Raw genomic sequence first — 49,673 nt, forward strand, 5'->3', positions numbered from 1 at the left:
GCGCGCCGGCCAGCGAACCGACCGCCATCGCGGTGTTCAGCAGACCGTACTGGCCGGCGCCGACCTTGAAGGTGTCGTGCGCGAAACCGGCCAGCAGCGTCGGGAAGTTGAAGCCGAAGGTGCCGATGAACCCGGCGAGCACCATCGGCCAGAGCAGCTCGGGCCGCTCCTTCACGTACCGCAGCCCTTCGCGCAACTGCCCCTTTTCGCGGGCGATCGGCTCGGTCGGGCGCAGCTCGCTCTCCCGCATCGCGAGCAGTCCGCCGATCACGGCGGCGAAGGACAGCGCGTTGACGGCGAACGCCCAGCCGCTGCCCACCGCGGCGATCAGCAGGCCCGCGACGGCGGGGCCGACCAGGCGCGCGGTCTGGAAGTTGGCGGCGTTCAGGCTGACCGCGTTGGCGAGGTCCTTGGGGCCGACCATCTCGGCCACGAAGGCCTGCCGGGCCGGGTTGTCCACCACGGTGACCAGGCCGAGCAGCAGGGCGAAGGCGTACACGTAGTACGGCGTAACGATGCCGCCGATCGTCATGACGGCGAGGCCCGCGGCGAGCAGGCCCATCGCGCCCTGGGTGTAGATCAGCAGCCGGCGCTTGGGCATCCGGTCGGCGAGGACGCCGCCGAAGAGGCCGAGCAGCAGCATCGGCAGGAACTGCATCGCGGTGGTGATGCCGACGGCGAGCGGGCTGCCGGTGAGGCTGAGCACCAGCCAGTCCTGGGCGATCCGCTGCATCCAGGTCCCGGTGTTGGACACCACCTGGCCGGCGAAGTAGTAGCGGTAGTTGCGAACGCGCAGTGAGGAGAACATCCCTCTGGGCCGGGTGAAGTTGGCTCCGGTCGGGGATGCGGCCGAGTGGGTTCGGCCGGGAGCGGCGGGGTCGTCCGCCGCGGTGCGTTCGTCGGGGTCGTCGTCGCCGTTGCCCGGCAGCCCCGTGGGGGCGGGTGCCTGGCTGTCGGCGGCCGCGGCATTGGCCGTGGCGGGGTCGGTGGTCGGTTCGTCGGTACGGATGGCGGCGGCTGCTGCGGCCGGCGGTGTCACGGTGTTCTCCCCTCGCGGCGTGACGGCCCGTACGGCGGCCGTCACGCTCCTGGTTTCAGTGGTCGGTCCTGCGGTGATGCGGTGCTCCTTCTTCTTCCGGCGGCTGGCCGGAGTCGGTGTGCCTAGAGGTGTGCGAGCTTGTAGAGCACGGGCGCGGCCTCCCGGAGGACGGCCCATTCCTCCTCGTCGAGCCCTTCGGCGAGCTCGGCGAGCCAGGCGTTGCGACGCCGGCGGCTCTCCGCCAGGATCGCCTCGGCCTGCTCGGTGCTGCTGACGACCACCTGGCGGCGGTCCTCGGGGTGCGGCTCGCGCCGCACGAGCCCCTTCTCCTCCAGCATCGCGACGATCCTGGTCATCGAAGGAGGCTGCACGTGCTCCTTCCGGGCGAGCTCACCCGGCGTCGCCTTCCCGCACCGGGCGAGGGTGCCGAGCACCCCCATCTCGGTAGGGCTCAGCGACTCCTCGACCCGCTGGTGCTTGAGCCGGCGGGAGAGGCGCATCGTGGACGACCGCAGCTGGTTGACGGCTGCGAGGTCCTGCTCGGACATCTCGGGCATGGTCTTTAGCCTACGTCATTACTCTCGCTAACGAAAATTGGTTCCCGCCCCCACCACCGCCCCCACCACCCTCCGCCCGGTCCACCGCCGCGCCGGAAGATCGCCCCGGTGCCATATTGGACATAGGTCTCGACTCCCAGAAGGGCCGACCAGACATGTCCGACCTCGCCGCCGACCAGGCCGCCTCCGACGGCACCGGCTTCGCCCGGCTCGCCCTGGTCACCATCGACTGCGCCGACCCGGTCGCGCTGGCCGGGTTCTACGGCGAACTGCTCGGCTGGGAGACCCGGCACGCGGACGAGCACTTCGCGATCCTCGACAACCCCGAGGGCGGCAGCCCCCTCGCCTTCGGGCGGGTCAGCGGCTACCGGCCGGAGCCGTGGACGGAGCCGGACGGCGGCAAGCACTTCCACCTCGACTTCTACGTCGACGACCTCGACGCGTCGATCGCCCACGCCCTGGAGCTCGGCGCCACCGAGCCGACGTACCAGCACGGCCGGACGCTCAAGGTGCTGATCGACCCAGCCGGGCACCCGTTCGGGCTAGCCCCCTTGGAGTAACCCTCAAACGAGCCTGGGAGACTCGCGGAGGGGATGTCAGGACTTGGTGCCAAGATCTTGCAGGCCCCGTAAAGGTCCACGCTGACCTGCGACTTCACGAAAACGCCGAACATTGTGCCGATGCCGGGCAGTGGTTACTGTCCCCGTTGTCAGGGGCACCACACGCCAGGTCTCCCTTCGGCGGACCCCCTCCGTGCCCACGCCGCACGCCCCCGTATGCGTTCCACCGGCCGTTTCCCCCCGTCCCGGCCGTCCCGCGTCCGCCCGAGCCCTGGCGCCCTCCCCTCCTCATCCGTCCAGGGAGCTGTCATTGGGTGAGATCCACCATGCCGACCACGGCTGGATAACACCGGCGGTCTCGTACTTCGTCGCCTGTCTCGGTTCGTTCGTCGCCCTGCGCAGCGCCCGCTGGGCGCTCGTCTCACAGGGCCGCACCCGGGCCACCTGGCTGCTCTTCGCGGCCACTTCGCTCGGTGCCGGGATCTGGTCCATGCACTTCATCGCGATGCTCGGGTTCTCCGTGACCGGCGTCGAGATCACCTACCGGCCGGGGCTGACGGTGCTCAGCCTGCTGGTCGCGATCGCCGTCGTCGGCGTCGGCCTGTTCACCGTCGGGTACAGCAAGCGCCCGGTGCTGTCGCTGCTAGCCGGCGGCCTGACCACCGGTCTCGGGGTCGCGGCGATGCACTACCTCGGCATGGCCGCGATGGTGCTGCCAGGGCACGTGCACTACGACCGGACGACGGTCGGACTGTCCATCGGCATCGCGGTGTTCGCGGCGACGGCCGCGCTCTGGGCCGCGCTGAACATCCGCGGCACGCTGGCCGTCCTGGCAGCGGCGCCGGTGATGGGCGTCGCCGTGTGCGCGATGCACTACACGGGCATGGCGGCGCTCGCCGTCCGGCTCGACTTCGCGCAGAGCACCCAGGGCGGTGTGATGGCGCTGGAGTTCATCTTCCCGCTCGGCGTCGGGCTCGGTTGCTACGTGTTCTTCGGCGCGCTCGCCTTCGCGGTGTCGCCGAGCAAGTCCGCCGCCCAGCCCGTCTTCGTCGGCCACGCCGCACCCCTGGCCGCGCGTAGGCGCTGAGCGTCGGCGCCGAGCGTCGCTCAGCGCACGTCGGAGGCCGGGCCCGTACTCAGCGGGCCCGGCCTCCGGCGTTCGCGCGCCCGCTACTCGGGGCTGCCGAGCAGCCCGGTCAGGTGTTCCGGCGTGGCCACCGGGCACACCTTGTGGACGAAGTCCCGCCGCAGCGCGTGGTACGGCTCGCCCGTGCGGTAGAAGTTGGCGTGCATGCGCCGGAGTTCCTCCGCCCGGTGGTCGGCGAGCGGGCGCTCCTCGTCGTCCGCGGCCAGCCGGCGCTTCTTGTCGACCAGCCGCGCGGTGAGCTCCGGCGACGTGGCGAGGCGGGCCGCCTCACGGGCCACCCAGCGGCGGAACCCGGCCGCGTCCCCGCCCTGCGTACGGTCCACCAGGCCGATCCGGCGGGCGTGTTCGGCGCCGACCGGCAGGGCCTCGGTGGTCAGCCGCTCGGCCCACTCGGGGCCGACCCGCCGCGGCAGGGTGTACGTCCAGTACTCGGAGCCGTACAGACCCATCAGCCGGTAGTGCGGGTTGAGCACGGCCGATTCGCGGCACCACACCTCGTCGGCGGCGATCGCCAGCATCAGCCCGCCGGCGGCGGCGTTGCCGGCCAGCGCCGAGACGGTCAGCTTGTCGGTCGTGGTGAGGATCGCCTCGACCACGTCGTCCATCGCGTTGATGTTCTCCCACGACTCCAGCGCCGGGAAGGGCGCGCCCTCGATGACGTTGAGGTGGATGCCGTTGGAGTAGAAGTCCCGGGCCGCGCCGAGCACCAGCACCGAGGTGGGCCGGTCGGCGGCGGCGCGGTAGGCGGTGAGCAGGCGGCGGCACTGTTCGGTGCTCATCGCCCCGCCGGCGTAGGAGAATTCGAGGAAGCCGACGTCGCCGTCCTCGTGGTAGCGCAGCTCCGACCAGGTGTCGCGGCGGGCGGCGGCGGCCGGGGTCACCGGCACCTCGCGGACGCGGTGCAGCTCGTCGGCGAGCGCCGTCGCGGCGGGCAGCTTGAAGGTGGCGGGCCCGCCCGGGGTGCGGCGCGGGCGCAGCTGGGGGATCCACACGGCGCCGTCCACGGTGGCCCGGCAGATCGCGCCGTCGCGGGTCGCGAGCACCTCGCCGGGTACGGGTCCGCGCAGCTCGTCCTCGGGGTGTCCGCCGTGCAGGAAGTACTCGCGGCCGTACAGCTCGTCGAGGACGCCGGGCTGGGAGTCGGCGGCGCGGAGCTTGCGGAGCACGGTGGCGGTGTCGTCGGCGTCCCAGTCGATCCGGCGCGCGTCCTGGCGCAGGAAGGGCCGAAGCCGGCCGCGGACGTCGGGCCGGTCGTAGTCGAGCGGTTCGGGGGTGAACAGCCCGCCCTCGTAGCGCTGGACGGCGAGCAGGACGGCCTCGACGGCGGCGTCGGCGACCTCGCCCCGGTAGAGCTCGCTCTTGCCGCACTCGGGGACGGTGAACTCGACCGACGCCCAGATGTCGCCCGCGTCCATCTCCTCGACGGCCTGCAGGACGGTGACGCCCCAGCGCTCGGCGCCCTCGGTGATCGCCCAGTCCAGCGAGGACGGGCCGCGGTCGCCCTTGGGTCCGGGGTGCACGATGAGGACGGTCCGGGCGCGCCAGATGTCCTCCGGTACGGCCTTGGTGAGCATCGGGCACACGATCAGCTCGGGGTCGGTCCGGTCCACGGCGGCCCGCATCTGCTCGTCGCCGAGGGCTAGCTGGACGGCGACCCGGTGCCCGCGTCCGCGCAGTTCGGCGTGGACGCGCTGGGTCAGGCTGTTGAACGCACTGGCGATCAGGAGAATGCGCAAGGGGGCCTCCGACGGGGACTGGGGGTCGCGCGCGGAGGCGATGAAACCAGGGCATGGACACGTAATGATTACGGTCGGCCCGTCCCCGCCCGACCCTCACGCACCCCGCACACCTGTGGTCTCGGGGTGTCCCGTGCTTCGCGGTATCTCCCCAGCCCCTCCCCGGAGTTGACCTCCCCCGTTCGCCTTCGTCGGGCTAGGGCGCCCTAGGGCGTGTCTTTCGGATCAGGTCGGAGGGCCGCGGCGTCAGGGTGCGTGCATCGCAAGGCGGAGGAGGGAGTCCATGCGGAGTATCGGCGACCGACGACAACGCAGCGAGGTGCGTGCCCTGGCGTCGCGGCACCCGGCCTGATCCGAAAGACACGCCCTAGCGCGGGAACGCCCGGCGGGCCCGCCAGGTGGTGTGCTCGCGGGACACCGCGTCCTCGGCCTCGGCGGCCAGGCGGGCCCAGCGGGCCTCCGCGTCCGGCGTCCTGAGGTCGAGGTCGGAGAGCTGATTGCCCACGTTCTCCAGCTCGCGCGCGGCCAGCTGGTAGGCGGCGGCGAGCGGGCGGAGCTGCTTGAGCTGCGTCCAGGCGATGATCGACGCGGCCGCGGCGGAGCTGGCGCCGAAGACGTGCACCTGCAGCGCGCCCGTCGCCTGCGCGATGGCCGCCGCCGCGCCGATGATGATCAGCGCGGCGATGCCGAGGCCCCAGGACACCGCCTGCGACTCGCACGCGTCGGCCCGGGAGCGGTACCAGGTGCGCTGGCTCTCGACCCGGGTGCGGAGGTAGAGCGTCCGGCGGGCGGTCAGGGAGCCGGCCCGGGCCAGCCGCATCTCGGGGGTGATCTCGGGGACGGTGCCGGGCGGCACGATCTCCGGGTCCTCGAAGGCCCGCATCACGTCTTCGAGCTGCAGCAGGTAGCCGCGGTCCACGTCGGGCGAGTCCGCCGCGCCGTCGAACGGCCGGGCGCGCACCGAGTACTTCCAGGCGAGCGTCTTCACCGACTCGGCCGCCGCCCGGGCCTCGTACCAGCGGCCCTGCGGGTTGCTGCGGCGCAGGCGGGACCAGAAGTAGCCGGCGACCAGGAAGGCCACCACCGAGAAGAGTGGCGCGATGTCGCCGTCGCCTGCCTTGTCCGGCCCCGGGAGCGAGCCGATCACCGCGGCGATCACCAGCATCGCGATCAGCCCGCGGTACCAGCGGAGCGTCTCGCGCTGTCCGTCCAGCGAGGCCTTGTCCGCCGTCCAGAACAGGTCCGGCAGGAGCTTCGCCTCGTCTCCCCCGGGCGGATCCTGTTGCACCATCGGTCGAGTCCCCTCCCCGTCTCCCCGTCCAGGCAGTATGCCCCCGGTCAACTCCGCTACACAGGCACCTTTTTGACACCTTTCCCACGCGTCCGATTGCCTCCCCCGCCCCGTAACCGATATAACCGGTTACATGCCGCTGCACTGGAAGCTCGTCATCGACTGCGCCGATCCGCTCCGCCAGGCCGCCTTCTGGGCCGCCGCCCTCGACTACGCCGTCGAGGACAACAGCGCCCTGGTCGGCCGCCTCCTCGCGGCCGGTGCCCTCCCCCCGGAGGCCGTGACCGAGTTCGAGGGCCGCCCCGCCTTCCGCGGCCTCCTCGCCGTCCGCCACCCCGAGGACCCGTTCGACCCCGACACCGGCACCGGCCTGGGCCGCCGCATCCTGTTCCAGGCCGTCCCCGAACCCAAGGAGACGAAGAACCGCCTCCACCTCGACGTCCACCCCGGCCCCGGAGCCCGCGAGGCCACCGTCACCCGCCTCCAGGACCTCGGCGCCACCGTCCTGCGCCACGTACAGGAGCACGGCGGCGCATGGACGGTGATGTCCGACCCCGAGGGCAACGAATTCTGCGTGCAATAGCCCGGCCGAAACCGACCGCGGCCCCGCCCTCCACGAAGGAGGACGGGGCCGCGCGGGCCGTACGGCGCTCAGAGCAGGCCGAGGGCCGGCATCAGGTAGTAGAAGGCGAAGACGCCGGCGACCGCGTACATCGGGATCGGGACCTCGCGGCCGCGGCCCGCGGCGATGCGCAGGATGCAGAAGACGATGAAGCCGAAGCCGATGCCGTTGGTGATCGAGTAGGTGAAGGGCATCATCACGATCGTCAGGAAGGCCGGGATCGCGATGGTGTAGTCGGCCCAGTCGATCTCCTTGACCGAGTTGGCCAGGATCAGGAAGCCGACGGTGACCAGGGCCGGGGTGGCGGCCTGTGCGGGAACCATCGTGGCGAGCGGGGTGAGGAAGAGCGCCACCACGAAGAGCAGGCCGGTGACGATCGAGGCGAAGCCGGTGCGGGCGCCCTCGCCGACGCCGGCGGTCGACTCGACGAAGCAGGTGTTCGCGGACGAGGACGTGGCGCCGCCGGCCGCGGTGGCGATGCCGTCGACCATGAGGATCCTGTTGATCCCCGGCAGGTCGCCCTTCGCGTCGAGCAGGTGGGCCTCGTCGGCGACGCCGAGGATGGTGCCCATCGCGTCGAAGAAGCACGACATCAGCACGGTGAAGACGAACAGCGCGCCGGTCAGCACGCCGACCTTCTCGAAGCCGCCGAACAGGCTGACCTTGCCGACCAGCCCGAAGTCCGGGGCGGCGACCGGGTTGCCGGGCCACGCGGGCACGGTGAGACCCCACTTGAGCGCCGGGATGTCGGCGAACTTGTCGATCACCACGGCGACGGCGGTGCTGACCGCGATGCTGATCAGGATCGCGCCGGGCACCTTGCGGATCACCAGGACGAGGGTCAGCAGCAGGCCGACGACGAACACCAGGACCGGCCAGCCGAGCAGGTGGCCGCTGCCGCCGAGCTGCACCGGGACGGTGGTGTGCGCGGCGTCCGGGATGCGGCTGACGAAGCCGGAGTCGACCAGGCCGACGAGGCTGATGAACAGGCCGATCCCGATCGCGATGGCCTTGCGCAGGCCGAGCGGCACCGCGTTCATGACCCGCTCGCGCAGGCCGGTGGCGACCAGCAGCATGATCGCGAAACCGGCCAGGACGACCATGCCCATCGCGTCCGGCCAGGTCATCTTGGGCGCGAGCTGGAGCGCCACGATGGTGTTGACGCCGAGGCCGGCGGCCAGGCCGATCGGGACGTTGCCGATGACGCCCATCAGCAGGGTGGTGAGACCCGCGGTGAGGGCGGTGGCGGTGACCAGCTGGGCGCTGTCGAGGTGGGTCCCGTTCACGTCCGTGGCGCTGGCCAGGATGATCGGGTTCAGCACCAGGATGTAGGCCATCGTGAAGAAGGTGGCCACGCCGCCGCGGATCTCGCGCGGCAGGGTGGAGCCGCGCTCGCTGATCCGGAAGTAGCGGTCCAGGGCGCCGGAGGGCGGCTTGGGCGCGGTGTCGGCGGGCTCGGGCGACTCGATGGTCGACTGGACCACAGGCATGCGTGCGTCCTCTGTGGGGGGCGGAGGATTTGGGGGGAGCACCCCGGGCGACGGTGGCCGGGCGCGGAACTTTAAGTATGGTTTCCCGATCGCACCCACGCTATCTTCGCGCGTAGACCCCCGAGCGGGCGCCGGATGACCCCCCGCGGGCCCGCGCCCCGTACGCTTGGCCCCATGCCCAAGACGCCGCTGCACCCCTCCCCTCCGCCGCTGGAGGCCAACGACGTCGCGATCGTCGGCGGCGGCACGGTGCTGTGGTTCGTCGCCTTCCTGGTGCTGCTCCCGTTCCAGGGCACCCTCTCCGACCACGGCCACGGCACCTGGCCCTGGGTCTGCCTGTCCGGCGGGCTGCTCGGCCTGATCGGCCTCTGGTACTGCCGCGCCCGCCGGGACGCGATCGCCCGCAGCCGCGCCGCCGAGGCCGCCGCGGCGGCGGCCGAGCGCGCCGACGGGACGAGCCCGAACGGGGCCGAGTAGGGCCCGTCCACCCGGTCGGACCGAATAGGCCTTTAGTAGCACGCATCGGACATAAGGCACCCGTAGAGTCGGTGCCATGACGCAGCCTGCCCACCCCGCGGAAGAGCAGCCCGGCGACGGCGACCGCCCCGACGGTGCGCACCCCCTCGGCCTGTTGCCCGGCCGGCGCGGCGGGTTGAGCACTGCGGAGGTGGCCGAGCGGGTCGCGCGCGGGCAGGTCAACGACGTCCCGGTGCGCTCCAGCCGCTCCGCCAAGGAGATCGTCCGGGCCAACGTCTTCACCCGGTTCAACGCGATCATCGGCGTGATGTTCGGGATCATCCTGATCGTCGGCCCGATCCAGGACGGCCTGTTCGGCCTGGTCATCGTCGCCAACACGGCGATCGGCATCATCCAGGAGCTGCGCGCCAAGAAGACCCTGGACAGCCTGGCCCTGATCGGCGAGGCCCGCCCGCAGGTCCGCCGGGACGGCGGCGTCCAGCAGATCGGCGTCGGCGAGATCGTGCTCGACGACACCGTGCTGCTCGGCATCGGCGACAAGGTGATCGTCGACGGCGAGGTGACCGAGGCGGACGGCCTGGAGATCGACGAGTCGCTGCTCACCGGCGAGCCCGACCCCGTCCTCAAGCAGCCCGGCGACCAGGTGATGTCCGGCAGCTTCGTGGTGGCCGGCGCGGGCGCGTTCACCGCGACGAAGGTCGGCCGCGAGGCGTACGCGGCGCAACTGGCCGAGGAGGCGAGCCGGTTCACGCTGGTGAAGTCGGAGCTGCGCACCGGTATCAACAGCATCCTGCGGTTCATCACCTACCTGCTGATCCCGACCGCGATCGGCCTGATCATCAGCCAGCTGGCGGTCGAGGGCCGGGACTGGCGCGAGGCGGTGCGCCGCATGGTGGCCGGCATCGTGCCGATGGTCCCGGAGGGGCTGGTGCTGCTGACCTCGGTCGCCTTCGCGATCGGCGTGATCCGGCTCGGGCGCAAGCAGTGCCTGGTGCAGGAGCTGCCGGCGATCGAGGGGCTGGCCCGGGTCGACACGGTGTGCCTGGACAAGACCGGCACGCTCACCGAGGGCGGCATGGACGTCATCGACCTGCGCGTCCTGTCCGACGGCGAGCCCGGCGCGGTCGGGCAGGAGACGATCGAGCACGCGCTCGGCGTGATGGCCGGGGCCGACGCCCGGCCGAACCCGTCCATGCAGGCCGTCATCGCCGCCTACGGGGACGGCTCGCGGGCCGGCACCGGGGACGGTGGCGGCGTGAACGGCTGGCGCGTGATCGAGGCCATGCCGTTCTCCTCCGCCCGCAAGTGGAGCGGCGTACAACTGCTGGAACCGCAGGGCGGCGAGGCCACCTGGCTGCTCGGCGCCCCCGACGTCCTGCTGCCCACCGGGCACCCCGCGCTCGCCGAGGTGGACGAGCTGGGCGCCAAGGGCCTGCGGGTGCTGCTGATCGGCCGCAACCCCGTCCCGCTGGACTCCCCCGACCCGGCGGCGGGCCTCACCCCGCTCGCCCTGGTGGTGCTGCAGCAACGGCTGCGCGAGGACGCGGCGGCCACGCTGCGGTACTTCGAGGGGCAGCAGGTCCGGGCGAAGGTGATCTCCGGCGACGCCGCGGTCTCGGTCGGCGCGGTCGCCGCCCACCTCGGCCTGCCCGGCGCGGACCACCCGCTGGACGCCCGTACGCTGCCCGCCGAGCCGCAGGCGCTCGCCGACGCCGCCGAGCGGACGAGCGTGTTCGGCCGCGTCACCCCGCAGCAGAAGCGCGAGCTGGTCGGCGCGCTCCAGTCGCGCGGCCACACGGTGGCGATGACGGGCGACGGCGTCAACGACGTGCTCGCGCTCAAGGACGCGGACATCGGCGTGGCGATGGGCACCGGCAGCGACGCGACCAAGGCGGTCGCCCAGATCGTGCTGCTGAACGACTCCTTCGCGACGCTCCCGTCGGTGGTCGCCGAGGGCCGCCGGGTGATCGGCAACATCGAGCGCGTCGCCGGGCTGTTCCTGGTCAAGACGGTGTACTCGGTCCTGCTGGCGCTGCTGGTGATCTTCACCCACTCGCCGTACCCGTTCCTGCCCCGGCACTCGACCGTGCTGTCCACGCTGACCATCGGCGTGCCGGCGTTCTTCCTCGCGCTCGCCCCCAACAACGAGCGCGCCCGGACCGGCTTCGTCAAACGCGTCCTGCGGCTGGCCGTCCCGGGCGGCGCCATCGCCGGCACCGGGACGTTCGTGGCCTACGCGCTCGCCCGCGCCGACCACGCGACGGACCTCAAGGCCGACACCAGCGTGGCCACGCTGACGCTGTTCCTGATCGCCATCTGGGTGCTCGCCATCGTCGCCCGCCCGTACAACTGGTGGCGCCTGCTGCTGATCGGGACGATGGGCGGCGCGTTCTCGCTGGTCCTGCTGGTCCCGTGGCTGTCGGACTTCTTCCAGCTCCGGCTCGTCGGCATCCGCGACCCGTGGACGGGCGTCGGCATCGCCGCGATCTGCTGCGTGGTCCTGGAGATCGCCTGGCGCTTCATGAAACGCCGCGGCTACGAGTGACGCGACGGCCGCACCCGGCCTAACATGCCCCTGAGAGGGGGTGCCGGATGGCGCGCAGGGGTGGGGAGTTGGAGGCGTTCATCGCCTTCCTGGGCGGGCTGCTGGCAGTCGCGCTGACGGCCGTGGCGATGACGGTCCTGCACGTGCTGGAGCGGCCCGCGCCGCCGCCGCTCAGGACGGCCGCGATGCTGACGCTCGCCGTGGTCTGGCTGACCGTCACCGTCACGCTCTACCTGCGCCTGCGGGCCCGCCCCGGAGGACGGACCCGCTGACGCCGGACGGCGGGCTCAGCCCGTTCGGCCCGCTCAGCCCTCGAAGTCCCGCGCCGCGGAAAGCTCGTAGGCCCGGTCCGGCTCGCTGAGCGCGGCCAGCACCTCGAACCGCCGGTGCCACTGCCCGACCGACCAGGCCAGCCCGGCCGCCAGTCCCTCGGGCGTGGCCGCGTGCAGCAGGCCCGGCACCGGCGGCACCTCGAACTCGTCGTCCTCGTCGCCGGCTTCGGCCGCGTCCGGGTCGTACGGCGGCTCCGGCGCGTCCGCCTCGCGGTCGAGCCGCCAGTCCACCGCGGCCTCGTTGCCGTCCGGGCCGACCACGAGCAGTTCCTCGTGCTCCTCGTACGCCACCGGGCACCCGGGCAGCAGCTCCCGCACCACGGCCGGCACCCGGTGCAGCACGCCCTCGGACAGCACGCGCCCGCCCGCGACCTCGCTGGCCAGCGACACGTGGAGCCGCTCGGCGAGGTCCGCCGCAAGCGCCGGGGCGACCGGCAGCAGCGGGTACGGGTGCAGGAGCTGGACGAGGTCGGGGGCGTCCGCGACGACCGCCTCGGTGGCGTCGACGACCACCGTGTGGGCCGGGCGGCGGCCGGTCTCCGGGTCCAGCGGCGGCAACGCCCGCACGACGTCCAGGGATTCGATCCGCTCGGCGTCGACCCGGGCCAACGCGCTGTGGATGCCGTGCAGTTGGCGGTGGCCGACCTCCGCCTCCGGGTCGGTGAGCCGGTCCAGCACCTCGTCAGGACCGTGCGGCTCGGCGAGCAGCGCGGCGAGCGTCGTGCGGACGCCGAGGGCGTGCAGGAACTGCTCGTCCAGCGTGGTGCGGGCCTCGTCGTACAGGCCGCGCAGCAGCGGGTCCGCCCCGGCGGCGCGCAGCCCGGCGGGCTCGCGGCCGTCCAGCACCGGGTGGTCGCGCAGCCACCACGCGGTGTACGGCGGCAGGTCGGCGTACGAGCCGTCCGGCAGCAGGGTGCGGACGGGGTTGACGACGGCGTCGCGGTACGGCGGGCGGGCGAGCGCGGCGAGCGCCTCGGGCCAGGCGTCGTCGTCGATCAGGTCGAGGTCGCGCACGGCCAGCAGCTCGGCGGCCACCGGCGGCACGCCCACGGTGTCGCCGTCGTCGGCGTGCAGGGCGTCGAGCGCGTCCTCGGCCCACTCGGCGAGCCCGTCCGGCGCCTCGTCGAGCAGGCCGGTGGTGTGGCCGCCGGCCGCGCGGTCGGCGGGGGCGGTCGGGTCGAGGCGCTCCAGGTCGTCGGGGTCGAGCACGACGTCCTCGGCCCGGACGAGGACGAAGTCGGCCAGCACGCCGACCGCGCCGAGCACCTCGGGGCCCCAGCGCTCCAGCAGGTCGTCGTCCACCCAGCCGGCGTCGTCCTCGCGCGCGAGCGCCGCGAACGGGCTTCCGGGGAGCACGAGTTCACCGGCCCGGGCGGGCTCGCCCTCGTCGTCGAGGAGCGCCAGCCGGGCCAGCCACGGGTGCTCGCCGACGGCCGGGGCGGCGGCCTTGACCAGCGCCAGGACGGCGTCGGCCAGTTCGAGGGCGGCGTCGAGGTCGTCCTCGGCCACCTCGAAGGAGCGGGTGACGGCGGCCCGCACCTCGGGCGTGTCCAGCACGCCGGCCGGGGTCGCGGTGCCGGCGCCCAGCTTGGCGAGCAGCGGGTGCGCCGCCTCCGGGTGGGCGAGCCGCAGGTCGAGCGCGGCGAGCGCCCCGGCCAGCGACTCGGGGTAGCCGGGGAAGGCCGCCCAGTCGGCGGCGTCGGAGGGCAGCAGGACGCGCCGCGGCCCGGTGACCGTCCGGCCGTCGGCGAGCGGGACGGGCAGCGCGCCGAGCGCCTCCGGGTCGGCCGCGCCGAGCGCCGCGTACAGGTTGCGCCACCAGGCCGGCTCGCGGTCCAGGCCGCCGAGCTGGTCGACCACCTCGGCGAGCGGCACCCGGCGCACGTTCAGCACGCGCAGCTCGGTGCGGCGCTCCAGGCCGGCCGGCAGCAGCCCGGGGAAGATCGGCGCCAGCGCCTCGACCACCGAGCCGTCGGCGCCCTCCAGCAGCGTCGCGTCCCGGGGCCGCAGCGCGGGCGTGCCCTCCTCGACCGGCGCCGGGTGGGGCAGGAACGGCGTGCCGGGCAGCCGCTGCAGGATCGCCGCGCGCAGCTCGTTGTCCAGCGCGCCGTCGCCGAGCGGGCCCGGCACCAGGCCGAGCGAGCCGAGGTCGCCGCCGCGGGCGCGCAGCAGGTCGGCGTAGCTGTCGGCGGCGCGCTCGGTGAGGAACGCGGCGAGCGGCCCCGGGGCGACGTGCCGGCGGGTGGAGTCCAGCGGGTACGAGGCGATGAGCAGCGCGGGCAGGCCGACCGGCTCGTCGCTCGGCGTCGGCGCGTGCAGGACGGGCAGGATGCCGGGCAGCTGCGGGGTGCCGTCCTCGGCCACCGGGACGGCCCAGGTGACCGTCCAGTACGGACGGGTGCGCTCCTCGGTGGGGCGGTCGGCGAGCAGCTCGGGGTCGAGCCGGCCGGAGGCGCCGGCGGTCTGCCAGAGCGTCTGCCGGGGGCGGCCGCCGTCGTCGTCGGTGACGGTCACCTCGGTGACTCCGTCGGGGCGCTGCTCGGAGGCGGTGCGGGTGAGCGTGCGGGTGCCGTCCGGGGTCTCCACGACGATCTCGGCGAGGCCGGGGAGGGTGAGCAGCAGCGCGTCGTCGATGTTGGCCAGCAGGCGGCGCGTCAGGTCCTCGGCGGCGGCGTCGCGCAGCGGCAGCACGACCACCGTGTCGTAGCCCTCGGGCGCCGGGCCCTCGGCCGCGAACGGCAGCCGCAGCAGCGGGACGTGGCCGTCGCGGCGGCGCAGCTCGTCGGCCAGCGAGGGCTGCGCCTCGGCGAGCGCGCGGGCCTCGCCGAGCGACCAGCGCACGCCGCCCGCGGCGCCGAGCACGGCGGGCTCGTCGGTGACGGCGAGGACGGCGGCGAAGCCGACGCCGAACCGGCCGACGCTGGGCGCCTCGCCGCGCTTGGAGGAGGCGCGCAGGGTGGACAGCGACTCGACGGCGGCGGCGTCGAGCGGGGCGCCGGTGTTGGCGGCGGCGAGCACGCCGTCGGCGAGGGTCAGCCGCAGCCGGCCGGGGCCGTGTCCGGCGCGGACGGCGGCGTCGGCCGCGTTCTGCGCCAACTCGACGACCAGCCGGTCGCGGTAGCCGCCGAGGGCGAGTTCCTCCTCGGCGTTGGCGTCCTCCCGGAACCGGGCCGGCGAGGCGGCCCAGGCGTCCAGCACCCGCCGGCGCAGCGCGGCACTCCCGAAGGGGTCCGCGAGGTGCTCGTCCGTGCCGCTGCCGATGATCCGAGGTTCCACTGGACCTGCCGCCTTCCGCCGCCCTGTACGTCGTAGGGCATTCTTCCCTGCCCCACCGACTGCTCCCGACCACGGCCCGCGCCGACCCTGCCGACTGCTCCCGGTCACGCCCCGCGCCGACCCGGTCAAGGGCGTCCCCCCGGAAACGCCGACGGCCCGCCCCGCCGGTGCGGCGGGACGGGCCGCAGGCGGCACGCGTCAGGAGTGGCCGAGCTCCTCGGCCGGGGCGTCCGGCTCGACGGAGCCGGAGGCGCGGTCCGGGTGGAGCTGCATCGGCTCGACCACGAGCTCGTCCAGGATCAGCTCGGACGGCGCCGGCGGGGCCGGGATCACGGCCGCCTCGGAGTGCCCGCCGCAGCCGTACGCGAAGGAGACGATCTGCCCGTCGGCCGGCCCGAACTCGTTGCCGCACACGCCGAAGGCCTGCCCGAGCGTGCCGCCGATCGGGATCAGGAAGCCGCAGCTGTTGCACGAGGCGGGCGCGGACTGCGCCATCGGGGTCTGCGGGCCGTGGGCCTTCTCCCAGCGGTCGGCGGCCAGGTGCAGGCCGAGCCGGGAGAGCACCCGGCTGCGGCCCATGCCGAGTTCCTCGGCGACGGCGTTGATCTGCGCGCGGACCGGGGCGGGCTGGACGCCGGTGTCGCTGACCACGACGTCCTCCTCGGCGGCCTGGGCCACCGCGGAGTTCGGCGCGGGCTCGTCCTCGCCGGTCCAGCCGGGCTCCAGGCGCAGGTCGTCGGCGTCGGTGGGGAGCAGGTCGCCGGGGCCCATGTCGCCGGGGCGCAGGCGCTCGCTCCACGGCACCCACTGGGGGGCGAGGACGGCGTCGGGGCCGGGCAGCAGGACGACCTCGTCCAGGGTGACGTTCTTGGCGCGCGGGGCGCGGGCGACGGTGACCGCCCAGTGCCAGCCGCGGTAGGCCGCGTCGAGGCACTCGAAGGTGTGCGTGACGACACGGTCGGCGTCCGCCTGGACTCCGAGGTGCGTCCCGACGGCCTCCGCTCCGACCGCCTCTTCTGCGGCCTGGCGGGCGAGTTCGACGGCCTCGGCACAGAGCCGATCGGGGGTACGGCTTCGCATCGCAGCACTCACGGCGTCGATTCTCTCCCAGTTCTTCTGTCGCCCACGGCGTGTTGCCTAGTCCGTCGCGGCTCGGTGTACCTCATCCATTCTGCGCGACCGGGGGCCGCAGCGGGTACCGACCGCGCCGCTCGTCCGGGCCTGCCGGCGCCGTGGGGGCCCGGGCGGGCGGACCCTGGGCAGGCTACCCGTCGGTCGGCGCCCCGGCACAGTCCGGGGCGCCGGCGGACCCGCACTGGCCGCGCCGAGGCGAACGGAATCCCGCGTCACAGAAGCGAATCTGGGGCAGGATGGGCTTGTGGCGGACGAGAACCCGTCGCAGCACGCACTGCGTGCCTCGCAGCCCGACGGCCCCACCGGCCCCGACGAGGCGAACGCGGTGCCGCGACAGCAGCCCCCGGTCCACCCTGCGGGCGAACCGCAGCCGGCGGACGGTTCCGGGACGTCCACGACCACCCGGGTCGACCTGACCAAGCACGACGACGGGGCCCTGCCCGCGGGCCCGGCGGCCGAGGACCTCGACGAGGAGTTCGCCGAGCCCCACCGCCACTTCCTCATCCGCACCGCCTCCGCCGCCGGCGCCCGCACCGGCAAGGTGGTGCACGGCACCGGCCGCCGGATCCGCCGGGCCACGTCCGCCGAGGGCGCCGGCGAGTCGGGCCTCGCGAAGCTGATCGAGCTGCACGCGCTGAACTCCTTCGGCGACATGCTGATCACGATCGCGCTGGCCTCGACGATCTTCTTCTCCGTGCCGACCGGCGAGGCCCGCGGCCGGGTGGCGCTCTACCTGCTGATCACGATGGCCCCGTTCGCCGTCCTGGCCCCCGTGATCGGCCCGCTGCTGGACCGCCTGCCGCACGGCCGCCGCGCCGCCATGGCGATGTCGATGCTGGCCCGGGCCGTGCTGGCCTGGACGATGGCCGGGGTGATCGCGGGCGGCGGCCTCGCGCTCTACCCGGAGGCGCTCGGCGTGCTGGTGGCGTCCAAGGCGTACGGCGTGGTGCGCAGCGTCGTGGTGCCCCGGCTGCTGCCGCACCGGCTGTCCCTGGTGAAGGCGAACTCCCGGGTCACCCTGGCCGGCCTGCTGGCCACCGGCGTGGCCGCCGCCGTGGGCGGGCTGCTGCACCTGATCGGTCCCGGCTGGCCGCTGCGGGGCGCGTTCCTGGTCTTCGTGATCGGCACCCTGATGGCCTTCCACCTGCCGCACGCGGTGGACTCGGCGAAGGGCGAGCAGCGGGCCGTCCTGCACGCCGAGGTGCACACCGAGGGCTCGCACCTGATCCACCACAAGGCGCCGCCGGTGAAGGCGTCGCTGCGCACGGTGGGCCCGTCGGTGGTGCTGGCGCTGCGGGCGATGGCGGCGATGAAGTGGCTGGTCGGCTTCCTGGTGATGTTCCTGGCGTTCCTGCTGCGCGAGGAGCCGATCGGCGGCCTGCGGCCCACGCTGGCGCTGGGCCTGGTCGCCCTGGCGGCGGGCACGGGCAACGCGCTGGGTTCCGTCCTCGGCTCGTGGCTGCGCACCCGCGGCCCGGAGGCGACGGTCACCGCGATGCTGCTGCTGGCGACCTGCGCGACGGCGGCCTCGGCCCTCTGGTACGGCGTGGTGACGGTGATCATGATCGCCGGGACGGCCGGTCTGGCGGCCTCGCTCGGCAAACTGGCGCTGGACGCGCTGATCCAGCGGGACGTCCCGGAGGCGGTGCGGACCTCGGCGTTCGCCCGTTCGGAGACGCTGATGCAGCTGTCCTGGGTGGCCGGCGGCGCGGTCGGCATCCTGCTCCCCCTGAACGGGGAGCTGGGGCTCTCGGTGGCCGCCGCGGTGGTCGGCGTGGTGCTGCTGTGGACGATCCGCTCGCTGTTCCGGGTGGGCCTGCGGCGGCACCCGACGGCGCCCCGGGTCGCCTGACCGGGGCCGCGGCAACACGCGGTTGCCGACCCCCGCGTAGCGTGATCGACGAAGCCCGGTAGATTCTGACGCATGAGCCTCGATACCCGTGTCATCGCCGCCCTCGGCGCCGTCGTCGTGATCGGCGCCGGCACGGTCGGCGGGTCCATCGCCTTCGCGTCCGGCCAGACCGCGCACAGCAGCCACCGCGCCACCCTGACCGTGGGCAACTCCTCGATCGTGGCGGACCCGCTCTGCTTCAACGACGGGAACCCGCTGACCGAGGACGACCAGCAGAAGTGCCAGGAGACGGCCACCCAGGCCCTCAAGGACGGCACGCTCCCGACCTCCGACGTCGTCGTCGCCGACATGGTCGGCGTCGGCGTCTCGCCGAACGTGGCCGAGAAGGGCTGGTGGGCCTTCACCAACGGCGGCTCGCAGGGCCAGGGCGGGCGCTACAGCCTGTTCTCCTACGCCAAGAACACGACCTACTCGGGCTCGCAGTCGGCCGCCAAGCTGCTGAACGCCTCCGGCAAGACGCTGGTCACCGTGGTCGAGGGCGACAAGAACTCGGACAACCCGACGGCCGTCTGGTACTTCCAGCTGAACACCCAGGACTGACGGTCCTGCGATGACCGCGCACGCCGCCGACGACCGGCGCAACGAGCAGTCGGGCCCCGAGCGGGCCCGGCTGCTCGTCGTCGTCGCGGTGCCGGCCGAGGCCGAGGCGGTCCTGCGCGGCCTGCCCGGCGAGGTGCGCACGCTGCCGCTGCCCGGCGGGGAGTTGCACCGCGCCGGGGCCGTGGACGTCCTGGCCGGCGGGGTCGGCCCGGCCGCCGCAGCAGCAGGCGCCTCGGCGGCGCTCTCTGCTCACCACTACGGGGCGCACCGCTACGGGCTGGTCGTGTCGGCCGGCATCGCGGGCGGGTTCGCCCCGCACGCCCCGGTGGGCGCGACCGTGGTGGCCGACGCGATCGTCGCCGCCGACCTGGGCGCCGAGACCCCCGAGGGCTTCGCCGACGTCTCCGAGCTCGGTTTCGGCACCGTCCGGCACACCCCTCCCCCGGCCGCCGTCGCGCTCGCCACGCGGGCGCTGGGGGCCGTCACCGGGCCCGTCCTGACCGTCTCCACCGTCACCGGCAGCGCCGCGCGGGCCGCCGCCCTCACCGCCCGCCACCCGGGCGCCGCGGCCGAGGCGATGGAGGGCTTCGGCGTGGCCGAGGCCGCCGCCCGGTTCGGTGTGCCGGCCTTCGAGCTGCGGACGGTCTCCAACCCGGTGGGCCCGCGCGACCGGGCCGCCTGGCGGATCGGCGACGCCCTGGCCGCCCTGGAGCGGGCCTTCGCCGCGCTGCCCGTCCCCGCACTCGTCGAGGCACTCGCCGAGGCACCCATCGAGGAGGCCGGCCGTGGCTGAACGGCTCAGCATCGCGTACTCGCCCTGCCCGAACGACACCTTCGTCTTCCACGCCTGGGCGCACGGCCTGGTGCCCGGCGCGGACGCCCCCGAGGTGACGTTCGCGGACATCGACATCACCAACGGGCTGGCCGAGCGCGGCGAACTGGACGTCCTGAAGATCAGCTACGGCGCGCTGCCGTGGGTCCTGACGGAGTACACGCTGCTGCCCTGCGGCGGCGCGCTCGGGCGCGGCTGCGGCCCGCTGGTGCTCACCCGGCCGGGCGTGGCCTCCGCGGAGGACCTCACCGGCAGGACGGTGGCGGTGCCGTCCGAGCGGTCCACCGCGTACCTGCTGTTCCGGCTCTGGGCCGCGAAGGCCGTGCCGGGCGGCTTCGGCGAGATCGTCGTCCTGCCGTTCCACGAGATCATGCCCGCCGTCCGGGACGGCCGGGTGGACGCCGGCCTGGTGATCCACGAGGCCCGCTTCACGTACGGGCGGTACGGGCTGCACAGCCTCGCCGACATGGGCGAGGCCTGGGAGCGGGAGACCGGCCTGCCGATCCCGCTCGGCGCGATCGTCGCGAAGCGCTCGCTGGGCGCCGAGCGGCTGCGCGCGCTCACCGACGCGATCCGCGCGTCCGTCCGGCAGGCCTGGGCGGATCCGGCGGCCGGCCGGGAGTACGTGCTCGCGCACGCCCAGGAGATGGACCCGGCCGTCGCCGACCAGCACATCGGGCTGTACGTCAACGAGTTCACCGCGGACCTCGGCGAGGAGGGCTACGCGGCCGTCCGCGCGCTGCTCACCCGGGCCGCCGCGGAAGGGCTGGTGCCCCCGCTCGACCCGGGTGCGCTCGCGTTCTGACGCCGCTCGGGGCCCTGCTCAGAGGTCGAACTGGTCGGCCACCGCGCGCAGCAGGCCGGCCAGCTTCTGGCCCGTCGGCTTCGCCGGGTAGCGGCCGTGCTGGAGGCCCGGGAGCACCGCGTCCAGCGTGGTGATCAGGTCCTGGACGATGGGCGCCATGTCGTCGGCGCTGCGGCGCTGGGCGGCGGCCACCGAGGGCAGGGCGTCGAGCAGCTGCACGGCCATCGCCTGGTCGCCGCGGTGGCCCGCCACCACGCCGAACTCGACCCGCTGGCCCGGCTTCAGACTCGTGACACCGGTGGGCAGCGCCTTGGTGTGGACGAAGACGTCGCCGCCGTCGTCGCGCGACAGGAAGCCGAAGCCCTTCGTCTCGTTGAACCACTTGACCTGGCCGGTGGGCATCTCGAACAGTCCTCGAATGGGTGTGAGGGATCCCGGCCCTGGCCGGGGATCACTGGGTGGTGGAAAGAGCGGGCCGACCTCGGCTCGGCGCCGGTGGGCGCTCATGGTCAGCACGCTGTCAGGAGCAGACTAACGGTCCGTCACTGCCTCATCCGCGTTCCGCGAAAGATCCGCGGTCCGGCGACTCGGGCACCCTGGCCCGCAGGGCTCTCGCGATCACGGGCGAGCCGGTACTGGTGCGCCCTGGGCGCGGCTCAGCGCTGTCCATGCGGGTCACACCTCCGGCTCCGGGGGAATCGGGGCGCGCCAGTCGCACCCCTAGGCAACCCGTGCATACCCCCGCTCAGCAGGGATCGAAACTCCCAGCTTCCGGGAAACTGCGCAACGTGACCGAACCGCCCGCCTGCGGAGCGGTGCGGCGAGAGGCGGGCGGGGAGGCGGGCCGGGAGCGCGCCGGGGGGCTCTGCCAGACTGGAGTGCCCCCGAGCACCCCCGAGCACCCCCGAGCACCTCCCGAGGAGCGAGCAGAAGTGAGCAGCCAGAGCGCCGACCGCGGCGACGCCTACGTCCGGGTCGGAGCGATCGTCTTCGGCGTGGGCGCGCTCGCCACCCTGGTCACCTTCGTCCCGCTGTTCCTGCACCTCACGCCGCTGCCGACGGCCGCGTACTGGCTGAGCATGCTGATGCCGGTGGGCTTCCTCCTCGCGCTGGTCGGGCTGTACGTGAACGCCCGAGCCCAGAAGCGCCGCGCGGCCTCGCAGGCCTGACCGTTTAGGCCTCCAGGTGCCCGGCGAGCCAGGCCGGGAACTCGGTGAGGTCGGCGAGCACCACGTCCGCGCCGGCCGCCCACAGCTCGTCCGCGCCGTACGGCCCGGTCGCCACGCCCACCGCGACGGCGTCCGCGCGGCGGGCGCCGACGATGTCGCCGAGGTGGTCGCCGACGTAGACCGTCGCGCCGTGCTCGCGCAGCGCGTCGCCCTTGGTCTCCGCCCACAGGTCGCCGACCAGCGCGTCCGCGTGCAGCCCGGCGTGCTCCAGGTGGAGGCGGGCGTTCGGCTCGTACTTGCCGGTGATCACCGCGACCCGGCCGCCGTGCGCGCGGACGGCCTCGACGGCGGCGTGCGCGCCGGGCAGCGGGACGGTCGGGGCGAAGGCGTGGTCCCGGTACAGCTCGCGGTAGCGGGCGACGGCCCGCTCGACCTCGTCCGCGGGGAACCAGTTGCGGATCTCGTCCACCAGCGGCGGGCCGAGCCGGGTGACGACGAGGTCCGCGTCGATGGGGGTGCCGGTCTCGGCCGACAGCGCCAGGTAGGTGGCGCGGATACCCGGCCGGGTGTCCAGCAGCGTCATGTCGAGGTCGAATCCGACGGTGAGCGGGGTGGCGGGAGTCGCGGGCATGGCGCCAGGCTATCCAACGGCCCGTGCGGGGACGAGGCGATTTGCCCGGGCTTCGCGACGGAACTTAGGTTTACCTGAGTTGTCTGCGGAAGAGGGCCCATGACCGACACCAGCGCCGCGCCGCCGCCCGGCCGGCGACGGACCTCCCACCGCCGGATACCGTGGCTCCTCGCCGCGCTGGCCGTCCTGGTCGGCGCGGTGCTGCTGAGCCTCTCGGTCGGCAGTCGCACGATCCCCTTCTCCGAGACGCTGGACGCCCTGCTGCACGGCGGCGACACCGCCAACGCCGTCGTCGTCCGCGAACTGCGGGTGCCGCGCACGGTCGTCGGCGTCGCCGTCGGCGCGGCGCTCGGCCTCGCCGGGGCCGTCATGCAGGGCCTCACCCGCAATCCGATCGCCGACCCGGGCATCCTCGGCGTCTCCCAGGGCGCGGCGGCCGGCGTGGTCGTCGCGATCTCCGGCTTCGGGATCTCGACGCTCACCGGGTACGTCTGGTTCGGCTTCGCGGGCGCGGTGATCGCCACCGTCCTCGTGTACGGCCTGGCCGGGCGCGGTCGCGGCGGCGCGACGCCCATCAAGCTGGCGCTGGCCGGCTCGGCGATGTCGGCGTTCATCGCGTCGCTGAACACGCTGGTGCTGACGACCGACGCCGCGACGATGGACCGGTTCCGGTTCTGGCACGTCGGTTCGCTGTCCGGGCGGACGTCCGACGTGGCGTGGCAGCTGCTGCCGTTCCTGCTGGTCGGGACGGTCCTGGTGGTCGCGGTGGCGCGCGGCCTGGACGCGCTCGCGCTCGGCGACGACACCGCCAAGGGCCTCGGCGCGAAGACGGGGGCCGTCCGGGCGGTGGGCGCCCTCGGCACGACCGTGCTGACGGGCTCCGCGGTCGCGGCGGCGGGCCCGGTCGCGTTCGTCGGCCTGGCCGTCCCGCACGCGGCGCGGGCCGTCGCGGGGGCGGACCACCGGTGGGTGCTCGCGTTCTCCGCCGTCCTCGGCCCGGCGCTGCTGCTGCTCGCGGACACGCTCGGGCGGGTGCTCTTCCCGCCCTCGGAGGTGCCGGCGGGGGTGATGACGGCGCTGGTGGGGGTCCCGGTGCTGGTCGCCCTCGTACGGCGGCGGAAGGTGGTGGCGGCATGACGTCGGTTTCCCTGCGGGGCTACACCGTCGTGCGGGCCGGGCGGGCGTCGTTCCTGCTGCACCGGCGCTCGACCCTCGTCGCCCTCGGGCTGCTGGCCGCGCTCGCCGGCACCGTCATCGCCTCGCTCTGCCTCGGCGAGTCCACCGTGTCGCCGGCCGACGTCGTCGAGGTCGTGCTCGGGAAGCCGAACCCGAACGAGCTGGTGGTGGGCGAGTTCCGGCTCCCCCGCATCGTCGTCGGCCTGCTGGTCGGCACCGCGCTCGGCCTGGCCGGGGCGCTCGTCCAGACCGTCGCCCGCAATCCGCTCGCCAGCCCCGACGTCGTCGGCGTCACGTGGGGCGCCACCGCGACCGTCGTCGGCCTGATGGCGTACGGCGTCGTCGGCTCCACCGGCCAGGCCCCGTACGCGGCCATCCTCGGCGGACTGGTCGCCGGGCTGCTCGTCCACGCCCTCGCGTGGCGGCGCGGACTGCATGCGCAGCGCTTCGTCCTCATCGGCATCGGGATCAGCGTCGCGCTCTCGTCGCTGACCTCCGTCTTCCTCACCAAGGGCGACGGCTTCCAGGCGCAGGCCGCCAAGGTGTGGATGACGGGCAGCCTCAACGGCTCCGGCTACGACCAGGCCGGGTGGCTGGCCTGGGTGCTGCTCGCCGCCGCGCCCGTCGTCCTGTGGGCGGCGCGGGCGCAGCGCTCGATCTCCTTCGACGACGCGACCGCCGTCGGCCTCGGCCTGCGGCTGGACCGGATCCGGCTCGGCATGGCGCTGCTCGGCATCGTCCTCGCCTCGTGCGCGGCGGGCGCGGCCGGCCCGGTGGACTTCGTCGCGCTGATGGCCCCGCAGATCGCCCTGCGGCTGGCCCGCTCCGCGCAGGTCCCGCTGCTCTGCTCGGCGCTGACCGGCGCGCTGGTCGTCGTCCTGGCCGACCTGATCGCCCGGCGCCTGCTCGCCCCGACCGAGCTGCCGGTGGGCGTCGTGACCGGCCTGGTCGGCGCGCCCTACCTGATGTGGCTGCTGATCCGATCCCGCCGTGGAGGTGCCTGATGGCCGTGCTGGAAGCCCGTGACCTGACCCTCGCCTACGAGGCGCGCACGGTCGTCGAGGGCCTGGACGTCACGGTGCCGGAGGGCCGGGTCACGGTGATCGTCGGCCCGAACGCGTGCGGCAAGTCGACGCTGCTGCGCGCCCTCGGCCGCCTCCTGAAGCCCGCCCGCGGCGCGGTCCTGCTCGACGGCGAGGAGCTGGCGCGCATCCCGACCAAGCGCGTCGCCCAGCGCCTCGGCCTGCTCCCGCAGTCCCCGACCGCCCCCGAGGGCATCTCGGTCGCCGACCTCGTCGCCCGCGGCCGCCAGCCGCACCAGAGCTGGTGGCAGCAGTGGTCCCCGCAGGACGAGGCCGCCGTCGCCGAGGCCCTGGACCGCACCTCCACGGCCGACCTCGCCGACCGCAGCATGGACGAACTCTCCGGCGGCCAGCGCCAGCGCGCCTGGATCGCCATGGCGCTCGCCCAGGGCACCGACGTGCTGCTCCTCGACGAGCCGACGACGTACCTCGACATCGCGCACCAGGTCGAGGTCCTCGACCTGGTGCGCCGGCTCAACGTCGAACGCGCCCGGACGGTCGTCGCCGTCCTCCACGACCTCAACCAGGCCGCCCGCTACGCCGATCACCTCGTGGCGATGCGGGACGGCCGGATCGTCGCGCAGGGCGCCCCGGCAGAGGTGGTGACGGCGGACCTGGTCCGCGAGGTCTTCGGCCTCACCTCGGTCGTGGTCCCCGACCCGGTCACCGGCACCCCTCTGGTCGTCCCGGGCGCCCCGTGGACGGCTGCTGTCAGCGCTGCAGGGTGAGGACGCCCGGCTTCCACGGCAGCTTGTCGTACGGGCCGGTCGCGTTGGGGGACTTGCCCTGGTAGAGGAACTGCAGGTTGCAGGGGTCGATGGTCATGGTCTGGTCGGGGTTGTTGCGGACCAGGTCGCCGTGGCTGATGTCGTTGGTCCAGCCGGCGCCGCTGTTGGCCTTGCCGGCGAAGGGGTTGCTCTCGCTCGCGGCCTGCGGGGTCCAGGAACCGTTGAGGCTGGAGGCGGTGAAGGAGCGGAAGTAGCGCCCGGCGGAGCCCTGTGCCTCGACGATCATGAGGTACTGGTTCCGGTCCTTGACCTTGTAGACCTGCGGCGCCTCGAACAGGTTGTTCGGCGTGTCGCTCATGACCGTCGTGTAGGAGGAGCCGAAGTTGCCCGGGAAGTTCCCGATCGGCATGCTCGCCCGGTAGATGCTGCCGTTGTCACCGGCGAAGAACAGGTACATGTTCTGGTCGTCGGCGATCAGGGTCTGGTCGATCGGGCCGGTGCCGGAGTTGGGGATGCTGCCGGTGAACAGCGGCTGCGGCGCGGACCAGCCGTTGGGGTTGGTCGGGTCGCTCGACGTGCGGTAGATGAAGGGCCACTGGCCCCACTGGTAGGCCAGCACCCAGATGTTCTTGGGCGCGAAGTAGAACAGCGTGGGCGCGACTGCGGCCTGGCCCATGCCGATCTGGGGGGCGGAGGCCATGTCCGACCAGTTCGTGAACGGGCTGAACATCATCGAGCCGTACGAGGAGCCGTTCACGTTCGACGCGTAGATCAGGTGCTTGCCGTTGTAGACGACGTCGGTGAAGTCCTTGACCGAGGCCCATCCGTTCGCCGGCTGCGCGAGCGCGCCCGTCGAGGACCAGTGGTACGTCGACGGAAGGGCGCAGGTGCCGCCCGTCTGTGCGGACGAGCCGAGGTTCCAGTGCTGGTTGGCGGCGCCCCAGGAGTCCCACACCTGGGGAGGGGTGCCGTTGGCGCTCTGGCCGCCGGGGAGTTCGAGTGCCCGGCCGCTGGCGACGTTGATCAGCGTGTAGGAGCCGTCGGCGTTGCGGTCGGCGCGCCAGTGCTGGTTGGCGCCGCCGTTGGCGTCCCAGACCAGCGGCTTCGTCCCGTTGGCCGTCTGGCCGCCCGGCTCGTCCAGCACGCGGCCGCTGGCGAGGTTGGTGAACGTGAAGGAGCCGTCGGCGTTGCGGTCGGCCCGCCAGTGCTGGTTGGCGGCGTCGCCGTTGGCGTCCCACACCTGGAGGGGGGTGCCGTTGCCGTTCTGCCCGGCCGGCTCGTCCAGAACGCGTCCGCCGACCGCGGCGGAGAGCGTGTAGACGGTGCCGGAGCCGATGCCCCCGCCCTGGGTGCCGCCGCCACCGCTGCTGCTGCCGCCGAGGGCGGTGAGCGCCGCAGCGTAGGCGGGCTTCTTGTTTCCACTGGCGTCGAACAGCAGCGGGTTCTCGCCGCCGCGCCACGAGTCGCTGTCGCGGATGCCCCACACCGAGATGCCCGTGCAGCGGGCGACGTTGAGGCAGTCCCGGACGGTGTCGGTGTACGCGCTCGCGGGGGCCTGGGCGATGTCGAGTTCGGTGATCTGGACGTCCACGCCGAGCGCGGCGAAGCTCGACAGCGTGGTCTGGAAGTTCGCCGGCGGGCCGCCCGCGCCGAAGTGGCTCTGGAACCCGACGCAGTCGATGGGCACGCCACGGGACTTGAAGTCCCTGACCATGCCGTAGGCGCCCTGGGTCTTGGCGTCGGACCAGTTCTCGATGTTGTAGTCGTTGTAGCAGAGCTTCGCGCCGGGATCGGCGCCCCGGGCGGTGCGGAACGCCTCTTCGATGAAGCCGTTGCCGAGGACGTTCTGGAACACCGAGCTGCGGTGCTGGCCGCTGGGGCCGTCGGCGAAGGCCTCGTTGACCACGTCCCAGGCGTAGATCTTGCCCTTGTAGTGGCTCATCTCCTGGGTGATGTGGTTGTCCATCACGCTGCGCAGGGTATTGGCGTCGTTGATGGAGCCGACCCAGCCGGGCAGCTGCGAGTGCCAGACCAGCGTGTGCCCGCGCATCTTCTGACCGTGCGCGGAGGCGTGGTCGACGATCGCGTCGGCGGGGCCGAAGTTGAACGAGCCCCGGGAGGGTTCGGTGCTGTCCCACTTCATCTCGTTCTCCGGGGTGATCGCGCTGAACTCCCGGTCGAGGATGGTGGAATACGTCGAGTCCCCGAGCCTGCCCGAGGACACCGCCGTACCGAAGTAGCGGCCGCTGCCCGTAGCCGCTCCACCCAGATTGGTCGGCGCGCCGGCCTGCGACGTGAAGGCGGCCTGGGCGATCAGCGGTACGGCGGCACCCGCGGCGGCGAGCACCACGGCGACGGCGATCACGCGGCGGGTCGCCGGGCGGCGGCGGTGAGGACGGTTCTGTTCTGGCAACGGCTTGTCCCTCTGTCGCAGTTGGGCCCTGGTCTCGGCCCCGGTCACCTGCCAGTTGCCGCCGCGCAGGCGAAGGTTGCCGCGCGCCGAAAGCTTTTTTTCGCCCGGCCCGGACGTGGACGGCGACTGTCACCGAGCGTGTCAGTGGGCATACCTATGATTTATTGAGCCGCAGGGGAGCGGCGCGAGGGCCGACATGGGGGGGGCTGCAGGTGAGCGACGATCCGGTGAACCCGGGAGAGGTGCCGGTCTTCACCGGCGACCTGTTCGCACTGGACAACCGGGTGCAGTCGATCTCGACGGCCGGGGCGGCGATCGCCTCGGCGGCGGGTGCCGTGCACACGAGCTTCGGCGGGCTGAGCGCGTTCTACAAGGCGCCCGAGGCCGAGCAGTTGTTCGCGACCACCAAGCCGGTCGACGACCTCGGCACCAAGCTCAGCCAGGACGCCTGCATCGTGGCCGGGGCGCTCGGCACGTACTCCAAGGACGCGGCACCGCTGGTCAAGCGGCTCGCCGACCTCAAGCGCGAAGCAGAATCGTTTCACTCCAAAGTTGCCAACGACCACGACTGGCGCCAGGACGACGGCAAGGTCGAGTTCATGGACCCGCACGGCAACGTCTACGACGAGGCCGGCAACCTCCGCCAGCACGGCGACGAAGCCCCCAAGGACGGCGCAAACCCCAACCCGGCCAAGCCCAAGCCCCCGGCCCCGGCCCACGCCAGGACCCCCGAGCTGGTGGGCGTCGGCGGCAGGAACGGCGCCATCAAGCTGGCCTCCGACATCTCCGACCCGCTGCACGCCCCGGACCACGCCCCACCCGCCGGCCACGCCCCCGACCACACCCCCGGCGGCCACGCCCCGGAGGGCCCGCGCAACGACGCCAACGCTCCCCACGGCGGGCGGGATTTGCCGGCGCCCGGCGGCCGATTTGAGCCCCCGGCCACCGGGGGACACGACGGTAGCCATGGAGCGGGCGGCGAGGGGTCATCGACCGCCGGGCACGACGGGTCGGGTGCGAACGGACATCCGCAGAGCACGTCTACGGGCACCCACGGACCCGATACTCCTGGCGGCGGTACACATCAGGGCGAGCAGAGAATCTCCCCTGAGCGGGCCAAGGAGCTGATGGACGAGCATGTCCGCCTAGCGAACGACGACCCTGCCTGGCTCGAGAAGCACTACCACACCAAGCACGAACCCCCCAGGCGCAAAAGCATCGGGGCCCTCGTCGACGGTGTCGAACTGCCGCAGTTGACGAGAGACGCGAACGGGAAGCTGATCTCTATCCACGACCTTCCGAACGGGCCACGGGAGGGCCGGTACGACAGGACTCCACTCGGTCTTGACTCGGTCCCCGAAGGAAACCTCTCCAAGCTGCAAAAGCTCGCGGGCGACCGCCGAGTTTCGTTGGAGCTGACCAAGGCGCTGCAGGATCTGGACAAGGCAAACACGCCGGCGAACCGCCAGACGGTCGAGTCCGCGCGGGAGGCGTTCGACAAGAGGCTGTTCGGCGTCGCCAACAACACCAAGATTTCCGAGAAGCTTGGCAGCGCGGCTTCGGCACTGCATGCAATACCGCACGAATTCCGCGACGCGGTCCCGATCGAGCTCCCCGAGACAGGCAACGGCGCCAACATGTTCGACAGGGCGTACAAGCTCCCTGACGGCGAGCGTCTCATCGTTGAGGAGAAGGCCCCGTCCAGCGATCCCGATTGGCGTCAGGGCAAGGCCGACCCCGACCTGGACTACCCGCACGATGATGGCGGCGCGCAGGGCCTGCGGGTGCAGCAGGGCACTCGGCCGTACCTCCGGACGCTCTTCCGCGAGATGGAGCTCCGGGGCGGCGAGGACGCCAGAATTGCGAAGGATCTCCGGGACGCGCTGATGGCCGGGAAGCTAAAGTATGTTCTGGTCACGGCCAAGGTCGACGCCAACGGCGATTACCTCGGGGCAGTGATGGAGCATTTCAAGGACATCCATCCGGAGGAGGGCAGATGACTACGCGCATTCAGCGCCATGACTTCCGGAGGGACAATTCGGCCGAATCCCTTGCGCCGCTTGTTGCGGCTGTCGAGGAAGCCGTCAAGGGCCTTGAGAGGTCCGAGGACGACCGGGCCGACGCGCTCGAGCTCGCGCTCGGGCTGGCGAAGTGGCGCTGTCTGGAGGACCCTCGCGCCGGCATGCTCGAAACCTGGGAGACGTGGGTTCTGGCCATGCAGGTCGGGTCTGCGCTGTTCGCCGCCGGCACGGCGCAGGAGGGTCCGTTGGAGTGTCGGGTCGGTACCGAGGGCGAGGTGCGCAAGTTGCCCGCAACCGGCCCTCGGGACTACCTCCACGCCGGAAACTGGCTGAGCGCCTTCTACCTCGCCCTGATCGGCCGTGAGAACGAGCGCCTGAAACAACTCGCCGAGGTACCGGTTGAGTTCATTCGCGCGTCCGGCATGGAGTTCGACGACTACGTCTACGACTGGATCGAGACCCTTCAGCACTTCTGGTTCGGTCGCTCGCAGGCCTGGGACTCCCTGGTCGCCGCGGCCGAGGGCACCGCCCCGGAGAGAGCGCGGATCGCTGGCACCGACCTGATGCTGAAGATCCTCTACCCGCCGATCGAGCTCTTCCAGCTCTACCTGCGAAGGGAAGTCGAGGCCTTCAACAACTCCCTCGTCGACGCCCTGACCTGGCACAAGGAGTACTGGACCGAGAACGAGGCCCGCTCCCTCAATCCCGTGGGCCTGGTCGCCATGGCCCCTCTCGCGATGGCGTGTCTCGCCTACGAAGCCGGCATGCCCATCGATGTCGAGTCGGAATACCTTCCACATCACCTGCTTCGCGGCGGCTGGGTCGGCGAGTTTCCGACATAAGTTCCTCGGGGCCCCGAAGCCTGCCTCGCCATGCTCCGGGAGGACATCGATCGGCGGCCCGAGAAGGCCGGGACGAGCCCTGCCGTTCCGAACAGGGTCCTGGGCACAACGCCGAGGACCCTCGGCAGCCTCCGCCCGCCAGCACCGCGCACGGCCGCCCTCCTGCCCGGGATGCATAGGCACGACACTGTGCGGGTGGGCGGCGCGCTCGGGCATTGGCTGGCAATTCGGACATAATCGGCAGGGTTCGTCTCCCCCGTCGTCCGACCGTCCGAGGAAACGCCGATGCACCGGATCACCCGTCGCACGTTGCTGGTCGGGCTGGGTGGGGCCGCGCTCGCTGCCTGTACGGCGCCTCGGCCGGGTGGGGCGGGGGCGGACGGGGTGGGGGCGAGCGGGTCGGCCGTGCCCGTGCCTCCGGTGACGGTGAACACCGCCGTCGGGCCGGTCGTCGTGCCGGGTGCGCCGCTACGGGTCGTCGCGCTCGACACGGACGTGTTCGACTCGGCGCTCACGCTCGGGATCGCGCCGATCGGGGCCGCGCGGCCCGCGCTGGACGCGCACTACCCGGAGTACTGGCCGCAGTCCCGGACGGCCGCGATCGCGTACGTCGGGCCGGCCGGGGCGCCCGATCTCGCGGCGATCCGGTCGCTGCGGCCGGACCTGATCCTCTCCAACCAGATGCGCGACGGCGACCGCTACGACGTCCTCCGGGAGCTCGCGCCGACCGTGCTCACGCAGACCACCGGCGCCCCCTGGAAGGCCAACTTCCTCCTGCACGCCCAGGCGTTGAGCCGGCAGGCCGCCGCGGCAGCCTTCGTCGGCTCGTACCAGCGGCACGTCTCGCAGGTGACGGCCGCGCTCTCGGAAGCGAAGCTGAACGGGCGGAAGGTGAGCCTCGTACGGTTCGTCGAGGGCGGCGGCATCCGCCTGTACGGGAAGCAGAGCTTCCCCGGGACGGTCCTCGCCGACGCGGCCGTCGGGCGGCCGGACGCGCAGAACGTCGACCAGTCCGACTTCGAGATCCCGCTCGACCAGATCGCCAAGGCGGACGGCGATCTGCTCCTCTACGGGACGTACGGCGATCCGGACCGATCCGGCGCCAACACCGTTCTGGCGAGCTCCAGTTGGCAGGCACTGGGCGCCGTGAGGGGGTACCGGACGTTCCCCGTGGACGACCAGCTGTGGTTCCAGGGCATCGGGTACACGGGCGCCAACTACATGCTGGACGAACTGCAGCGCTTCCTGGGTGCGTGACAGTCCGGCGTCAACCGCCAAGTGCCGTACGGAGCTTGGCGCGCAGGAGACGGACGGCCGGCGAGTGCTGGTCGCGGCGGGCGACGAGGCCGAGGCAGGCGTGAACCGCCGCGTCCTTGACGGGAATTGCGCGGAGCGTCGGGACGCCGACGGCGGACGACGGGCTCAGGACGGCCACGCCCGCGCCGCGTTCGGCGAGGCGGAGAAGGGTCGTCGGCGAGCTGGCCTCGATGTCCACGCGCGGTTCGAGGCCGAGCCGGCGACAGGAGCGGTCGTAGGCGGCGCGGATGCCGGTGCCCGGGGTCAGGCCGAGGATCTTCTCGCCGCCGTGGAGATCGGCGAGGCGGACGGTCTTGCGGTCGAGCGGGTGTCCGATCGGCACGACGGCGGCGATCGGCTCGTCGACGAACACGCTCGTGTCGAGTTCGGCGTCGGCCTCGCCCGCGAAGCCGACCAGGGCCAAGTCGAGGGTGCGGGCGATGACTTGGGACTGGAGGAGCTCGGAATCGTCCTCGTGCAGGCTGAGTTTGATGCCGGGGTGCGTACGACCAAGGTCGGCGACGACGTCGAGGAACGGCGGGATCGAGCAGCCCGTGATCATGCCCAGGCGCACGCGCCCGCGCACGGCCTCCGCGAACTCGGCGGCGGTGTGCTGGATGTCGTCGAGCGTGGCGAGGGCGTTCTTCGCGAGCGGGAGGATCGCCTCCCCGGCGGGGGTGAGGCGGATGCCGCCCCGGGTGGACCGTTCGAGGAGTTGCTGGCCCAACTCGCGCTCCAGCTTGCCGACTTGGGTACTGATACCGGACTGGCTCACGTGCAGGCGCGCGGCGGCAGCGGTGAAGGAGCCCTCGTCGACGACGGCGGCGAAGTAGCGCAGCTGGTGCATCTCCATATCTGAAGATGATAGCTGGCATCGGATCTATCTGTTGGACGGATGGATGGGTGCGGGCGGAGCATGGAGGCATGACGACGAAGAGTGCACGCGAGATCGCCGAGACCTACTTCACCTCCTGGGAGGCCGGCGACTTCGAGGCGATTCGGGAACTGCTGGCGGAGGACGTGGACTTCGTGGGCGCGCTCGGCACGGCCTCGGGGGTGGAGGAGGCCTTGGGCGGACTAAAGGGGCTCGGGCAGGTGCTGGAGAAGATCGACGTCCAGGTGCGGGTCGCGGAGGGCGATGACGTCATCACCTGGTACGACCTGCACACGAGCATCGCGCCGGCGACGCCCACCGTGAACTGGATGCACATCGAGAACGGCAAGATCACGCGGATCCGGGTGACGTTCGACCCGCGGGAGATGCTGGCGGGCTTCGGGAAGTAGGGGGTCGTCAGTCGTCCTCGTCGGGCGGAGTCGCCCGGAGGGCGGTGATCACGCCGAGCACGACGGTGGCGATCGCGAGGGCGAGGAGGACGGCGAAGGCCGCGGCGATCAGAAAACGCACGGGTCGTCGTCCTGCTCTCGTCCGGCGTCGAGGAGGAGGGAGAGGAGGTTCAGGAGAGTCGTGACGGGCGCCGTGTTGAAGCAGACGAGGACGCGGCCGTCGATGGTCCTGTCGGTGGTGGCGGAGGGCCAGACGAGGCCGAACTTCTTGCCGCGCTCGTGGACTTCGGCGAGGAGCGAGCGGATCTGGGCGTCGGTGTAGTCCCGGACGCGGGGGTCGCTCGGCTTCATGGGGTGACGGGCGACGCTCACGCGGCGGCGTCCAGCTCGAACCAGACGGACTTGCCGCGCTGCTGGGGGTCGACGCCCCAACGGTGGGTGAGGCCCTCGACGAGTTGGAGGCCGCGACCCGACTCGGCGAGGCCGGGGAGCGCGCGACACTCGGGGAGGGTGGGACTCTCGTCGGAGACGGACACGCGGAGCGTGCCAGGAGCGGTGATGATGCAGACGAGGGGCGCGGGGGTTTCGCCGTGCCGCCAGGCGTTCACGAGGAGCTCGACGAGGGCGAGTTGGGCATCGAAGATGGTGGACGACGGCCAGCCGGCGCGGTCCATGGTGTCGCGGAGGGACTGGCGGGCGATGGCGAGGGAGGGCGTGTTGAGGTGACGCATGGGAGTACTCCCGAGGCGTGAGGGAGGAGAAGGACGGATACGTCACCGTGAGCCAGGTCGGGTGGAGGCATGACTGCTCTGCGGTGCGACGAAATGGCGTTACTGACGATCCGTCGGATCGGTACGTCTTCGACCATAGCGCAGTGGAGTATCTAAATTTCCACCTTCGCGGGAAGTTCCCCCGGGAGTGGTAACTGGTGGACCGGCACTTGGCCAGCGCGGCAGACTTGACGGGACTACGCCTGGAAGGAAGCCATGCCACCACGCTCCAACCCGACACTCCGCCAGCGCCGCCTCGGCACCGAGCTGCGGAGAATGCGCGAGCAGGCCGGCTTCGGCGGCTCCGAGCTCGGGCGCATAGTCGGGATGAGTCCTGCCCAGGTCACACAGATGGAATCGGGACGGATCGGTATCAGCGCCGATCGGCTCCACACCATCGCCGCAGCATGCAACTGCGGCAACCGACCCCTGATCGAAGCACTCGCCGGCGTGATCTCCGAGAGAGGCAAAGGCTGGTGGGAGGAGTACCGAGAGGTCCTCACAACAGACTTCCTGGAGGTCGCTGAGATCGAGGGCCACGCGCAGCGGCTCTCCACCTGCACCACCACGTACCTCCCGGGCCTGCTTCAGACCGGCGCCTACGCCTCCGCAGTCTTCACGCGGATCTATCCCCCGCTGCCCCGGAAGGACATCGACATCCGCACGGCCTTCCGTGTGCAGCGGCAGCAGATCGTTCGATCAGGCAAGGTGCCGCTTCGAGCTTTTATCCACGAAGCCGCACTTCGGATGCAGTTCGGCGGCCCGAAGGTGCTCGCGGACCAGCTTGATGCTCTCCTCGAAGACTCCGAGCGGCCCGGAATCTCACTCCGCGTGATCCCGTTCGCAGTCGACACGTTCCCGGGAGCCGGTGAGAACATCACGCTCGCCGAGGGGGCAGTCCCCGAGCTGGACACGATCCAATTGGACGTCTCTCAAGGCGCACTATTCTTCGACTCACCCGCTGACCTGGCCAAGCATCGAGCCATCTTCGATCGAACGGACGCCACGGCGATCAACGAAGCAGGGTCGCGAGACTTCATTCGGTCCATCATGAAGGAACTGGAAGGCACGTATGCCTGAGTCGGCATGGCAGAAGTCCAGCTACAGCGCCGCGAACAACGAGTGCGTCGAGGTGCGCGCCGCCGCTGGGGCGATCGAGCTCCGCGAGTCCGACGAAGGCGAAACCATCCTCCACACCACCCCCGCCCACCTCGCCACCCTCCTCACCGCCATCAAGGCCGGCGAGCTCCGCAACACGTGAGCATGCAAGCGCCCATCGCCTATCGAACCCTGGAGACCAAGATGCTCGAATCCATCTGGCAGAAGTCATCCTTCAGCGGATCCGGTGGCGACTGCGTGGAGGTCCGCGCAGTCAACGGAACCGTCGAGCTCCGCGAGTCCGACGAAGGCGAAACCATCCTCCTCACGACGCCCTCCCGGCTCGCCTCGCTCCTCCGCGCCATTAAGACTGGCGAATTCGGAAACACGTAAGCAGGCAAGCGCCCATCGCCAACCGAACCCTGGAGACCAAGATGCTCGAATCCGTCTGGCAGAAGTCATCCTTCAGCGGCAACGTCGAGAACTGCGTGGAGGTCCGCACGACCCACGGGGCGATCGAACTGCGCGAGTCCGACGAGGGCGACATTATCCTCCGCACCACCGCGGCCCGCCTCTCTGTCCTCCTCATCGCCATCAAGGCCGGCGAACTCCGCTAACCCCCGGCGCAGGAAGTCGGCCTCACCGACTTCCTGCGCTGCCACGCCACCTCCACCCCTCACTCACCCAAGTGCGCCGATGGCCGAAGTGATCAGCTTTCGATCGGCGACGCCGTAGACGGCAACGGCTGACAGCCCAACCAGCGCCCGCGCGGTGATGCCGGCGGCCTTCCGGATCTCGCGCAGGCGCTGGCCCAGGGCTTGCCTGGCCTGTTGGACGCTGGATGACGACGAGGTAAGTGGCACTGGACCCGCTCAGGCAAGGACGTAGTCCTGGTGCGGGAACGCCCGCTCCCAGACCGCGGCGAAGGCTGCCGAGCAGAGCTCGATGACATCCCGATCGTCGGTGGTCTCGTCGTCCACGAAGTCACCGTCGCCGCTGAAGTGGTGGATCACCGCGACTGTGTCGTCGATCAGCCAGAAGTCGTTGCCGGGCAGCGATAGGTCCGTCGCCCGGCGCCGGGGCAGCCAGCGGACATCCTCCCCCGCCGCGATGTTCCTGAACGTGATCTCGTGCTCGAACCTGATGTACTCGCTCACCGGCTCGGACACGACCCGCGCGCGACGCACCTCGACGCCTCGCTCGACCGCGTCAGCGACGAGTTGGAGCCACGGACTCCACCACGAAGCACGATCGGCCCGGTCGTCGCGATGCCCCGCACGCCAGCGGACGTACAGCGGATCGTCGAGCATGTACCCGTCCCGCAACTCCAGATGGACGGCAGACCGGCGGCACGTGCTCAGCAGGTGCTCCAGCGTCGGCTCAGCTGCCACCTGTCACCTCCGGGAAGAACCGCATCATGCGGCGCGGAAACTCGATGACGGTCTCGTGCTCGGGGATGTCCAGTTGGGCCAGCCGCTCGGAGTCGAGCACCTTCCAGCCCTGGAGGAGGTAATTGCCCGTCGCGTCGTCGAAGTAGACCGTCGGCGACTTGCCCTCGGGGCTCTCGGGATCCTTGCCGAGCATGTGCAGAGCCATGGCGACCTCTCTCGCTTCGGACGATGAGTACTGTGCCCAAGTTTCCGCCCCAAGTGCCAACTTGCCCCCTGGACTTGCGACAACTTGCACGCCGGGTGCAGCAGGCGCCGCGAGCCGCACTTACTGGCCGCCGAACAGCTCTTCCAAGTGGTACTCCAGGATCGCCACCGCCTCATCTCCGCCGCGCTGTCCGCCAAGGACGCTGGAGCCGAGGCCGTTGACCATCGCCAGCAGACCGGCGGCGGTCATCGCCGGGTCCTTCCGCTCGTCGATCTCGCCCGCCTCCTGCGCGGCGCGGATCTGCTTCGCCAGGAAGCCCTCCAACAGATCCGGCTGCAACGGACCCTTCTTCTCCATCGCCCCCGGATCACTCAGCACCAGCGTGTAGTACGCCGCGTACGTCCTCGTGATCCGCCGGCTCTCCGCATCCGTCGGCAGGATGCACCCCAGGATCGCCGTCACGATGCTGCGCGGTGTGGGCGGCGTCCCCGCCTCCCGGATCCACCGTTCCATCCGCGCCTGCAACTGCGCCCCCAGTCGCGCCAGCGCGTCCAGCAGCAGCCCGTCCTTCGTCGTGAAGTAGTACTGCACCAGCCGCAGCGACACCCCCGCCTCCGCCGCGACCGCCCGCATGCTTGCCGCCTGCAAGCCCTGGGTGTCGGCGATCCGCAGCAGGGCCTCGGCGATCTGGCGTCGGCGTTCCTCGTGGTCGGGCTTCTCCGCCATCCCTTGAACCTCCCATCCTGGTACGCCCGTATCATGCCTGTGATACACATGTACCATGCGAATCAGCGAGTTCAGGAACGCCCCGGCCGAAGCCCGCTTCCGCGCCGCCTACGAGCGCACGTTCGCCTCCCTCTGGCCCGGCCCGAAGGCGGCGCTCGACATCCCCACCGCCTTCGGCACCACCCGCGTCTACCGCACCGGGCCCGACCACGGCGAACCGCTCGTCCTCCTGCCCGGCTCCGGCGGCAACGCGCTGATGTGGCACCGCTCTGTAGCCGCACTCGCCGAACGCCACCCCGTCATCGCCGTCGACACCATCGGCGAGCCCGGCGCGAGCGTCCAGACCGCTCCCCTCCACGACGGGCGCGACGCCGCCGCGTGGCTCGACGAGCTCCTCACCGCCCTCCACACGCCTCCCGCCCACCTCATCGGCTGCTCGTACGGGGGCTGGATCGCGATCAACCACGCCATCCACCACCCCGGCCGCGTCACCGGCCTCACCCTCCTCGACCCGGCGGGCATGGCCAACATCGGATGGCGGTTCTACACCTGGGTGATCGCCGGAGGCCTCGCCGGCCTGGCGCCCCGGGCACTGCGCCCGCGACTGGCCAGGGCAGTCGGCAACAGCACCATCCTCGAAACCGAACTGATGGCCCTCATGAAGGCCACCATGGGCTTCCGCCGCCGACTCCCCCTCGCCCACACCTTCACCGACGACGAGCTTCGCCGCCTCCAAACCCCCACCCACGTCCTCCTCGGCGCGCGCAGCGCCCTGCACGACTCGCCGGCCGTAGCGGCCCGCCTCGGCCGGCTTCTCCCCACCGCCCACGTCGAACTGATCCCCGACGCCGGACACGCCCTGACCACCGACCAGCCGGATCTCGTCACGGCGCGAATCCTCGACGGGTGGCCGTCAACCCCGCTCCAGAACTAGCGTGTTGACCCACGAGAACCGACCGGACGACCAGTCAGGAGTGCCCGTGGACACCATCCGCACCGCCCAGGACGCCACCGACCAGGACGCCACCGACCAGGACGCCGCCGAACTGGTCGCGCTCGGGAGCCGGGTCCTCGCGGAGGCGGGGCAAGGGGACATGGTGTGGGGGCACCTCGCGGTGCGCGACCCCGGCGGGCGCGGGGTGTGGATGAAGTCGTCGGGGTGGGGGCTGGAGGAGATCCGGCCGGACCGGGTCGTCCTGGTGTCCTGGGAGGGCGAACTGCTCGCGGGCGAGGGGCGGGTGCACCTCGAATTCCCCATCCACACCGAGGTGATGCGGGCCCGCCCGGACGTCCACGTCTCGCTGCACACCCACTCCGCCACCGTCAACGCGTTCAGCGCCCTCGGCGTCCCGCTCCGGCCGCTCAGCCACGACGCGGTGGTCTTCGCCGAGCACGGCCTCCCGAGCTTCGGCGCCACCGCGAACCTCGTCCGCACCCAGGACCTCGGCAAGGCCCTCGCCGCCGACCTCGGCCCCGCCCGGGCCTGCCTGATGCCGCAACACGGACTGCTCACCGCGGGCCGGGACATCGCGCACGCCGTGATGTACGCCGTCCTGCTGGAACGGGCCTGCGCCGTCCAGCTGACCGCCCAGGCGGCGGGTCCGATGCGGCACTGGACCAGCCACAAGGAGTCCCTGGAGAAGGACGCGCTCGCCTGGCCGCCCAGCCAGATCGAGGCCGGCTGGCAGTACTGGGTGCGGCGCGCGACGCGGTCCTAAGGCCCCTCGCCCACAAACGAACGAGGGGCCACGCGCGCCCGCTTACGCCACGGGCTCGGACGTAACCGTCGCCGCACGCCAGGTGGCGATGATGTCGGCCGCCTTGGTCTCGAAGTCCGGGTCGCGCCAGGTGTTCGGCATGCCGATCACCGCCGGCAGCTTGAAGTCGCCGAGCTCCCGGTGGGTGACCCGCACGACGTCTCCGGCATTGGCGCGGCCGCTGTTCTTCCCGACCTCGACGTTGGTGATGTCCGCCCAGGCGAACCGCTTGCGGGAGCCCAGCAGCCCGGTCCACCAGATCTCGCGCTCGTCGAAGCTCACGCTGCTGAAGGCGCCCCTCACCTGGAAGAGTCCACCGACGACCAGGAAAACGCCGACGGCCATGCCGGCGACGGTCCGGCCGTCCATCGGGGAGAGCGAACCGCGGTACAGAAGCCAGGCGCCCTGGGCTATGAAGAGCGCCGAGAAGATCCACTGGCGGCGTATCTGCGCCTGTTGGAGACGGTAAGTCACGTGTTTCACCAGCGGATCTTGGCAGGTCAGATGCATCTGAGGAAGCGTCACCGTCGCCCCCCGTCCCGCCTCACTCCCCCGAGCGAATCGGCTCCCCGGTGTGGTGCAGATGGGCAAGGATCTCGCGGTACGAGCGAAAGAGCCCGACCTCGTAGTACGGGATGCCCTTCTCCGCGCAGAACGCGCGCGTGATCCGCGCCGCCCGTCCGAGCGCGGGCGTCGGCATGCTGGGGAAGAGGTGGTGCTCCACCTGGTAGTTGAGGCCGCCCATCACGGCGTCGACGGCGAGGCCGCCACGGACGTTGCGCGAGGTGAGGACCTGGCGGCGCAGGAAGTCGAGCCGCATGTCCGGGGTGACCATCAGCATGCCCTTGTGGTTCGGGGCGAAGACGCAGCCCAGGTAGACGCCGAGCAGCGCCTGGTGGACGGCGAGGAAGGCCACCGCCTTGCCCGGCGGGAGCGCGGCGAAGACCAGCCCGAGGTAGCCGGCGAAGTGGACCACCAGCAGCGTTCCCTCCAACCAGGGCCGCTTGACCGCCGGGCCGCGCAGGGCACGGAAGCTGTTGAAGCTGAGGTTGAGGCCCTCCAGCAGGAGCAGCGGGAAGAACAGGAACGCCTGCCGCCGGCCGATGAAGCGGGCGAGCCCGCTCGCCTGCCGGGCCTGCCGCTGGGACCAGACGACGAGGTCGGGGGCGACGTCCGGGTCGCGCTCCTCGTGGTTGGGGTTGGCGTGGTGGCGGGTGTGCTTGTTCATCCACCAGCCGTAGCTCATCCCCATCAGCAGGTTGGCGGCGATCCGGCCGCCGATCTCGCTGGGCACGCGCCGGGAGAACACCTGGCGGTGGGCCAGGTCGTGGGAGAGGAGGCCGATCTGGGCGAACACGACGGACATCGCCGCCGCCAGACCGAGCTGCCACCAGGTGTCGCCCAGCGCGAACAGGGCGCACCAGCCGCCGGCGAAGGCGGCGAGCACCAGACCGGCGCGGACGGCGTAGTAGCCGTGCCGCCGGCCGAGCAGGCCCTCGGCGGCGATCCGGCGGCTCAACTGGGCGAAGTCGCTGCCGCCGCCGTCCGGCTGCGGGGCGAGGGCCTCGGGTGCGACCGTCAACGTCGCGGGCTGTGTGGGCATGCCCCGAGTCTGGTTCGCCGGGCCCACCCGGAAGAACGGGGAAATCACCCGTCCCGTACGGGGTGTTAACCCCCCTCCCCCACCCGGGGCCAGCCTCACCCCTCCTGCTGCGGCCTCCGGCGCAGGGCCATGAGGAGCAGGAACGCCGCGGTCAGGGCTGCCGAGAGGCGCAGGACGCCCGGGGCGGAGGCCCACGTCATCTGGCCGAGCTGGTTGCCTGGTCCGGCTCCCGCCTGGCCGTGCTGGTTCTGGCGCATCTGGTAGAGGGTGGTGGCGCTCATCGTGATCAGCGGGATGCCGAAGATCGCGAACTTGCGGGTGAGGTCCTTGAGTTGGGTGGAGAGGTAGCCGAGACCCCAGCCCGCGAGCATGGCCGGGAAGAAGCCGGTCCAGGCGCCGCCCGCGAGGAGGGCGGAGGCGAGCAGGAGCAGCGGGGACGGGCGGCGGCCGGCGAGCGCGCCCTTCTTCGGGGGTTTCGGCGAACCGGCCGCCTTGGCCTTCTTCTTCCCCTTCTTCGGAGCCACCACCGGTTCCGCGGGCGGCGCCTCGCCCTCCGTCGCGCGCTGCTCGGGGATCGGCTTCGGCGGGGCGGGCGGCGCGTCCGAGAAGTTGAGCATCACGAGGTCCCAGCCGCCCCCGCCGGAGTGGTACAGCTGCGGCGGCGGTACGGCGTCCGGGTCGGCCTCGGCGTCGGGCTCGCGCGGCGGGTCGAGGGGCACGGCGGACATGCCCGGCACGCCCGGGGCCGTGGCGGCGTCGTACACGCTGTCGTCGGGGCCGGCCTCGGCTCTGTCGGGCTCACCGCCGCCCTGCCTCGCGCTCCACGGCCCGCTCTTGCGCCACCACTCGCCGTCCGTCATCCCCGACACCCCGCCTCGCCCGTACCCTGCCCGACCCACCGAAGCCCGACCCTCCGAAGCCCGACCCACCGAAGCCCGACCCTCCGAAGCCCGACCCACCGAAGCCCGGCCACCGAAGCCCGACCCACCAAAGCCCGGCCACCGAAGCCCGGCCCGGTCCGGCCCCACCGAACCGCCCTGGGCGTGACGCTACCCATCAGTCCCCCACCCACGCGAGTCCCGACTCCGGGTCCACCGGCGCCACACCCGACTAACCTAGGTCGAATGACCACACAGCAGGGCCCCCAACGCTCCGGCAGGTCCGCCGCCGGCCCCCGCACGCTCGCCGAGGAGCTGCGCGCCCGCCCGGACGACGCCCTGGCCGCCCTGCTCCGCGCCCGCCCGGACCTGCTCAACCCGGTGCCCGGCGACCTCACCCAGCTCTCCGCCCGGCTGTCCTCGCGCGCCTCCGCGCTGCGCGCCCTGGAGCGGCTCGACCGGTTCACCCTCCAGGTCGCCGAGGCCCTGGCCACCGCCCCGGACGGCACTACGCTCACCGCCGTCCGCACGCTGCTGACCGGCCCCGCGAAGGTCAAGCCGCACCCCGGCGCCACCCCGCTCACCCCGGCCGACCGGTCCGCCGTCGCCGCCGCGCTGCCCCGGGCGATCGCCACCCTGCGCGACCGCGCCCTGCTGTGGGGCCCGGACAACGGGCTGCGCCTGGTCCTCGCCGTCCGCGAGGCGCTCGCGCCGACCGCCGCCAACCCGGGCCGCACCGGCCTCGGCCCGACGCTCGCCGACGCCACCATGGGCATGTCCCCGGCCCGGCTGCAGCAGCTCCTCGCCTCCGCCGGGCAGCCCGCGACGCCCGACCCGGTCACCGCCGTCGCCGCGCTCACCGCGCTGCTCGCCGACCGCGCCCGCTGCGACGCGCTGCTCGCCACCGCCCCCGAACCCGCGCTGCGGCTGCTGGAACGCCTGGTCTGGGGCCCGCCCACCGGCACCGTCCCGGACGCCGCCCGCCCGGTCACCGCCGAGGACGCGCAGAGTCCCGTCGAGTGGCTGCTGGCACGCGGCCTGCTGCTGCCGAGCAGCCCGGGCAGCGTCGTCCTGCCACGCGAGCTCGCCCTGCACCTGCGCGGCGGACGCACCCACCGCACCGTCGAACCCGCCCAGCCCGAGCCCGCGCCCGCCACTCCACCGCGCGATCCACAGGCTGTGGACAGCGCCGCCGCCGGCCAGGCCCACACCGCCGTCAAGACCGTCGAGGAAGTGCTCGACCTGTGGGGCCTCACCCCGCCGCCCACCCTGCGCGCGGGCGGCCTCGGCGTGCGCGACCTCAAGCGCACCGCCCAAGCCCTGGAGACCACCGAGCAGCAGGCCGCCTTCTGGCTCGAACTCGCCTACGCGGCAGGCCTGCTGGCCCCGGACGGCGAGGCCGACGAGTGCTGGGCCCCGACCCCCGCGTACGACACCTGGCTCCAGCAGGACACCGCCGAGCGCTGGTCCGTCCTCGCCGCCGCCTGGCTCGCCGCCACCCGCGTGGCCGGCCTCACCGGCACCCCCGACGGCAAGGGCAAGCCGCGCGCCGCCCTCGGCCCCGAACTCGACCGCACGCTCGCCCCGTCCGTCCGCCGCGCCGCCCTCGCGCTGCTCGCCGAACTCCCGCCCGGCACCCCCGCCACCGCCGCCGAACTGCTGCCCACCCTGCGCTGGCAGCGCCCGCTGCGCGGCGGCCCGACCGGCCCGGACGGCCACGAGCTGCGCGACGACCTCGCCGCCTGGGCCCTCGCCGAAGCCGAACTCCTCGGCATCACCGGCCGCGGCGCCCTCGCCGCCCCCGCCCGCGCGCTGCTCACCGCCGAGGCCGACCCGGCCGAGGTGCTCGCCCCGCTGCTGCCCCGGCCGCTCGACCACGTCATCCTGCAGCCCGACCTCACCGCGATCGCCCCGGGCCCGCTGCTCACCCCGCTCGCCCAGGCGCTCGCGCTCTGCGCCGACATCGAGTCCAAGGGCGGCGCCACCGTCTACCGGTTCACCCCGGCCTCCGTGCGCCGCGCCCTCGACGCCGGACGCACCGCCGCCGACCTGCGGGGCTTCCTGGAGCAGCACTCGCGCACGCCCGTCCCGCAGCCGCTCAGCTACCTGATCGACGACGTCGCCCGCCGGCACGGCATCCTGCGGGTCGGCGCCGCGTCCTCGTACCTGCGCTGCGACGACACCGCGCTGCTCGGCGAGGTCCTCGCCGACCGCCGCTCCGCCGACCTGCGGCTGCGGCTGCTCGCGCCCACCGTCCTCGCCTCCCAGGCCGCGCCGGACGTCCTGCTCGCGACACTGCGCACGATGGGCTACGCCCCGGCCGCCGAATCCGCCGAGGGCGACGTGCTGATCACCCGCCCGGACAGCCACCGCACCCCGCCGCGCACCGCGCCGACGCCCGTCCCGGACGGCCCGCCCACCCCCGACGACACCCTGCTCGCCGCCGCCATCAAGGCCATCCGGGCGGGCGACCGCGCCGCGACCGCCACCCGCCGCGAACCCGCCCCCGACCCGCGCAAGCTGCCGCGCACGGCCGCCGCGGAGACGCTGGCCACCCTCCAGACCGCCGTCCTGCTCGGCGAGCGGATGTGGATCGGCTACCTCAACGCCGAGGGCATCGCCAGCCAGCGGATCATCGACCCGGTCAAGGTCGAGGGCGGCTTCGTCACCGCCTTCGACCACCACGCCGACGAGCTGCGCACCTTCGCCCTGCACCGCATCACGGGCGTGGCCGAGCTCGACGAATAAGGGCTCAGTGCCCCTGCGACTCCTTCATCTTCTCCTTGACCGCCTGGTCCGCCAGGGTGCCGATCTGCCCCTGCCCGACCGGCAGTTGGCCCCCGCTTACAGTGTCCGCCAGGAGGAACCCGGGCGCCGCGAGCAGCCCGCCGGGCCCCTCGCCGATGCCCGCGACGGCGTGCGCCGCGCCGGCGGAGGAGGCGGTGGCGGCGAAGGCCGTCCCCATGAGGGCGAGGGCGGTGAGAACACGCTTCGACTTGTTCATGCCCGGCCCAACGAGCGACACGCGCCGGGGTCACCCGCGCCGTTGCCCGCCTCCCGCACCCGGCGCAGTCTGGAACAGGGGGTTCCCGACAGGAGGCAACCCATGCTCGGCGATCTGATAGGCGAAACCCAGGGCCAGGACACCGGCCGACGCGTCATCGCCGCAGGCGACGGCCACGTGACGGTCGAGGTCTCGTTCCAGGGCAGCGGCAGCTACTTCGGCGTCGCGGTCAACACCATCGGCACCTACGAATCCGAACTGCGCCCCGACGGCTCCCTCTACGGCGAGGGCCAGGGCGTCGACATGACCGCCGACGGCCAGTCCGTCACCTGGCACGGCAGCGGCGTCGGCCACTTCACCGCGGACGGCGGCACCAGCTTCCGCGGCGCACTGTTCTTCTTCACCACCTCCCCGCAGCTCGAACGCCTCAACGGCGTCGCCGGCGTCTTCGAGTACGAGACCGACGCGAGCGGCAAGTCCACCGGCAAGCTCTACGAGTGGAAGTAGCCCGCCACTGAACGCCGGGGATGCGCGACACTGGAGGGTCTGCGTCAACCCCAGCCAGTGGAGGGCTCCCCCGCGTGAACGACGGACCGCTCATCGTCCAGAGCGACAAAACTCTTCTCCTGGAGATCGACCACCCCAAGGCCGCCGACTGCCGCCGCGCCATCGCGCCGTTCGCCGAGCTGGAGCGGGCGCCCGAGCACGTGCACACGTACCGGGTGACGCCGCTCGGGCTGTGGAACGCGCGGGCCGCCGGGCACGACGCGGAGCAGGTCGTCGACGCCCTGGTGACGTACTCGCGCTACCCGGTGCCGCACGCGCTGCTGGTGGACGTGGCCGACACCATGGGCCGCTACGGGCGGCTCCAGCTCACCAAGCACCCGACGCACGGACTGGTGCTCACCACCACCGACCGGCCGGTGCTGGAGGAGGTGCTGCGCTCCAAGAAGATCGTCCCGCTGGTCGGCGCCCGGGTCGACCCCGACACCGTGGTCGTGCACCCCTCCGAGCGCGGCCAGATCAAGCAGGTGCTGCTCAAACTCGGCTGGCCCGCCGAGGACTTCGCCGGGTACGTGGACGGCGAGGCGCACCCCATCGACCTGGACGAGGACGGCTGGCAGCTGCGCCCGTACCAGGCGCAGGCCGTCGAGGGCTTCTGGCACGGCGGCTCCGGCGTCGTCGTGCTGCCCTGCGGCGCCGGCAAGACGCTGGTCGGCGCCGCCGCCATGGCGCACGCGAAGTCGACCACGCTGATCCTGGTCACCAACACCGTCTCGGCCCGGCAGTGGAAGCACGAGCTGGTCAAGCGCACCTCGCTCACCGAGGACGAGATCGGCGAGTACAGCGGCACCAGGAAGGAGATCCGCCCGGTCACCATCGCCACCTACCAGGTGATGACGACCAAGCGGAAGGGCGTGTACGCGCACCTGGAGCTCTTCGACGCCCGCAACTGGGGCCTGGTCGTCTACGACGAGGTCCACCTGCTGCCCGCGCCGGTGTTCAAGTTCACCGCCGACCTCCAGGCCCGCCGGCGCCTCGGCCTGACCGCGACCCTCGTGCGCGAGGACGGCCGCGAGGGCGACGTGTTCAGCCTCATCGGCCCCAAGCGCTTCGACGCGCCGTGGAAGGAGATCGAGGCGCAGGGGTACATCGCGCCCGCCGACTGCTGCGAGGTCCGGGTCACCCTGACCGACTCCGAGCGCCTCGCCTACGCGACGGCCGAGCCGGAGGAGCGCTACCGCTTCTGCGCCACGACGGCGACCAAGCGGCGGGTGGTGGAGGCGCTGGTCAAGAAGCACGAGAAGGACCAGACGCTGATCATCGGCCAGTACATCGACCAGCTGGACGAGCTCGGGGAGGCGCTCGACGCGCCCGTGATCAAGGGCGAGACCAGCAACGCGCAGCGCGAGAAGCTCTTCGACGCGTTCCGCAACAAGGAGATCGGCGTCCTCGTGGTCTCCAAGGTCGCGAACTTCTCGATCGACCTGCCCGAGGCCACGGTGGCCATCCAGGTCTCCGGGACCTTCGGCTCCCGCCAGGAGGAGGCCCAGCGCCTCGGCCGCGTCCTGCGCCCGAAGGCGGACGGCCACGCGGCGCACTTCTACTCCGTCGTCGCCCGGGACACCGTGGACCAGGACTTCGCCGCGCACCGGCAGCGCTTCCTGGCCGAGCAGGGCTACGCCTACCGCATCATCGACGCGGACGACGTGCTGTAACGACAGGAACGGTCAGTACCGGACACCGTCGCGCCCGAGGAAGATCACGCGCGCGGCGGTGTCCAGGGCGATCCCGACGTTGCGGACGGCGGTGGCGAGCAGGCTGTGGTGGCGGCCCGGGAGGGCGGTGGCGCCGGCCGGGGCGGTGATGGGGTTGCGAGTGCTCATGTCTTCAACGGTAGGCACCCGACCGGCCGAGGGCATCACTCCAAAGGCCGCATCCGCCAGGGCGGACCTCGTCCTCCGGGTGTATGCGCACCCCTGAGACCTGCGGGGCTGGAACCCCGAGACGGACGGGTCTAAGATCGTCCGTCTGCCCCCTCCCGCACCGTGGTACCTGCTGAAGTCCCGCAGGCAGCCGGGGGAGGTGCCGACCGCACGGCAACCGGCCGGCCGTACCCACCGTGAGCTCCATCGATCCGCTGCGCCCGTCACCGGGGCAGCCGGGAAGGTTCGCTGTGCCCGCCACCCCCACCACCGACCCCCTCCAGCGCGAACGCGACCACCTGGCCGCGTCCCGCTCCGCGCTGCGGGCGATGCGCGAGGACGTCCAGTCGCTGGACCTGCGCGACGTCACCGGCACCTGGGTGTCCGCCGTCATCCTCCAGAACCAGATCGAGGCCAGGATCGCCGCCCTGGCCGACCTCGCCGACACCCCGCTGTTCTTCGGCCGCCTCGACTACCTCCACGCGATCAGCGAGGAGCTGTCCGAGGGCGGAGGCGGGGAGAACTTCTACATCGGCCGCCGCCACGTCCACGACGCCGACGGCGACCCGATGGTCATCGACTGGCGCGCGCCGGTCTCCCAGCCGTTCTACCGGGCCAGCCGCACCGAGCCGATGGACGTCGAACGCCGCCGCCGCTTCGGCTACACCGGCGGCGAGCTCACCGCGTACGAGGACGAGCACCTCAGCGACCCCGAAGCTGTGACATTCTCCGGCTCCGCCGGGGGCTCCACCACCTCCGCCCTCCTCGCGGCCGAGATCGAGAAGCCCCGCGTCGGCCCGATGCGCGACATCGTCGCCACCATCCAGCCCGAGCAGGACGAGATCGTCCGCTCCGACGTCACGGGCACCATCTGCGTCCAGGGCGCCCCCGGCACCGGGAAGACCGCCGTCGGCCTGCACCGCGTCGCGTACCTGCTGTACGCGCACCGCGAGCGCCTCGCCCGCACCGGCACGCTGGTGATCGGGCCGAACAACGCGTTCCTCTCGTACATCGAGCAGGTCCTGCCCGCCCTCGGCGAGCTGGACGTCGCCCAGTCCACCGTGCAGCAGCTGGTCGGGCACGTCGAGGTCCGGGGCGAGGACAGCCCCGAGTCGGCCCGGCTGAAGGGCGACGCCCGGATGGCCGAGGTGCTGCGCCGGGCCGTCCGCGCGGGCATCGCGCTGCCCACCGAGCCCTGCGTGGTCGTCCGCGGCTCCCGCCGCTGGCGCGTCCCCGCCTACGAACTGACCGAGATCATCGAGGAGTTGAAGGGCCGCGACATCCGCTACGGCGCCGCCGGCGAGGCCCTGCCGCAGCGCATCGCGCACGCCGTGCTGCTGAAGATGGAGCAGTCCGGCGAGGCCCCGGACGACCGGGTGCAGGACGCGGTGGCCCGCAACTCCGCGGTCAAGGCCGTCGTCAAGCAGTGCTGGCCGCCGGTCGACCCGGCCAAGCTGGTGCTGCGGCTGCTCTCCGACCCGGAGTTCCTGGCCGGGTGCGCCGAGGGCGTGCTCACCGCCGAGGAGCAGCAGGCGGTCCTGTGGCCCAAGCCCGGCCGCTCGGTGAAGACGGCCCGCTGGACGGCCGCGGACGCCGTCCTGGTCGACGAGACCACCGACCTCGTGCAGCGCACGCCCTCGCTCGGGCACGTGGTGCTGGACGAGGCCCAGGACCTCTCCCCGATGCAGTACCGCGCGGTCGGCCGCCGCTGCACCACCGGCTCGGCGACCGTCCTCGGCGACCTCGCCCAGGGCACCACCCCGTGGGCGACGGCGAGCTGGCCCGACGCCCTGCACCACCTGGGCAAGCCGGGCGCCCACGTCGAGGAGCTCACCAAGGGCTTCCGGGTGCCGGAGGAGGTCATCGCGTACGCCTCCCGGCTGCTGCCCGCGATCGCCCCCGGCCTGGCCCCCGCGACCTCGGTCCGCGACGCTCCGGGCTCGCTGGCGATCCGCCGGGTCGCGGACGGGGAACTGACGGCGGCCGTGGTCGAGGCCTGCCGGCGGGCCCTGGAACACGAGGGCTCGACCGGCCTGATCGCCGCCGACGCGCGCATCCCGCTGCTCGCCGAGGCGCTGGCCGAGGCCGACCTGGCGCACCTGACCCCCGGCACCGAGACCAGCGCCGAGGCCCGGCTGACGCTCGTCCCGGCCTCGCTCGCCAAGGGCCTGGAGTACGACTACGTGGTGCTGGACGAGCCGGCCGCCGTCATCGCCGGCGAACCGGACGAGCGCACCGGCCTGCGCCGCCTGTACGTGGCGCTCACCCGCGCCGTCTCGGGCCTGACCGTCCTGCACGCGGAGCCCCTGCCCGAGCAGCTCGGCTGACGGCGGAGGGGCCGGCCCGCATCCGGACCGGCCCCTCCCGCGCACGACGGGCCCCGGCACGACGCGATCCCGCGCAAGGCGGCGTGACCGGCCCCTCCCGCGCGCGACGGGCCCCGGTCGCCCGGCTGTCGGCGCTTCCACGCTCAGCCGTCGATCAGGGCCCGCCACTCGGCGACCTTCGCCGCGTCGACCGGCGACTGCCACCCGCCGGCGCGGACCGCGCCGCCGACGTGGAAGGCGTCGAAGCCGGCCGCCCGCAGCCCCGGCACGTGCTCGGCCCGCAGGCCGCCGCCGATCAGGATCCGCTGCCCGTACCCGGGCTCGCCCTTCCTGGCCAGCTCCGCGAGCAGCACCTCGCGCCCGGCGTCCACACCGCCCGCCGCGCCCGAGGTGAGGAAGGTGTCCAGCCCGGGCAGCGCGCCGACGGCCGCGCGGACGGCGGCCCGGGCGGCGCTGTGGTAGTTCGCCCGGGGGAATGTCCAGCGGCAGCCGGCCACCGCGTCCGCGACCGCCGTGGTGGCGGCGAGGTCGACGGCGCCGTCCGCGGCGGG

49 protein-coding genes and 1 pseudogene are annotated in these 49,673 nt (G+C 72.6%); 28 read left to right on the plus strand and 22 right to left on the minus strand.

Annotation, left to right across the window (positions count from 1 at the left end; genetic code table 11):
* Together AB0O00_RS01405 and AB0O00_RS01410 are read right to left on the minus strand one after the other, a co-directional pair.
* Positions 1-1,039 (minus strand): MFS transporter (locus AB0O00_RS01405; protein ID WP_363647867.1); only part of this gene is annotated, 1,039 nt, incomplete at its 3' end.
* A gap of 122 nt (positions 1,040-1,161) precedes the next feature.
* Positions 1,162-1,596: a MarR family transcriptional regulator gene (locus tag AB0O00_RS01410; protein ID WP_359967692.1), complete on the minus strand. Its 435-nt coding sequence runs from the start codon at positions 1,594-1,596 to the stop codon at positions 1,162-1,164.
* Between the two features lie 155 nt (positions 1,597-1,751).
* Between AB0O00_RS01410 and AB0O00_RS01415 the strand changes: the two genes are divergently transcribed.
* Positions 1,752-2,156, plus strand: coding sequence for a VOC family protein (locus AB0O00_RS01415; protein ID WP_363647869.1), 405 nt, complete (start codon positions 1,752-1,754; stop codon positions 2,154-2,156).
* A gap of 310 nt (positions 2,157-2,466) precedes the next feature.
* The gene (locus AB0O00_RS01420; RefSeq protein WP_363647871.1) at positions 2,467-3,243 is read left to right on the plus strand and encodes an MHYT domain-containing protein; all 777 of its coding nucleotides are present in this window, start codon (positions 2,467-2,469) and stop codon (positions 3,241-3,243) included.
* Between the two features lie 83 nt (positions 3,244-3,326).
* Here the strand turns inward: AB0O00_RS01420 and AB0O00_RS01425 are convergent, their stop codons facing one another.
* Both AB0O00_RS01425 and AB0O00_RS01430 read right to left on the minus strand, forming a co-directional pair.
* Positions 3,327-5,039 carry a hydrogenase maturation protein gene (locus AB0O00_RS01425; RefSeq protein WP_363647873.1) on the minus strand — a complete coding sequence of 571 codons (1,713 nt, stop codon included), beginning with the start codon at positions 5,037-5,039 and terminating at the stop codon, positions 3,327-3,329.
* A gap of 367 nt (positions 5,040-5,406) precedes the next feature.
* Positions 5,407-6,330 (minus strand): DUF4231 domain-containing protein, encoded by a 924-nt coding sequence (locus tag AB0O00_RS01430; protein ID WP_363647875.1) that lies wholly within the window; start codon positions 6,328-6,330, stop codon positions 5,407-5,409.
* A 133-nt stretch (positions 6,331-6,463) separates the two neighbouring features.
* Here AB0O00_RS01430 and AB0O00_RS01435 point away from each other — a divergent pair, with 133 nt between their 5' ends.
* Positions 6,464-6,913 carry a VOC family protein gene (locus AB0O00_RS01435; protein ID WP_363647877.1) on the plus strand — a complete coding sequence of 150 codons (450 nt, stop codon included), beginning with the start codon at positions 6,464-6,466 and terminating at the stop codon, positions 6,911-6,913.
* Between the two features lie 68 nt (positions 6,914-6,981).
* On the opposite strand, the gene AB0O00_RS01440 is transcribed toward AB0O00_RS01435, so the two are convergent.
* Positions 6,982-8,442 carry an NCS2 family permease gene (locus AB0O00_RS01440; RefSeq protein WP_363647879.1) on the minus strand — a complete coding sequence of 487 codons (1,461 nt, stop codon included), beginning with the start codon at positions 8,440-8,442 and terminating at the stop codon, positions 6,982-6,984.
* A gap of 174 nt (positions 8,443-8,616) precedes the next feature.
* Here AB0O00_RS01440 and AB0O00_RS01445 point away from each other — a divergent pair, with 174 nt between their 5' ends.
* From AB0O00_RS01445 to AB0O00_RS01455, 3 genes are all read left to right on the plus strand, one after another.
* Complete coding sequence (locus tag AB0O00_RS01445; protein ID WP_363647881.1) at positions 8,617-8,919, plus strand: DUF2530 domain-containing protein; 303 nt, start codon at positions 8,617-8,619, stop codon at positions 8,917-8,919.
* A 76-nt stretch (positions 8,920-8,995) separates the two neighbouring features.
* Positions 8,996-11,464 carry an HAD-IC family P-type ATPase gene (locus AB0O00_RS01450; protein ID WP_363647883.1) on the plus strand — a complete coding sequence of 823 codons (2,469 nt, stop codon included), beginning with the start codon at positions 8,996-8,998 and terminating at the stop codon, positions 11,462-11,464.
* 47 nt (positions 11,465-11,511) lie between these two features.
* On the plus strand, positions 11,512-11,736 hold the full coding sequence (locus tag AB0O00_RS01455; protein WP_363647885.1) for a hypothetical protein: 225 nt from the start codon (positions 11,512-11,514) through the stop codon (positions 11,734-11,736).
* Between the two features lie 33 nt (positions 11,737-11,769).
* Here AB0O00_RS01455 and AB0O00_RS01460 read toward each other — a convergent pair whose 3' ends face one another.
* Positions 11,770-15,072, minus strand: coding sequence for a molecular chaperone Hsp90 (locus AB0O00_RS01460; protein ID WP_363647887.1), 3,303 nt, complete (start codon positions 15,070-15,072; stop codon positions 11,770-11,772).
* Between the two features lie 198 nt (positions 15,073-15,270).
* Positions 15,271-16,152 carry a DUF3027 domain-containing protein gene (locus tag AB0O00_RS01465; RefSeq protein ID WP_363647957.1) on the minus strand — a complete coding sequence of 294 codons (882 nt, stop codon included), beginning with the start codon at positions 16,150-16,152 and terminating at the stop codon, positions 15,271-15,273.
* 595 nt (positions 16,153-16,747) lie between these two features.
* Here AB0O00_RS01465 and AB0O00_RS01470 point away from each other — a divergent pair.
* From AB0O00_RS01470 to AB0O00_RS01485, 4 genes are all read left to right on the plus strand, one after another.
* Complete coding sequence (locus AB0O00_RS01470) at positions 16,748-18,058, plus strand: MFS transporter (RefSeq protein ID WP_363647959.1); 1,311 nt, start codon at positions 16,748-16,750, stop codon at positions 18,056-18,058.
* Positions 18,059-18,130: 72 nt separating this feature from the next.
* Positions 18,131-18,658, plus strand: a complete 528-nt coding sequence (locus tag AB0O00_RS01475) for a hypothetical protein (protein ID WP_363647889.1) — start codon at positions 18,131-18,133, stop codon at positions 18,656-18,658.
* Between the two features lie 10 nt (positions 18,659-18,668).
* Positions 18,669-19,451, plus strand: coding sequence for a futalosine hydrolase (locus AB0O00_RS01480; RefSeq protein WP_363647891.1), 783 nt, complete (start codon positions 18,669-18,671; stop codon positions 19,449-19,451).
* Entirely contained in the window at positions 19,444-20,295 is an 852-nt protein-coding gene (locus AB0O00_RS01485) for a 1,4-dihydroxy-6-naphthoate synthase (RefSeq protein WP_363647893.1), read from the plus strand. Before AB0O00_RS01480 ends, AB0O00_RS01485 begins: the two co-directional genes overlap by 8 nt.
* 18 nt (positions 20,296-20,313) lie before the next feature.
* Here AB0O00_RS01485 and AB0O00_RS01490 read toward each other — a convergent pair whose 3' ends face one another.
* Positions 20,314-20,697 carry a cold-shock protein gene (locus tag AB0O00_RS01490; protein ID WP_363647895.1) on the minus strand — a complete coding sequence of 128 codons (384 nt, stop codon included), beginning with the start codon at positions 20,695-20,697 and terminating at the stop codon, positions 20,314-20,316.
* A gap of 530 nt (positions 20,698-21,227) precedes the next feature.
* Between AB0O00_RS01490 and AB0O00_RS01495 the strand changes: the two genes are divergently transcribed.
* Entirely contained in the window at positions 21,228-21,464 is a 237-nt protein-coding gene (locus tag AB0O00_RS01495; protein WP_363647897.1) for a hypothetical protein, read from the plus strand.
* 4 nt (positions 21,465-21,468) lie between these two features.
* Here AB0O00_RS01495 and AB0O00_RS01500 read toward each other — a convergent pair whose 3' ends face one another.
* Positions 21,469-22,095 carry an HAD family hydrolase gene (locus AB0O00_RS01500; protein ID WP_363647899.1) on the minus strand — a complete coding sequence of 209 codons (627 nt, stop codon included), beginning with the start codon at positions 22,093-22,095 and terminating at the stop codon, positions 21,469-21,471.
* Between the two features lie 99 nt (positions 22,096-22,194).
* Here AB0O00_RS01500 and AB0O00_RS01505 point away from each other — a divergent pair, with 99 nt between their 5' ends.
* Genes AB0O00_RS01505 through AB0O00_RS01515 form a run of 3 tightly spaced genes read left to right on the plus strand, consistent with a single transcriptional unit; the run spans position 22,195 to position 25,081 of the window.
* Positions 22,195-23,232, plus strand: a complete 1,038-nt coding sequence (locus AB0O00_RS01505; protein WP_363647901.1) for an iron ABC transporter permease — start codon at positions 22,195-22,197, stop codon at positions 23,230-23,232.
* Positions 23,229-24,275 (plus strand): iron ABC transporter permease, encoded by a 1,047-nt coding sequence (locus AB0O00_RS01510; protein ID WP_363647903.1) that lies wholly within the window; start codon positions 23,229-23,231, stop codon positions 24,273-24,275. The genes AB0O00_RS01505 and AB0O00_RS01510 overlap by 4 nt, the downstream gene beginning before the upstream one ends.
* On the plus strand, positions 24,275-25,081 hold the full coding sequence (locus AB0O00_RS01515) for an ABC transporter ATP-binding protein (RefSeq protein ID WP_363647905.1): 807 nt from the start codon (positions 24,275-24,277) through the stop codon (positions 25,079-25,081). Before AB0O00_RS01510 ends, AB0O00_RS01515 begins: the two co-directional genes overlap by 1 nt.
* On the opposite strand, the gene AB0O00_RS01520 is transcribed toward AB0O00_RS01515, so the two are convergent.
* The gene (locus AB0O00_RS01520) at positions 25,065-27,446 is read right to left on the minus strand and encodes a non-reducing end alpha-L-arabinofuranosidase family hydrolase (RefSeq protein WP_363647961.1); all 2,382 of its coding nucleotides are present in this window, start codon (positions 27,444-27,446) and stop codon (positions 25,065-25,067) included. The two genes, AB0O00_RS01515 and AB0O00_RS01520, sit on opposite strands and share 17 nt — an antisense overlap.
* 260 nt (positions 27,447-27,706) lie before the next feature.
* Between AB0O00_RS01520 and AB0O00_RS01525 the strand changes: the two genes are divergently transcribed.
* The 3 genes from AB0O00_RS01525 to AB0O00_RS01535 all read left to right on the plus strand — a co-directional run bounded on the left by AB0O00_RS01525 (position 27,707) and on the right by AB0O00_RS01535 (position 31,614).
* On the plus strand, positions 27,707-29,494 hold the full coding sequence (locus tag AB0O00_RS01525; protein WP_363647907.1) for a hypothetical protein: 1,788 nt from the start codon (positions 27,707-27,709) through the stop codon (positions 29,492-29,494).
* Entirely contained in the window at positions 29,491-30,357 is an 867-nt protein-coding gene (locus AB0O00_RS01530) for an immunity 49 family protein (RefSeq protein ID WP_363647909.1), read from the plus strand. The genes AB0O00_RS01525 and AB0O00_RS01530 overlap by 4 nt, the downstream gene beginning before the upstream one ends.
* A 420-nt stretch (positions 30,358-30,777) precedes the next feature.
* Positions 30,778-31,614 carry an ABC transporter substrate-binding protein gene (locus AB0O00_RS01535; protein ID WP_363647911.1) on the plus strand — a complete coding sequence of 279 codons (837 nt, stop codon included), beginning with the start codon at positions 30,778-30,780 and terminating at the stop codon, positions 31,612-31,614.
* A gap of 10 nt (positions 31,615-31,624) precedes the next feature.
* On the opposite strand, the gene AB0O00_RS01540 is transcribed toward AB0O00_RS01535, so the two are convergent.
* A complete protein-coding gene (locus tag AB0O00_RS01540) occupies positions 31,625-32,506 on the minus strand; it encodes a LysR family transcriptional regulator (RefSeq protein ID WP_363647913.1) in 882 nt (293 codons plus the stop codon).
* 71 nt (positions 32,507-32,577) lie between these two features.
* On the opposite strand from AB0O00_RS01540, the gene AB0O00_RS01545 reads away from it, so the two are divergent.
* Positions 32,578-32,937: a nuclear transport factor 2 family protein gene (locus AB0O00_RS01545; protein ID WP_363647915.1), complete on the plus strand. Its 360-nt coding sequence runs from the start codon at positions 32,578-32,580 to the stop codon at positions 32,935-32,937.
* Between the two features lie 108 nt (positions 32,938-33,045).
* Here AB0O00_RS01545 and AB0O00_RS01550 read toward each other — a convergent pair whose 3' ends face one another.
* Both AB0O00_RS01550 and AB0O00_RS01555 read right to left on the minus strand, forming a co-directional pair.
* Positions 33,046-33,309 (minus strand): hypothetical protein, encoded by a 264-nt coding sequence (locus AB0O00_RS01550; RefSeq protein ID WP_363647917.1) that lies wholly within the window; start codon positions 33,307-33,309, stop codon positions 33,046-33,048.
* Positions 33,306-33,668, minus strand: a complete 363-nt coding sequence (locus AB0O00_RS01555; protein WP_363647919.1) for an ATP-binding protein — start codon at positions 33,666-33,668, stop codon at positions 33,306-33,308. Before AB0O00_RS01555 ends, AB0O00_RS01550 begins: the two co-directional genes overlap by 4 nt.
* 255 nt (positions 33,669-33,923) lie before the next feature.
* Between AB0O00_RS01555 and AB0O00_RS01560 the strand changes: the two genes are divergently transcribed.
* Genes AB0O00_RS01560 through AB0O00_RS01575 form a run of 4 tightly spaced genes read left to right on the plus strand, consistent with a single transcriptional unit; the run spans position 33,924 to position 35,422 of the window.
* The gene (locus AB0O00_RS01560) at positions 33,924-34,787 is read left to right on the plus strand and encodes a helix-turn-helix transcriptional regulator (RefSeq protein WP_363647921.1); all 864 of its coding nucleotides are present in this window, start codon (positions 33,924-33,926) and stop codon (positions 34,785-34,787) included.
* Positions 34,780-34,968 (plus strand): DUF397 domain-containing protein, encoded by a 189-nt coding sequence (locus AB0O00_RS01565; RefSeq protein ID WP_363647923.1) that lies wholly within the window; start codon positions 34,780-34,782, stop codon positions 34,966-34,968. The genes AB0O00_RS01560 and AB0O00_RS01565 overlap by 8 nt, the downstream gene beginning before the upstream one ends.
* A gap of 2 nt (positions 34,969-34,970) precedes the next feature.
* On the plus strand, positions 34,971-35,198 hold the full coding sequence (locus AB0O00_RS01570; protein ID WP_363647925.1) for a DUF397 domain-containing protein: 228 nt from the start codon (positions 34,971-34,973) through the stop codon (positions 35,196-35,198).
* 41 nt (positions 35,199-35,239) lie between these two features.
* Positions 35,240-35,422: a DUF397 domain-containing protein gene (locus AB0O00_RS01575; protein ID WP_363647927.1), complete on the plus strand. Its 183-nt coding sequence runs from the start codon at positions 35,240-35,242 to the stop codon at positions 35,420-35,422.
* 255 nt (positions 35,423-35,677) lie between these two features.
* Here the strand turns inward: AB0O00_RS01575 and AB0O00_RS01580 are convergent, their stop codons facing one another.
* The 3 genes from AB0O00_RS01580 to AB0O00_RS01590 form a co-directional block, all read right to left on the minus strand.
* A complete protein-coding gene (locus AB0O00_RS01580; RefSeq protein WP_363647929.1) occupies positions 35,678-36,196 on the minus strand; it encodes a DUF6879 family protein in 519 nt (172 codons plus the stop codon).
* Positions 36,186-36,401, minus strand: coding sequence for a hypothetical protein (locus tag AB0O00_RS01585; RefSeq protein WP_363647931.1), 216 nt, complete (start codon positions 36,399-36,401; stop codon positions 36,186-36,188). The genes AB0O00_RS01580 and AB0O00_RS01585 overlap by 11 nt, the downstream gene beginning before the upstream one ends.
* Before the next feature lie 120 nt (positions 36,402-36,521).
* The gene (locus AB0O00_RS01590) at positions 36,522-37,127 is read right to left on the minus strand and encodes a TetR family transcriptional regulator C-terminal domain-containing protein (protein WP_363647933.1); all 606 of its coding nucleotides are present in this window, start codon (positions 37,125-37,127) and stop codon (positions 36,522-36,524) included.
* A 55-nt stretch (positions 37,128-37,182) separates the two neighbouring features.
* Here AB0O00_RS01590 and AB0O00_RS01595 point away from each other — a divergent pair, with 55 nt between their 5' ends.
* Together AB0O00_RS01595 and AB0O00_RS01600 are read left to right on the plus strand one after the other, a co-directional pair.
* Positions 37,183-38,061, plus strand: coding sequence for an alpha/beta hydrolase (locus AB0O00_RS01595; protein ID WP_363647935.1), 879 nt, complete (start codon positions 37,183-37,185; stop codon positions 38,059-38,061).
* Positions 38,062-38,107: 46 nt separating this feature from the next.
* Entirely contained in the window at positions 38,108-38,845 is a 738-nt protein-coding gene (locus AB0O00_RS01600; protein WP_363647937.1) for a class II aldolase/adducin family protein, read from the plus strand.
* Between the two features lie 42 nt (positions 38,846-38,887).
* On the opposite strand, the gene AB0O00_RS01605 is transcribed toward AB0O00_RS01600, so the two are convergent.
* From AB0O00_RS01605 to AB0O00_RS01615, 3 genes are all read right to left on the minus strand, one after another.
* Complete coding sequence (locus AB0O00_RS01605; RefSeq protein WP_363647939.1) at positions 38,888-39,358, minus strand: hypothetical protein; 471 nt, start codon at positions 39,356-39,358, stop codon at positions 38,888-38,890.
* Positions 39,359-39,428: 70 nt separating this feature from the next.
* Positions 39,429-40,487: an acyl-CoA desaturase gene (locus AB0O00_RS01610; RefSeq protein ID WP_363647941.1), complete on the minus strand. Its 1,059-nt coding sequence runs from the start codon at positions 40,485-40,487 to the stop codon at positions 39,429-39,431.
* Positions 40,488-40,582: 95 nt separating this feature from the next.
* Positions 40,583-41,347: a hypothetical protein gene (locus AB0O00_RS01615; RefSeq protein ID WP_363647943.1), complete on the minus strand. Its 765-nt coding sequence runs from the start codon at positions 41,345-41,347 to the stop codon at positions 40,583-40,585.
* Positions 41,348-41,611: 264 nt separating this feature from the next.
* Here AB0O00_RS01615 and AB0O00_RS01620 point away from each other — a divergent pair, with 264 nt between their 5' ends.
* Entirely contained in the window at positions 41,612-44,113 is a 2,502-nt protein-coding gene (locus tag AB0O00_RS01620) for a helicase C-terminal domain-containing protein (protein ID WP_363647945.1), read from the plus strand.
* A gap of 4 nt (positions 44,114-44,117) precedes the next feature.
* Here AB0O00_RS01620 and AB0O00_RS01625 read toward each other — a convergent pair whose 3' ends face one another.
* Positions 44,118-44,369, minus strand: coding sequence for a hypothetical protein (locus AB0O00_RS01625; RefSeq protein ID WP_363647947.1), 252 nt, complete (start codon positions 44,367-44,369; stop codon positions 44,118-44,120).
* A gap of 102 nt (positions 44,370-44,471) precedes the next feature.
* Between AB0O00_RS01625 and AB0O00_RS01630 the strand changes: the two genes are divergently transcribed.
* Positions 44,472-44,876, plus strand: a complete 405-nt coding sequence (locus AB0O00_RS01630; protein ID WP_363647949.1) for a hypothetical protein — start codon at positions 44,472-44,474, stop codon at positions 44,874-44,876.
* Between the two features lie 74 nt (positions 44,877-44,950).
* A complete protein-coding gene (locus tag AB0O00_RS01635; protein WP_363647951.1) occupies positions 44,951-46,588 on the plus strand; it encodes a DNA repair helicase XPB in 1,638 nt (545 codons plus the stop codon).
* 12 nt (positions 46,589-46,600) lie between these two features.
* Here the strand turns inward: AB0O00_RS01635 and AB0O00_RS01640 are convergent, their stop codons facing one another.
* Entirely contained in the window at positions 46,601-46,756 is a 156-nt protein-coding gene (locus AB0O00_RS01640) for a hypothetical protein (protein WP_363647953.1), read from the minus strand.
* A 290-nt stretch (positions 46,757-47,046) separates the two neighbouring features.
* On the opposite strand from AB0O00_RS01640, the gene AB0O00_RS01645 reads away from it, so the two are divergent.
* Positions 47,047-49,122, plus strand: a complete 2,076-nt coding sequence (locus AB0O00_RS01645; protein ID WP_363647955.1) for an AAA family ATPase — start codon at positions 47,047-47,049, stop codon at positions 49,120-49,122.
* A 143-nt stretch (positions 49,123-49,265) separates the two neighbouring features.
* On the opposite strand, the pseudogene AB0O00_RS01650 reads toward AB0O00_RS01645, so the two are convergent.
* Positions 49,266-49,673: pseudogene (locus AB0O00_RS01650) on the minus strand (copper homeostasis protein CutC); the annotation flags it as partial.

It is taken from the genome of Kitasatospora sp. NPDC093558, from assembly GCF_040683475.1.
In the GTDB taxonomy this organism is placed as follows: domain Bacteria; phylum Actinomycetota; class Actinomycetes; order Streptomycetales; family Streptomycetaceae; genus Kitasatospora.

Excerpts from the sequence above, each read along its gene's own strand:
- AB0O00_RS01410 (WP_359967692.1), bottom strand. The coding sequence starts at position 1,596 with ATGCCCGAGATGTCCGAGCAGGACCTCGCAGCCGTCAACCAGCTGCGG.
- AB0O00_RS01415 (WP_363647869.1), top strand. The coding sequence starts at position 1,752 with ATGTCCGACCTCGCCGCCGACCAGGCCGCCTCCGACGGCACCGGCTTC.
- AB0O00_RS01430 (WP_363647875.1), bottom strand. The coding sequence starts at position 6,330 with ATGGTGCAACAGGATCCGCCCGGGGGAGACGAGGCGAAGCTCCTGCCG.
- AB0O00_RS01435 (WP_363647877.1), top strand. The coding sequence starts at position 6,464 with ATGCCGCTGCACTGGAAGCTCGTCATCGACTGCGCCGATCCGCTCCGC.
- AB0O00_RS01440 (WP_363647879.1), bottom strand. The coding sequence starts at position 8,442 with ATGCCTGTGGTCCAGTCGACCATCGAGTCGCCCGAGCCCGCCGACACC.
- AB0O00_RS01445 (WP_363647881.1), top strand. The coding sequence starts at position 8,617 with ATGCCCAAGACGCCGCTGCACCCCTCCCCTCCGCCGCTGGAGGCCAAC.
- AB0O00_RS01450 (WP_363647883.1), top strand. The coding sequence starts at position 8,996 with ATGACGCAGCCTGCCCACCCCGCGGAAGAGCAGCCCGGCGACGGCGAC.
- AB0O00_RS01455 (WP_363647885.1), top strand. The coding sequence starts at position 11,512 with ATGGCGCGCAGGGGTGGGGAGTTGGAGGCGTTCATCGCCTTCCTGGGC.
- AB0O00_RS01465 (WP_363647957.1), bottom strand. The coding sequence starts at position 16,152 with ATGCGAAGCCGTACCCCCGATCGGCTCTGTGCCGAGGCCGTCGAACTC.
- AB0O00_RS01475 (WP_363647889.1), top strand. The coding sequence starts at position 18,131 with ATGAGCCTCGATACCCGTGTCATCGCCGCCCTCGGCGCCGTCGTCGTG.
- AB0O00_RS01480 (WP_363647891.1), top strand. The coding sequence starts at position 18,669 with ATGACCGCGCACGCCGCCGACGACCGGCGCAACGAGCAGTCGGGCCCC.
- AB0O00_RS01490 (WP_363647895.1), bottom strand. The coding sequence starts at position 20,697 with ATGCCCACCGGCCAGGTCAAGTGGTTCAACGAGACGAAGGGCTTCGGC.
- AB0O00_RS01500 (WP_363647899.1), bottom strand. The coding sequence starts at position 22,095 with ATGCCCGCGACTCCCGCCACCCCGCTCACCGTCGGATTCGACCTCGAC.
- AB0O00_RS01505 (WP_363647901.1), top strand. The coding sequence starts at position 22,195 with ATGACCGACACCAGCGCCGCGCCGCCGCCCGGCCGGCGACGGACCTCC.
- AB0O00_RS01510 (WP_363647903.1), top strand. The coding sequence starts at position 23,229 with ATGACGTCGGTTTCCCTGCGGGGCTACACCGTCGTGCGGGCCGGGCGG.
- AB0O00_RS01515 (WP_363647905.1), top strand. The coding sequence starts at position 24,275 with ATGGCCGTGCTGGAAGCCCGTGACCTGACCCTCGCCTACGAGGCGCGC.
- AB0O00_RS01530 (WP_363647909.1), top strand. The coding sequence starts at position 29,491 with ATGACTACGCGCATTCAGCGCCATGACTTCCGGAGGGACAATTCGGCC.
- AB0O00_RS01540 (WP_363647913.1), bottom strand. The coding sequence starts at position 32,506 with ATGGAGATGCACCAGCTGCGCTACTTCGCCGCCGTCGTCGACGAGGGC.
- AB0O00_RS01545 (WP_363647915.1), top strand. The coding sequence starts at position 32,578 with ATGACGACGAAGAGTGCACGCGAGATCGCCGAGACCTACTTCACCTCC.
- AB0O00_RS01555 (WP_363647919.1), bottom strand. The coding sequence starts at position 33,668 with ATGCGTCACCTCAACACGCCCTCCCTCGCCATCGCCCGCCAGTCCCTC.
- AB0O00_RS01560 (WP_363647921.1), top strand. The coding sequence starts at position 33,924 with ATGCCACCACGCTCCAACCCGACACTCCGCCAGCGCCGCCTCGGCACC.
- AB0O00_RS01565 (WP_363647923.1), top strand. The coding sequence starts at position 34,780 with ATGCCTGAGTCGGCATGGCAGAAGTCCAGCTACAGCGCCGCGAACAAC.
- AB0O00_RS01570 (WP_363647925.1), top strand. The coding sequence starts at position 34,971 with ATGCAAGCGCCCATCGCCTATCGAACCCTGGAGACCAAGATGCTCGAA.
- AB0O00_RS01575 (WP_363647927.1), top strand. The coding sequence starts at position 35,240 with ATGCTCGAATCCGTCTGGCAGAAGTCATCCTTCAGCGGCAACGTCGAG.
- AB0O00_RS01585 (WP_363647931.1), bottom strand. The coding sequence starts at position 36,401 with ATGGCTCTGCACATGCTCGGCAAGGATCCCGAGAGCCCCGAGGGCAAG.
- AB0O00_RS01590 (WP_363647933.1), bottom strand. The coding sequence starts at position 37,127 with ATGGCGGAGAAGCCCGACCACGAGGAACGCCGACGCCAGATCGCCGAG.
- AB0O00_RS01595 (WP_363647935.1), top strand. The coding sequence starts at position 37,183 with ATGCGAATCAGCGAGTTCAGGAACGCCCCGGCCGAAGCCCGCTTCCGC.
- AB0O00_RS01610 (WP_363647941.1), bottom strand. The coding sequence starts at position 40,487 with ATGCCCACACAGCCCGCGACGTTGACGGTCGCACCCGAGGCCCTCGCC.
- AB0O00_RS01615 (WP_363647943.1), bottom strand. The coding sequence starts at position 41,347 with ATGACGGACGGCGAGTGGTGGCGCAAGAGCGGGCCGTGGAGCGCGAGG.
- AB0O00_RS01620 (WP_363647945.1), top strand. The coding sequence starts at position 41,612 with ATGACCACACAGCAGGGCCCCCAACGCTCCGGCAGGTCCGCCGCCGGC.
- AB0O00_RS01625 (WP_363647947.1), bottom strand. The coding sequence starts at position 44,369 with ATGAACAAGTCGAAGCGTGTTCTCACCGCCCTCGCCCTCATGGGGACG.
- AB0O00_RS01630 (WP_363647949.1), top strand. The coding sequence starts at position 44,472 with ATGCTCGGCGATCTGATAGGCGAAACCCAGGGCCAGGACACCGGCCGA.
- AB0O00_RS01640 (WP_363647953.1), bottom strand. The coding sequence starts at position 46,756 with ATGAGCACTCGCAACCCCATCACCGCCCCGGCCGGCGCCACCGCCCTC.